The organism is Deltaproteobacteria bacterium, assembly GCA_029860075.1.
Taxonomy (GTDB): domain Bacteria; phylum Desulfobacterota; class JADFVX01; order JADFVX01; family JADFVX01; genus JAOUBX01.
Genome location: JAOUBX010000005.1, coordinates 1 through 57,671, shown reverse-complemented (window position 1 = coordinate 57,671; position 57,671 = coordinate 1). Strand labels below are relative to the sequence as shown.

At 45.3% G+C, this 57,671-nt stretch carries 50 protein-coding genes and 1 riboswitch (1 of these 51 running past the window's edge); of the genes, 13 read left to right on the top strand and 37 right to left on the bottom strand.

Annotated features, from left to right (window positions below; all coding sequences use genetic code 11):
• The 28 genes from hydG to OEV42_02510 all read right to left on the bottom strand — a co-directional run.
• Window positions 1-1,228, bottom strand: partial view of a [FeFe] hydrogenase H-cluster radical SAM maturase HydG gene (hydG, locus tag OEV42_02645; protein MDH3973156.1) — the 5' portion only. It extends 146 nt beyond the left edge of the window; 1,228 of the gene's 1,374 nt are visible here — the first part of the coding sequence; it begins with the start codon at window positions 1,226-1,228; the stop codon falls past the left edge of the window.
• A gap of 70 nt (window positions 1,229-1,298) precedes the next feature.
• Window positions 1,299-1,406: riboswitch (TPP riboswitch) on the bottom strand.
• Between the two features lie 213 nt (window positions 1,407-1,619).
• Entirely contained in the window at window positions 1,620-2,060 is a 441-nt protein-coding gene (locus tag OEV42_02640) for a HEPN domain-containing protein (protein ID MDH3973155.1), read from the bottom strand.
• A 300-nt stretch (window positions 2,061-2,360) separates the two neighbouring features.
• Complete coding sequence (locus OEV42_02635; GenBank protein MDH3973154.1) at window positions 2,361-3,200, bottom strand: RDD family protein; 840 nt, start codon at window positions 3,198-3,200, stop codon at window positions 2,361-2,363.
• Window positions 3,193-4,233, bottom strand: a complete 1,041-nt coding sequence (locus OEV42_02630) for a stage II sporulation protein M (protein MDH3973153.1) — start codon at window positions 4,231-4,233, stop codon at window positions 3,193-3,195. The genes OEV42_02635 and OEV42_02630 overlap by 8 nt, the downstream gene beginning before the upstream one ends.
• Entirely contained in the window at window positions 4,230-5,597 is a 1,368-nt protein-coding gene (locus OEV42_02625) for a DUF58 domain-containing protein (GenBank protein MDH3973152.1), read from the bottom strand. The genes OEV42_02630 and OEV42_02625 overlap by 4 nt, the downstream gene beginning before the upstream one ends.
• Entirely contained in the window at window positions 5,594-6,559 is a 966-nt protein-coding gene (locus OEV42_02620) for a MoxR family ATPase (GenBank protein MDH3973151.1), read from the bottom strand. Before OEV42_02620 ends, OEV42_02625 begins: the two co-directional genes overlap by 4 nt.
• Entirely contained in the window at window positions 6,556-7,866 is a 1,311-nt protein-coding gene (locus tag OEV42_02615) for a DUF4350 domain-containing protein (protein MDH3973150.1), read from the bottom strand. Before OEV42_02615 ends, OEV42_02620 begins: the two co-directional genes overlap by 4 nt.
• Window positions 7,856-9,517 carry a DUF4129 domain-containing protein gene (locus tag OEV42_02610; protein ID MDH3973149.1) on the bottom strand — a complete coding sequence of 554 codons (1,662 nt, stop codon included), beginning with the start codon at window positions 9,515-9,517 and terminating at the stop codon, window positions 7,856-7,858. The genes OEV42_02615 and OEV42_02610 overlap by 11 nt, the downstream gene beginning before the upstream one ends.
• The gene (locus OEV42_02605) at window positions 9,514-9,837 is read right to left on the bottom strand and encodes a rhomboid family protein (GenBank protein MDH3973148.1); all 324 of its coding nucleotides are present in this window, start codon (window positions 9,835-9,837) and stop codon (window positions 9,514-9,516) included. The genes OEV42_02610 and OEV42_02605 overlap by 4 nt, the downstream gene beginning before the upstream one ends.
• A gap of 13 nt (window positions 9,838-9,850) precedes the next feature.
• Window positions 9,851-10,903: a hypothetical protein gene (locus OEV42_02600; protein MDH3973147.1), complete on the bottom strand. Its 1,053-nt coding sequence runs from the start codon at window positions 10,901-10,903 to the stop codon at window positions 9,851-9,853.
• Between the two features lie 17 nt (window positions 10,904-10,920).
• Complete coding sequence (locus tag OEV42_02595; protein MDH3973146.1) at window positions 10,921-11,448, bottom strand: hypothetical protein; 528 nt, start codon at window positions 11,446-11,448, stop codon at window positions 10,921-10,923.
• A 67-nt stretch (window positions 11,449-11,515) separates the two neighbouring features.
• Entirely contained in the window at window positions 11,516-12,253 is a 738-nt protein-coding gene (locus tag OEV42_02590) for an RDD family protein (GenBank protein MDH3973145.1), read from the bottom strand.
• 809 nt (window positions 12,254-13,062) lie between these two features.
• Window positions 13,063-14,157 (bottom strand): hypothetical protein, encoded by a 1,095-nt coding sequence (locus OEV42_02585; protein ID MDH3973144.1) that lies wholly within the window; start codon window positions 14,155-14,157, stop codon window positions 13,063-13,065.
• A gap of 31 nt (window positions 14,158-14,188) precedes the next feature.
• The gene (locus tag OEV42_02580; protein ID MDH3973143.1) at window positions 14,189-16,297 is read right to left on the bottom strand and encodes a hypothetical protein; all 2,109 of its coding nucleotides are present in this window, start codon (window positions 16,295-16,297) and stop codon (window positions 14,189-14,191) included.
• Window positions 16,298-16,461: 164 nt separating this feature from the next.
• Window positions 16,462-17,151 carry a hypothetical protein gene (locus tag OEV42_02575; GenBank protein MDH3973142.1) on the bottom strand — a complete coding sequence of 230 codons (690 nt, stop codon included), beginning with the start codon at window positions 17,149-17,151 and terminating at the stop codon, window positions 16,462-16,464.
• A gap of 36 nt (window positions 17,152-17,187) precedes the next feature.
• Entirely contained in the window at window positions 17,188-18,348 is a 1,161-nt protein-coding gene (locus OEV42_02570; GenBank protein ID MDH3973141.1) for an SIR2 family protein, read from the bottom strand.
• Between the two features lie 43 nt (window positions 18,349-18,391).
• A complete protein-coding gene (locus OEV42_02565) occupies window positions 18,392-18,709 on the bottom strand; it encodes a hypothetical protein (GenBank protein ID MDH3973140.1) in 318 nt (105 codons plus the stop codon).
• Window positions 18,710-18,729: 20 nt separating this feature from the next.
• The gene (locus tag OEV42_02560; GenBank protein MDH3973139.1) at window positions 18,730-19,170 is read right to left on the bottom strand and encodes a hypothetical protein; all 441 of its coding nucleotides are present in this window, start codon (window positions 19,168-19,170) and stop codon (window positions 18,730-18,732) included.
• Between the two features lie 196 nt (window positions 19,171-19,366).
• Window positions 19,367-20,383, bottom strand: coding sequence for a hypothetical protein (locus tag OEV42_02555; GenBank protein ID MDH3973138.1), 1,017 nt, complete (start codon window positions 20,381-20,383; stop codon window positions 19,367-19,369).
• Window positions 20,384-20,554: 171 nt separating this feature from the next.
• Window positions 20,555-23,155: a fatty acid cis/trans isomerase gene (locus OEV42_02550; protein MDH3973137.1), complete on the bottom strand. Its 2,601-nt coding sequence runs from the start codon at window positions 23,153-23,155 to the stop codon at window positions 20,555-20,557.
• Window positions 23,156-23,348: 193 nt separating this feature from the next.
• Window positions 23,349-24,179 carry an N-acetylmuramidase family protein gene (locus tag OEV42_02545; GenBank protein ID MDH3973136.1) on the bottom strand — a complete coding sequence of 277 codons (831 nt, stop codon included), beginning with the start codon at window positions 24,177-24,179 and terminating at the stop codon, window positions 23,349-23,351.
• Between the two features lie 145 nt (window positions 24,180-24,324).
• Window positions 24,325-24,630, bottom strand: a complete 306-nt coding sequence (locus OEV42_02540; protein ID MDH3973135.1) for a carboxypeptidase-like regulatory domain-containing protein — start codon at window positions 24,628-24,630, stop codon at window positions 24,325-24,327.
• A gap of 12 nt (window positions 24,631-24,642) precedes the next feature.
• Window positions 24,643-25,143, bottom strand: coding sequence for a hypothetical protein (locus OEV42_02535; GenBank protein ID MDH3973134.1), 501 nt, complete (start codon window positions 25,141-25,143; stop codon window positions 24,643-24,645).
• A 473-nt stretch (window positions 25,144-25,616) separates the two neighbouring features.
• Entirely contained in the window at window positions 25,617-26,369 is a 753-nt protein-coding gene (locus OEV42_02530; GenBank protein MDH3973133.1) for a response regulator transcription factor, read from the bottom strand.
• A gap of 282 nt (window positions 26,370-26,651) precedes the next feature.
• Window positions 26,652-27,398, bottom strand: coding sequence for a response regulator (locus OEV42_02525; GenBank protein ID MDH3973132.1), 747 nt, complete (start codon window positions 27,396-27,398; stop codon window positions 26,652-26,654).
• Between the two features lie 24 nt (window positions 27,399-27,422).
• Window positions 27,423-29,165 carry a hypothetical protein gene (locus tag OEV42_02520; GenBank protein MDH3973131.1) on the bottom strand — a complete coding sequence of 581 codons (1,743 nt, stop codon included), beginning with the start codon at window positions 29,163-29,165 and terminating at the stop codon, window positions 27,423-27,425.
• Between the two features lie 84 nt (window positions 29,166-29,249).
• Window positions 29,250-30,041, bottom strand: a complete 792-nt coding sequence (locus tag OEV42_02515; protein ID MDH3973130.1) for a response regulator — start codon at window positions 30,039-30,041, stop codon at window positions 29,250-29,252.
• A gap of 18 nt (window positions 30,042-30,059) precedes the next feature.
• Window positions 30,060-30,752: a response regulator gene (locus OEV42_02510; GenBank protein MDH3973129.1), complete on the bottom strand. Its 693-nt coding sequence runs from the start codon at window positions 30,750-30,752 to the stop codon at window positions 30,060-30,062.
• A 283-nt stretch (window positions 30,753-31,035) separates the two neighbouring features.
• Between OEV42_02510 and OEV42_02505 the strand changes: the two genes are divergently transcribed.
• The 3 genes from OEV42_02505 to OEV42_02495 all read left to right on the top strand — a co-directional run bounded on the left by OEV42_02505 (window position 31,036) and on the right by OEV42_02495 (window position 34,514).
• Complete coding sequence (locus OEV42_02505) at window positions 31,036-31,884, top strand: adenylate/guanylate cyclase domain-containing protein (GenBank protein MDH3973128.1); 849 nt, start codon at window positions 31,036-31,038, stop codon at window positions 31,882-31,884.
• A 20-nt stretch (window positions 31,885-31,904) separates the two neighbouring features.
• Window positions 31,905-33,605 (top strand): cellulose biosynthesis protein BcsG, encoded by a 1,701-nt coding sequence (gene bcsG, locus OEV42_02500; protein MDH3973127.1) that lies wholly within the window; start codon window positions 31,905-31,907, stop codon window positions 33,603-33,605.
• A gap of 117 nt (window positions 33,606-33,722) precedes the next feature.
• Window positions 33,723-34,514, top strand: a complete 792-nt coding sequence (locus OEV42_02495) for a hypothetical protein (protein ID MDH3973126.1) — start codon at window positions 33,723-33,725, stop codon at window positions 34,512-34,514.
• Between the two features lie 91 nt (window positions 34,515-34,605).
• On the opposite strand, the gene OEV42_02490 is transcribed toward OEV42_02495, so the two are convergent.
• From OEV42_02490 to bcsA, 4 genes are all read right to left on the bottom strand, one after another.
• Window positions 34,606-36,144, bottom strand: coding sequence for a glycerophosphodiester phosphodiesterase family protein (locus OEV42_02490; protein MDH3973125.1), 1,539 nt, complete (start codon window positions 36,142-36,144; stop codon window positions 34,606-34,608).
• Between the two features lie 96 nt (window positions 36,145-36,240).
• A complete protein-coding gene (locus OEV42_02485; GenBank protein ID MDH3973124.1) occupies window positions 36,241-37,287 on the bottom strand; it encodes a glycosyl hydrolase family 8 in 1,047 nt (348 codons plus the stop codon).
• On the bottom strand, window positions 37,265-39,439 hold the full coding sequence (locus OEV42_02480) for a cellulose biosynthesis cyclic di-GMP-binding regulatory protein BcsB (protein ID MDH3973123.1): 2,175 nt from the start codon (window positions 39,437-39,439) through the stop codon (window positions 37,265-37,267). Before OEV42_02480 ends, OEV42_02485 begins: the two co-directional genes overlap by 23 nt.
• Before the next feature lie 65 nt (window positions 39,440-39,504).
• Entirely contained in the window at window positions 39,505-41,724 is a 2,220-nt protein-coding gene (gene bcsA, locus OEV42_02475) for a UDP-forming cellulose synthase catalytic subunit (GenBank protein MDH3973122.1), read from the bottom strand.
• A gap of 382 nt (window positions 41,725-42,106) precedes the next feature.
• Here bcsA and OEV42_02470 point away from each other — a divergent pair, with 382 nt between their 5' ends.
• The 10 genes from OEV42_02470 to gltA all read left to right on the top strand — a co-directional run bounded on the left by OEV42_02470 (window position 42,107) and on the right by gltA (window position 50,949).
• Window positions 42,107-42,805, top strand: coding sequence for a GntR family transcriptional regulator (locus OEV42_02470; protein MDH3973121.1), 699 nt, complete (start codon window positions 42,107-42,109; stop codon window positions 42,803-42,805).
• Window positions 42,806-42,839: 34 nt separating this feature from the next.
• Window positions 42,840-43,073, top strand: a complete 234-nt coding sequence (locus tag OEV42_02465) for a hypothetical protein (protein ID MDH3973120.1) — start codon at window positions 42,840-42,842, stop codon at window positions 43,071-43,073.
• A 325-nt stretch (window positions 43,074-43,398) separates the two neighbouring features.
• Window positions 43,399-43,710: a hypothetical protein gene (locus tag OEV42_02460; protein MDH3973119.1), complete on the top strand. Its 312-nt coding sequence runs from the start codon at window positions 43,399-43,401 to the stop codon at window positions 43,708-43,710.
• A gap of 75 nt (window positions 43,711-43,785) precedes the next feature.
• The gene (locus OEV42_02455) at window positions 43,786-44,055 is read left to right on the top strand and encodes a hypothetical protein (protein MDH3973118.1); all 270 of its coding nucleotides are present in this window, start codon (window positions 43,786-43,788) and stop codon (window positions 44,053-44,055) included.
• Window positions 44,006-45,007: an RluA family pseudouridine synthase gene (locus tag OEV42_02450; protein ID MDH3973117.1), complete on the top strand. Its 1,002-nt coding sequence runs from the start codon at window positions 44,006-44,008 to the stop codon at window positions 45,005-45,007. The genes OEV42_02455 and OEV42_02450 overlap by 50 nt, the downstream gene beginning before the upstream one ends.
• Window positions 45,007-45,867 (top strand): peptidoglycan editing factor PgeF, encoded by an 861-nt coding sequence (pgeF, locus tag OEV42_02445; protein MDH3973116.1) that lies wholly within the window; start codon window positions 45,007-45,009, stop codon window positions 45,865-45,867. Before OEV42_02450 ends, pgeF begins: the two co-directional genes overlap by 1 nt.
• Before the next feature lies 1 nt (window position 45,868).
• Window positions 45,869-46,981 carry a sensor domain-containing diguanylate cyclase gene (locus OEV42_02440; GenBank protein ID MDH3973115.1) on the top strand — a complete coding sequence of 371 codons (1,113 nt, stop codon included), beginning with the start codon at window positions 45,869-45,871 and terminating at the stop codon, window positions 46,979-46,981.
• Window positions 46,982-47,063: 82 nt separating this feature from the next.
• Window positions 47,064-47,666: a dephospho-CoA kinase gene (coaE, locus tag OEV42_02435; protein MDH3973114.1), complete on the top strand. Its 603-nt coding sequence runs from the start codon at window positions 47,064-47,066 to the stop codon at window positions 47,664-47,666.
• A gap of 971 nt (window positions 47,667-48,637) precedes the next feature.
• Complete coding sequence (locus OEV42_02430) at window positions 48,638-49,450, top strand: sulfide/dihydroorotate dehydrogenase-like FAD/NAD-binding protein (GenBank protein MDH3973113.1); 813 nt, start codon at window positions 48,638-48,640, stop codon at window positions 49,448-49,450.
• 11 nt (window positions 49,451-49,461) lie between these two features.
• Entirely contained in the window at window positions 49,462-50,949 is a 1,488-nt protein-coding gene (gene gltA, locus OEV42_02425) for an NADPH-dependent glutamate synthase (GenBank protein MDH3973112.1), read from the top strand.
• Between the two features lie 116 nt (window positions 50,950-51,065).
• Here gltA and OEV42_02420 read toward each other — a convergent pair whose 3' ends face one another.
• From OEV42_02420 to glk, 5 genes are all read right to left on the bottom strand, one after another.
• Entirely contained in the window at window positions 51,066-52,496 is a 1,431-nt protein-coding gene (locus tag OEV42_02420) for a diguanylate cyclase (protein ID MDH3973111.1), read from the bottom strand.
• A 29-nt stretch (window positions 52,497-52,525) separates the two neighbouring features.
• Window positions 52,526-53,710, bottom strand: a complete 1,185-nt coding sequence (gene larC / locus OEV42_02415; GenBank protein MDH3973110.1) for a nickel pincer cofactor biosynthesis protein LarC — start codon at window positions 53,708-53,710, stop codon at window positions 52,526-52,528.
• Between the two features lies 1 nt (window position 53,711).
• Window positions 53,712-54,461 (bottom strand): nickel pincer cofactor biosynthesis protein LarB, encoded by a 750-nt coding sequence (gene larB / locus OEV42_02410; protein ID MDH3973109.1) that lies wholly within the window; start codon window positions 54,459-54,461, stop codon window positions 53,712-53,714.
• A gap of 424 nt (window positions 54,462-54,885) precedes the next feature.
• Complete coding sequence (locus OEV42_02405; protein MDH3973108.1) at window positions 54,886-56,190, bottom strand: glucose-6-phosphate isomerase; 1,305 nt, start codon at window positions 56,188-56,190, stop codon at window positions 54,886-54,888.
• 25 nt (window positions 56,191-56,215) lie between these two features.
• A complete protein-coding gene (gene glk, locus OEV42_02400; protein MDH3973107.1) occupies window positions 56,216-57,226 on the bottom strand; it encodes a glucokinase in 1,011 nt (336 codons plus the stop codon).
• Between the last annotated feature and the right edge of the window lie 445 nt (window positions 57,227-57,671).

Genomic DNA, 57,671 nt, shown 5'->3' with positions numbered 1-57,671 from the left:
CATACTCCTTGAGAGTAAGCAGCGCATTGGGCAGACAATACCTCTCCATCTCCTGGTGAGAAACGGTTTCAGTAAAGCTCCTGCCTGTTCTCCCCACCCTGTAGCATGAAGTGCAAAGGGACGGCAAATGCCCCGTTGAGGCAATATACGCGACCATCTCTTCCAGCGATCTGTGGTCACTGGTCTTGAACTGGGACGCGTCAAAGCGCTCAGCATCCTGTGAGTAGCCACCGGGGTCTGTTCTGGAACCGGCGCTAATCTGCGATACACCGATATGGAGAAGCTCGTCGCGAAGAACGGCAGGTTCTCTTGTCGTTACAACAACACCGGCAGCAGGAACGGCCAGCCTGTAAAGGGCTACGATGAGCTTGAATTCCTCGTCAGAGACGGGGTGAGGCGCTGAAGCTATGGGAGAACCGACTGTCGGCTGCAAACGCGGCACAGAAATGGTATGGGGCCAGGCGCCGAACTTTTCGAAAAGGTGTCTCGCATGTGCAATGAGCGCCAGAACCTCGTAACGCCAGTCATAAAGGCCAAGAAGCGCCCCCATGCCAACATCATCAAAACCGGCCTCCATGGCCTTATCCAGGGCATACAGGCGCCTGCGGTAATCCTTTTTAGGCCCTGTCGTATGCATTTTGTCATAGGTTTCTTCGTGATAAGTCTCCTGGAAAACCTGAAAAACACCAACACCCGACGCTTTTAACGCTTTAAGTTTATCAATGGGCATGGGCGCCGCATTGACATGAATAATACGCATGCCCGTGTTCTGGTAAATGGCTTTAACAATTTCAACAATCCTCTCGATAGAGGAACTTTTAGGTGACTCACCTGCCACCAGAAGGAGCCTGTTAAAACCTGTCTTCTCCAGAAGGCTCGCTTCCCTGATAGCATCCTCCACAGAAAGAGAATTCCGGTCGACCTCAATATTATCCTTCCTGAATCCGCAGTAGAGACAATTATTTATACAATCATTGGTCAGGTATAATGGCGCAAAAAGGACGATCCTGCTACCGAAGCTCTTCCTTTTCACCTCACCCGAGGCCTGATAGATTTCATCAAGGCAGACACCTGCCCTGCCGGCTCTCATGAGCAGGGCCGTCTCCTCAAGTCCTATCCCTTTGAGTTCCTTCGCTCTTTCAAGAGCCGCCAAAACTTCCACTTTTGAGGGAAGATCCTCCCTGTCAATCAGTTTTTCAATTAAATCCGCATTAATTATCTTTTTCATTAAATTCCCCATGGTTCAAATAAAAAAGCCGCTCACAAAAGGAGCGGCTTTTCAGCTTATTATAATGGGGTATTTCCCCTTGCCGCTTCCCTCCGCCGGCATTACCCGGTTCAGGTTCAAGGGGTCGTTTCACTTAAATCAAAACTCTCAGCCATACCTGGCACCCCCAGCTTGATAGGCAACTTTAACAAATATTGAGAATCAAGTCAATTAGAGTCGCAAATAATTTACTAACGGAGTCCGGCAAGGTTAACCTTCCTGCCGAGAGGAGAGTAAAGATGAAAAAAACTTTACGGAAGAATGAATGCCTTTAGTTTACAGTGTAATCCATTGGTTTATCTATTGGTTTCACGGGGCTTTATAGCATTGTCAGTAAAGCAGGAAAGTTACCTTAAAACCCGTCTCCCTTTGCCAGCAAATCCTTCACCACATGTAGAAACTGTACAGCATTTCCCATAAAATATTTGGCATCGCTATTTGAATATTCAACTAAATAATGAGAATCTTCCTTAAAGGTAAGGGCTCTTAGTAAAACCATAATCCATTTTATCTCGATAAGGCCCTGGTCGGCAAAGAGATGATCAATACCGCCAATGATGCATGAGAGGCTCTTCCCCTCATATCCCCTGGAGCATAAAAGCGCCCTTGCGCTATGAAACAGTGATTGGCACGCAAGAATAGTAGCCCCCTTGTAATGCTTCTGAGAGTAACTCAACCTTGCATTATCCAGGTCTTCCAGGGCGGAGCTTAATTCCCTGCCTCTTTGTTCCTGTGCATTTTCTGAAAGATAAAGGCTTTTTCGTTCTATCGATTTTTGAAATGCCTGACTCAATATTCCCACCCCCCGCTGGCAACGCTTTATTTTGACTCTAACACCTCTTATCAAGAAGTAAAACATATTTTTTTCAAGTGTCAAGTTTTTTGAAATTTTTCTTGCTCCATACTTCAACTGCTCACCACTTCCTTGCTTTAATATTTTCAGAGTAACACTTTCTATGAATACAAATGACCTTTTCCGGGGGCTGTCATCAAAAAATATATTTCATTGATAGCAGTTTTTTGTGAAATTACAGGACAGAAGTAAAGAGGCACTTCATAAGTTACGGGAAATCGATTCTCCCCTGGCAAGCGCTCAATCCCTTTGCCGGGGTTCATTGTTTTCATTGGCAGAGGCAGGCTTTATCATGAAGAGTATATCCACCATATTTCTTACATATTGCTCATCAGTAATTCCTATTAATGCTTCTTCCGGAAAGTCCACGATGGAACGAAAATGTCGGGCTATATTTTTAAAAAGCTCGACTCTCGCCTCCGGTTCCAGTTCATCTCGCCTTAAAAGCGCCTGCAAAGCAATGTTTGCCTCTTTTGGAGAGACTTTCTGGCGAAAGCGCGTCGCAAGGTGGGGATACTCACGAAGTGAGTTATACTTTCCCGACATGATCTGGTCCAGATCAGGATCAGCTATCCTGGGATTTCTTACAACAATCGTATTGGCAGCAAGATCACCAAGCCGCTGCGCCCGGCGGCTAAAAAGGCAGACCGTACCGCCGATAAAGTAAAAAAGGGGCAAACTGTCTACAAACCGTAAGATATTTCGTATAATTACCTGGCTTTCCCTGAGGCGCAAGCCCCTCACATCCATAACCCTGAGACGTAATAACCGCTTTCCGATTGTCTGGCCTCGCCAGTACCATTCCATTATAATCCCGTAGCCAATAGAAATAAAAAAATAGGCGATAAGTATAAGGGCTCTTGAAAGATCAATACTTATGACTTCTGCCAGAGACAGCAGTTGGTTGGAAAGAGTCGTGGCTGTTATGATACAGGCCAGATCTATTCCCCAGGCAAGAAATCTTATGATGGGACCAGCCAGCAAAAGTGAAAAAACGATTCCCTCGGGCGTTCGGATAAGGAGTGTATTGGTCTTTGTCTCACTTGGGCGGGGCCACTGTGTTCCTCCCGGTTCAGCCAATGTCTTTACCTCTCATATCTTCTGGGGAGATTTTTTTGGATTTTGTCACCCCTGTTCCGGCCAGGCATAAAAATAGAACCAGGAGAATCAATTCAACAAGGGCAAAACCTATCTTAATAGAATAGGGCAGCACCGGTTCATGATACTGGGAAATAAAAGCTTCTATAAAACCGGCCCAGACCATCATCAAGCCCACACATGCACTAAGGGTTACAAGGTCCCCGGATATTTCTCTTAATCGCATACTCAGTGTATTGCGGCGTCCCCAACCGATAAAGGCACCGGCAAGAACAAGCCCCGCCTGTCCGGCAATAAGAATTGCCGGAATTTCTATAACACCATGGGGAGAAAGCCAGGCCAGAAGGAAAGAAGCCTGACCTGCCCTTACATAATCGAGGGCAACGGCGCCAAGGATGACGCCGTTATAAAAAAGCATAATTACCGTACCGATACCCCAGGTAACTCCAAGGCTGATCGTAAAAAGGCTGACCCTTGTATTATGGGTCATATAAGCTGCCGCACCGGTCGTTTTTACTCCTTCCAGGTGGTCCTCGGAAACACTCTCTTCTTTGGCTACCCTTTCTGACGGATCTATCTGAAGATGGGGGAAGGGCATGAGGATTTCTTTTGCATCAGGGTCAAGTACGACAGCGCCTCCGCCAAAAGCCATCCCACCCATTGTAATGAAGAGGGATAGGGCAAAAGCTTTAATGTTTTTTCGAAAGGTTCTCGGTAAAGTGCGGGTAAACCACTTGAAAGGAGAGCGGACAGGCCGGGAACTTCTCGTTTCATGAATTTCGCAATATGCTCTTCCCACAAGAGATTCGAGATAACGGTGAATTTCCGGCTCGGCAGAAAAGGTTATGATCTTTGCAAGGTCGGCTGATGTTCTCTGGTAAAGATAGTAGAAACGCTTCATTTCTTCAAGACTCATCCTGTAAGCCGGATCACCGGATATTTTCTCGAGAATTTTATCCAGTTCCGCCCAGAAAACTCTCTCCTCATCAATAAATTTTGAGAGATCAATGATCATAATAGCTGCCTCTGCTTGATAGACATATACTGGTGTACCATATCTGTGCTCATTCTTTCCTTGTCCAATAAGGAGAACCTGACCCCTTTGCTCCTGAGATTCCTTTTCATTTCCATAATGTTGTGCCAGAACATATGTCCTCCCAGACTGCTATAGAGGTCATCCATAGAATCAGCCCGGTTATTGGAAAACATGGGGTGAATCCCGTCAGGTCTCAGCATATTTACCAAAACGAGGTGTTTACGGCAGAGAAGGCCAAGGTTCTGTTCAAAATTTTCAGCCAGTACGGGATCATCGAGGCTGGTAAGGAAGATCAGCAGGGCACGGCGCCTTAACCTGAGTCCGATAAAGGTAGAGAGTTCGTTAAAGTCGGGATTAACCGACTGTTCCCGGAGGCAACAGAGAAGGTCGCGGCATGCCGTATAATGTCCGCTGCCATTTTTTGCTCTCATAAAGCCATGTACCTTATCACTGAAAGTAATCAATCCAAAAAGGTCACCCTGGCGTTGTGTGACGCTGCCCATAATGAGGGCGGATTTGATGAAGTGCTCCAACATGGAGTCAGCCTCTTGCTTTTTAGCTTTTCCAGGCGAGGTACTCTTTTCCCCCTCATAACACATGCGTGTACTAAGACGCGAAGCATCAACAATGACATATACCTCCTGTGTCCGTTCTGTCCGGAAAATCTTGCTTACAGGATGGCCCCTTTTTGCCGTGCCTTTCCAGTGTATCTGATCATAACTGTCACCGGGTATATATTCGCGGAGTTTTTCAAACTCTCGTCCCTGCCCTACCTGTCTCTGGGCATGAATGCCGAGATTGCTCCTGTTTAGAAAAAGGGCGGCAATATTTTTTCTTTCACCCATAAGATTGGGATAAACCCTTGCCTCAAAAGCGGCAGGCAGGGTGCTTCGTATATGCCAGAGGCCCAGTGATGAAGGAACTTCGGCATAACACTGATTAAAGGTGTGCGTCCCTCTTTCATGAGCAACGCAGTTCCAATGAAAAAAGAACTCTTTAGCATCATGGGACAGGTTTATTTGAATATCTTCTTTATCCACCTTCATATGGTGTGGAAACTCCAGTCCCAGCCTGAGTCTTTTTAATGAGTTATCTGTCCTTTTCAACAGGAATTCTATTTTTCCCTCATTCGACCGGGTGAGATATACCGTTTCCGGGAACTCAAGGCTAAATCCAGGGGTCCTCTTCTTTGAAAAAGCGGCATCAAAAACAGCAATAGAAAGGAACAGAACAGATGCCACCGCCGCAGGCAGGCCGAAAGAAGGGATTGCAATACTTAAAAGAGCCAAGGGCATGGTGGTTAGGGCCGTTAGTAAAATAAGCCTGTTCGCGGGAACGATCATCTTGGAACGCTGACCTTCTTGAGAATACTCTCAATGACTTCCCGTACGGATAATCCTTCGATTTCATAATCAGGCCTTAATACAATACGGTGTTCAAGCACGGGAAGGGCCATATACTTGATATCGTCAGGCGCCACGAAATCGCGGCCACTAACAGCAGCATAGGCCCTTCCGGCAAGAAGAAGGGCCTGCGTTGCCCGGGGTCCGGCGCCGACAAGCACACTTTCATGGCGCCTTGTTTCAGCTATAATATCAACGATATAAGCAATCAATTCTTCCTTTACAAATATCTGTTCAAGGCAAGTTCTAAGGTTGGCAAGTTCTTCCACACCGATAACCTTTTTTACCTCTCCTTTTGCAAGAATTCTTTCAGGAGATGATTCATCGAGGGTTCTTTTGGCCAGCGATAATTCTGCGGGCCTGTCGGGGTAATCCATGGTAATTTTAAACATAAACCTGTCTTTTTGAGCCTCAGGCAAGGGATAAGTCCCTTCATATTCTATGGGATTTTGTGTCGCAAAAACGGTAAAGTTTGGAGAAAGTTCATGTGTTACACGGTCAATGGTAACGGCCCTTTCCTGCATGGCCTGGAGTAAGGCCGATTGCGTCTTGGCCGGTGCACGATTAATTTCATCGGCCAGCAAAAAAGAAGTGAATACGGGACCCTTAACAAGAGTAAAGGCATTTTGCTGCATGTTAAATACGTTCGTCCCCGTCACGTCAGCAGGCATCAGGTCAGGTGTAAACTGTATCCTGGTAAAATCTGAACCAAGGACATGTGCCAGAGTCTTTACAAGAAGCGTCTTGGCCACACCGGGCACTCCCTCTACCAGGGCATGATGTCCCGTAAATATAGCAATCAGTGATTTATCAACGGCATCATCCTGACCGATGACGACTTTTGAAACCTCTTCTTTCACATTCTGGAGCACTTCTTTCAGGTAATCCGTATTATTATTCATATTTTATATTTCCTCTCTGACAATAGTTTACTTATTCTTCTATAGAGATCGATCTGGTCTAGCTTCCCCCGGCCATTATTCCCTGATTCCTCCATTAGGGCGCGAACGTCACGGACTCTTCCCTTTTGCACATGCCCCTCCCTGCCCATACTTTTTTCCCATTCCCTGAGGCAAACGGAGAGGATAGTTCCGGCAGGAATTGTCCGCTTTAACAGGCCTTTGAAGCCCGTCAGATGATCTCTTCCCGGATCTGCTCCTTTTTGTCCTCTCTCAGAGGATTCTTCCCGCTGAGGAGGAATAAAACTGACGGAGTTCCTCCAGATAAACAGAAGAGCAATCAATAAAAGAGAGGCCAGGAGGCCTTCCATACCGTATTTCCTGGCCAAAGAAGCGACACCGGGGCTATTACTTACCCCCAGATGTGTTTCATCTATGATAACCCGGCTGTTTGGCCCCATAAGCCATGCCAGCAGTTCCACCTCTTTTTTTCCTGTGAGTGCCTCATTACTTGTAAAGTAGCTATCGGCAACGAGCACGATTGATCCCCTCCCCAATGCCCTCTCCATGACAACGGGAAGATCATCTCTGCTGTAAATGGTTTTCCACTGATCTCCCCCTTTTTCAAAATAGAGGTCTGAATGAATTTCAATCAATTGGGGAAGCCCTTCATTCTCTACAGTAGAAAAGGCGCTGTGTATTCTATGCTTGTCATCATCCTCAGCAGAGCTTAAATAAGTCTCGAATTGCCAGCTTTTTTTAATAGAAACAAAACCCCGTGCTTCCTCTTTTATCTCTTCTGTCTCTTTTATCTCTTCTGTCTCTTTTATCTCTTCTGTCTCTTTTATCTCTTCTGTCGTAGAGTCATTTATATTACCTTCATTATCGCCGTCCTTATCACCTTCCTGTAAGGGCTCTTCTTTTTCTTTCGTCTCAGCTTCACATTCGCAACCCTGCTGGGGATAAAAAAAGAAGAGGAGTCTTCCTCCCCCTGCTGCTATTGATTCAAGATGACTTACCTCATCTTCCGTGAGGGAACTGAGCCTCCCTCTCTTCATGCCAATAAAAAAGAGCGTCGCCTCCTCCTCTTCACTCATCCTCGAAAAAGAACGGTAATTGCGGTTCACATCGATCCCGTCCAGGTTATCAAGACTTTCATAAAGTATTTTTGTCCCCAGGGGATCTGCCCGCAGTGATGAGTACCGGGGATAAACGTCACCCCACTCGAAACGAAGAGCAAAGAGATTTATTAAAGCCACAACAAAGACAGATATCAATATGACCAGTATTACTCTCTCTTTATTTTTCATGATAAGCCATGATCCTCTCCTGGTTTTCTTCAAAACCTCTTACCAGATCTGCCGTAATTTCATGCATGCCATACCAGATTTTTTCAAAGGTCATCATATTCAGGGAAAAGGCACTTACCAGGTCCGGCAAAGCGTGGGCCCTCCTCTTTAATTCATTCTCATATTCACGATTCGATTTAAAAGAGGCAACGCTTAACTTATTCTGCGCAGAAAGGTGTGACAGACTCGCCAGATAGAAGGCACGAAGAGCAAAGCGGTGATTGCCCTCTGCCATTAACTTCCTCCCCATTTCGAGCCAGCTGTTAGCCGGAAGCTCATCGGCAGAGATATCTTCGCTGGCAAGGTCGGGCGCTTTCGACCTTGCCATGCCTGCTTTTACCGGCTCAGGGAGTTTGAATTGCTTAAAACGCCGCCATCCGATAATGGCCAGCATTGATGAAACAACGCATAGTAAAGCGTACATAAGGTAGTGAACAGTCATTGTGCGCTCTTTTGATTCTTTATTGTGCCCGGCCTTTGGTTCAAAGCGTTTCAAAATTTCTTCAATCCATTTGAAGACTTTTTCAATCCAGCCTTTAACAGGTTTGAACCAATCTATTATCGTCTCCACACTCCCTTTCAGGAAGGAGAGAAAAAAGCCTTCACTCTCCTCTTTTTTTTGCTTAACTCTCGGCATTCTCCATCGGTATTCATGTTTTTCAATGATTTCATCGATAGAATGGGTGAGCTCTCCAGCGGATACAACTCTTTGCCGGGAGGGAGTGTCATCAGCCATGGCCCGAGTCTCCATGCCCGTATTAAGCCCCACAATGAGTATTACCAGAAAAGCAGCCAGGCCCTTCCCTGTTGAAGTGATTCTTTTCAGATCACTCTTCAGGTCAGCTCCCGTTCTTAATGACTCGCCGTAAAATGAGCGCAAAACATAGATACTTTTAATGAGGGGATCGACAATCAGGTAGGTTATGCTCCATGTGACGGCGAGAAAAGTTGTGTTAAGTATGGTCCATCCCGCTCTCGAAAAAACGGTCTCAATACCGAAGAAAGTATTGATCATGTGAGGCGCAAGATATAAAAGGGTCACAAGATTGAAAAAGACAAAGCCCCAGAAAAAAGACAGAATTAATAAGGCAACATGATTCTGTTTCGAAAAATATGACCCATGCCGGAAACCGCTACGATAGAGATTTTTCATACCCCCTCCCTTGCCGCAACCAAGGAGGGTAATACTCTGGTAAAAAGCATAGCACCAACCAAAAGGTAAGGTTATTAGCAAGGCTATAGGCAAAACGATAAAACCTGTTGGCTGAATGAAAGTCTGTTCCGTGATCATGGCGCAGACTCTTGAAAAAGTCCATCCTTCCCCCCCATCACCGCATACGACAGACCAGAGTTGCCGGGAAAAGACCGTTTGCCAGCATTTCATCCATATAAAAAGGAGGGCAATGATAAATGCCGACTTTACATTCCGCTCAACGGCAAAGGGGCTGCGGCTCATATCGGCCCAGAAGTAAAGAAATCCAAGGACAAAAGGAATGCTCCCCATGTAGTACGTGAGCAGCATTTTAGCTTCTATATTGCGGAGCAAATGGGTCGCTTCTTCTATAACTTCAAGTGCGCCCATGCCTTCTGTTCTCTGTGTTTTTCTGCTCATTCACCGGCCTCCCACTTTTCCCATATGGTACCTTCATGAAAAGAGGAAGGTGTTGAAAGAAGGACAAGACTCACAGAATAGAAAAGGAACCAGAGTAAAATAAAACCGAGAAGAAACTGTCCGGTACTTGCAAAAATACCGAAACGAAAGCCTTTCTTTTTTTTAGGAGTGAAAAGCTTGTCAAGGCAGGAGGAACATAAAAGGCGGTCATCGTGCTCTACAACACATTCACGGCAATAATAGCTGCCGCACTCAGGGCAGAGCGCAACTGCCTCCCGTTCACTATGATTGAAACACCGCTGTTGAGTAAGGCCGGTCATCCTATTGAGCCGTTCACACTATATCTTCATACTGCAAAGGAGGAGGCTCGGAAAGAGCGGGAATTTCCCCGGCAGAAGAACGAAGCAGGGCAAGCCCTGAAGCGCTCAGTAATAATGAAGAGACAATACCTGTGACGAGGAGCGCCATATAATAAGGATCGTCAAAAGGTGAACGTGCGCTCATGATTTCAATCTGTTTCCATTGATTGTTCATTGCCTCGGGATTTTCCATGGCAATGAAAATGACATTATAAATGTAGCTGGCAAAATACATGACAACGATATAGGCCATGGTAATCCAGGTAACCCGCCTGACTCCCTTTCCGAGGGCGCTGTTATGTTGCTTAATGAGCGAAAGGATTGCCAGCACACTGATTGCAAAGAAAAAAATAAGCGAGAGAAAGCTCACAAACATGTTATTTTGGAAAAAGCTGACCAGGCCGAGAAAGGCGTCAATAAGCAGGATAAGGAAAAGGAATTTATGAAATTTCCCCCTATAGCCGGACGGCTTTTCCCCGGACCTGGGCTGAGGGGCCGGTAATATCTCATGTGAGATTTCTTGCGACAAATGGCGTATTTCTTCAGAAGAGAGTTTTCCCTGCACCTCTTCAATAAATGGTTCCAGTAAAGAAATAACTTTTACCGCTTTTTTCAGGCGACCCAATGAAGGCAGCTCCTCACGGCCAACAGCAGTATGAATACTTGTTACGCATGACTTACCGCGAATAATATTTATGATGAGACAAATAAGAAAAATGACAGAGATAAACCAGACAAGGGGTGAGACGTAAAGCTCCAAAGTCATGGCAATGGCGCCCCAAAAAAGCGCTAAAATAATAAAAATAAAACTCCATATGACGCTGACTGCTGTTTTCCTTATGGTAAAGGCCTGAATATCCTTGTAATAAAAGCGCTTGTATTCTTCAAAATAGCCAAAATTGAGTACGCTTAGAATGTGGTCCTTTCCCCGCCAAAGTCGCGCGCGTATGCCGACAATAGAGATGATACTCCCTCTTTTTAAACCACGTCCCGGTAGCTTAATATACTCTTTTGCCCTGGCTGCCATTATAATTCATGCCCTCTTCAGATTAGTTCCGGTATAATATTCATAAAAAACAATGTCCATCCCATTATCTGCAAAGACGATAAAATGAATGCAAAAATAAATTTGATTTTAGTCCGGGGAATAATGCTCGATGGCGCCTTCCAATAGCGGATGGAAAAAAAGAGACTCACCGGTGCAGTGATTAGAGTTACCCAGAAAAAGAGCAGGGGCATAATTGACAGCGAAAGGGCAATATCGTCATATAATGTCCTGTGATTTTCAAGGGTCTTCAACTTACCTTTTTTCTTGCCGCTGTCAATACAAGTGGGACAAACATGCTTTCCACCCAGTTCAACATCGCAGAGGGCGCAGAGAAAACGTCCACATTCAGCACAGGGAACAATTGCTTTTTTCCCGGGATGATAAAAACAGCCGGCCTCATTTTCGGCAAGAATATGATCTTCCCTGTCAATCTCCCCCTTTTGGGCAAAGAGAGCAGGAAAGACCATGGCCCGCATTGAAACCCCACAATTGGGGCAGGCCATCATCTCCCGCACATTCAACATTTCCGCCGGAAGGGCTCTTTCACATTTACTGCAGTTTATCACCGATTATAGTCCTTAAAAGATTGCCTTATTTTTTAACGACCCTCGTTGAACAGATTCTATCGTGGAGTGACCTTTTTTCTTCATCAAAAGCTGCCATAAAGTAACCGATTCCAAGAATAAGTCCGCTTAGCATCTCGGCAAAGTATCTTCCAAAGGCCCTGCCATAACTAATACTCTCACCTTCAGGCGATACGACAATAAGACCAGCGGCCATCTTCCCCGGCGTTGCCTGGTATTTTCCCAGAAAATAGGTATTATAAAAAATAGGTATGGCAAATTGTACAAATACGATGGATAAAGCCGCCGCCGCACTTTCCGGATTATCCTGAATAAGAAAACCCAGGAGAAAAGCAAAAGCCAGATAAGCAAGACTGGTTATAATATTATCAAGAAACTTGGCTCCAAACCTGATCCAGAATCCCCCATATTTCATTGTACTTGCAGTGCTTCTGCCTTCCTTCACCTTCTGGAAAAAGGCCGGTTTGCATGATGCACAAATAACCAGTTTGCCATACTTGACGGTTTCATCAGCGGGGAAAGAGCCGCCGCATTCGGAGCAGACAAGGGGCCCCACACCCACCGGCTCGGCTGTTTTTACTTCAGGCACACCGGGATTGATCTCTCCGTAAGGCGTCCAGTTTTTCATGCCGTCAGCCCAGACGAGAGTCGACGGAGTTATTTTTCCTTCACCTGCCAGTTTTTCTATATCGTCCTTCGTTAAGGGACCTACTTTCTCTTTGCCAACTGCATAAAACCATCGCATAATGTCGCCTCCTCTTTAAAATAGTTTAATTAAAAATGTTTTAAACATTAATGCAAAATCCAGGCCCACCAGGGATGGCTCAATACCTTCAAAATCATAGAAAATCTATGTCCAATTGAGAATACACCCTGTTAAAAGGTCAGATTTTTTCGACATCTCTTTCCCGGTATTTTTCAGACTAAACATTAGAACTCTTCTTTGGTATTTATATCAACAAAGCAAACCTTTTATCAAGCTCCATCTATAAAAAAGTTTTATTATTTCAAAATGTTAATAATTCTCCTCTCGAAAAGCATTAAAGTTTGAAACAGTAATTTGCTCTCTTTTGTATTTTAGCTGAAAAGGGGAAATGCAGTTAACGCAGTTGAATAGAGTTGATAATCTTGGAAGTGGCAGCAGGGTATGAATTTAGAGTGTAACATCCAGGTTTCACAGGGCTTTCAGTAAATCTTAGCTTCACCCATAGAGGGGCATTTTTTGGAAGTGCTGTGGAAACAAGAGCTTGCACTGGAAACCATGATCCAACGCAGTAGTGTCCGGTTAGGATTTTGCAGAAATTTAAGCCCCCCCTCCCTTTCAAGGGTCTCCATGTCCTTTATACTCCGCAGGGGGTGCTTGAGGGTAGAGGGTTGGGTTGGGGATGGGTTAACATGGAAATGGTATCAAAAAATAATAACCCATCCCCCTCCTGACCTCCCCCTTGAAGGGGGAGGACCATGGAGCAATTTCCTAACCGGACATTGCTGGTTCCAACGGCTGTTTCCAGGTCTAACGTTGAGAAGCTGAGTTTAATAAGGTTATATCAATCTTTAGATAGAAGCCGACAGAGCAACGACAGCATTCACAAGAACATAGCCTGCCACAAAGATGGAAAGTGATAAGCGGTCAACCTTTTGGGCCAATGCCCCCTCACCATCTTTATTGGTAATAAGCATAGAAATAATCGTACCGAGTAATGTCAAAAATATGGTCGTCATTCCCAGGCCGTTAATCATGTCTGTCATTGTTCTAAGGCCAGCTCCGGGCAATTCATTGAGACTTATATAGCTGCTGGCAACAGAGGCAAAAAAAGCCCCCACACCGAGGCCGATACGATCTCCCGATGTTGGTGAAAAGAAAAAAGCAAGTAAAGCGATGGCCACCGATGCAAAGAGGCCCTGGAACATTTTAAAATAAAGCCCCCAGTCAGGCCTTTTTATCCATATGCCATAAACAAGCTGTGAATATACCCCCTGATCTTCTGAAAAACGCGGGTCTCCCCGGTTCGTTTTATAAGCATGCAGTTTTTCTATCACTTTTGTGTCGTATATTTCATAGCCGGGGATATTTACCCTGGAACTTAAATCAGAATTCTCAGTGTCGGCAATGTACCGGATCTGCTTCCAGCCATAATCCCTGTCCTCAATTCTAAGGGTCAGCAAATGATCATCCAGAGGATAACGGGTAATATTAAAAAACTTGGTAATATTGGCTGTGACGCGATAAAGTTCATAAAATTCTTTACTTTCTTTGATAGAAACCAATTTTTCCTTTGATTGAATATCACCGTTAATAACCTGAAAAGTTTCACCCGGCTTTAGCTCCTCATCACTCCATTTAAACCATATATAAAAATCCGCCGTCCATACCGTATCTTTTGTGGAAAGATCTAAAATACGATCGATATAAATACCTGTACGAACTCTTCCGGCGCTATTATTCCTGCCCGCTTCTATTTGAGAGACTTTGACGGACGTGCGGCCATCTTCTTCCCGATTCGGATCAAGCCTCTCTTCATGACGCAAAAGGGATTCCTGTTTATTCAGGTAAACCGTCTCCCATGACAGGTATCCGACAATGAGGTAAAATCCGGCCAGCAATACAGCCCAGGAGGCTAATACAATTTGCTTTTTCTGTTCATTCATTTTTATCTGCCCATTCCCGCTTTAAAATTTATTAATAAAATTTCCATGTCGTAATACCGAAAAAAACGCCCAATATGCTTGGCCAATAGGCGACCTTGTAAAGAAGGCCATTTTCATATTCGAAGAACCTGCTTTCTATATTGAGGGCTACCCTGAAGGCATTCATAGGCGCCAGCAATATGATGCCATAGATAACAAAGAAGAAATACTCAAGGTAAAATATCTCGCCAATGGAAATATTTTTACGAATAGCCAGGTGGGAAAAAACAACGACGAAGAAAACGGAGACGCAGATGCTCAGCACCCGGCTTATATCTATACTGCCGGGCAGCAAGGTAACGGAAAAAAGAATAATAGTAACAACGATAAGGGGCGTAAGGTTTGAAATAAAGGCGTCAACAAAAACCCGCTTCATTCCGATTTCATAATAAAGCGCAGGAAAATCATCCTGGTCAAAGTTCTGTTTTATGCCGAAGTTGGTATTAACAGGCGTTTTCTTCAACATAAAAAAGGTATCCGTCAACTCCCAGCCGGGAATAAATACCTCCTTGTCAAGGCCCGGCAATAATGATGCCGCCAACAATTTATAGGCATCCAGGTCGGGGACGAGAAAAAGGTTCTGGTCCGTCTCCCATGGTAAAATCTGTATACCGATGTGCTCTACCTCAAGAGGATAGCGTGAATAATCGAGTTGTGTACGCAGATCAGCCTGGAACTGGGAGTGGACAATCTCCTCATCTCCCACTTTGTGAATATCCGTTTTAGTGATTTTAATATTTTTGGCACGGCCGATATGATATTTTTTCACCATATGGCCGGGAAAAGAAGCAGGATATTTCTGCCATATGCGGCCTGTCACTGTCACGTCATTGGCGCTGCCCGGTTTGATGGCATCGATAAAAATACCGGTGGGAATATAGGTGGGAGGAGAGAGCTTTTTCTTCTCCATAAGTTTGTCATATTTTTTTACTATTGTTCCAAGCGCGCTTTTATGGGTTATCTTTTTGCCGGAACCGTTATCAAGCGCATTGTAGGTAAGCGCCAGTTTCCAGATGGCGGCAATACCAATAACAAATAAAAGGGAAACAAACAGGGACAGAGCCCAGGCCTTTAAGGGATTACCAGGCTGCACCTTGAGAATAACCGCTGCCAGCGAAGATAAAAAAGCTATAGCAGACAGTATGATCCATATGACCTGCTTTCTAAGGGCATCGACGTCGACCTGTACGTCATCCCTGATGAAGGTATTTTGCAAGGACCAGCCCGAAAGGGGAACAGGTTCAAAGATAAGCCATGACAGCTGACCCGTTGTCGTACTAACATGATCGATTACCCCACTTTCTCGCAGGGCGGCTTTTTTAGCCAGCATCAACCGGTCATCATCATTTTTCTCACCGGCAATATCAATGAGGTTCTTATGTTCCAGTACATAATTATAATTGGGATGATAGAGGTAATTCCCCTCCCGCGTCGTCAATGCGCCGAAACCGCTTGGGCCGATATCTAAAGACTCAATAATGTTTCTCATACGGCTCATGGAGATATCAATGGTAACAAGCCCCTTCGGTATTTTTTCATCTCCTTCAGAATTTTCCGCATAAAAGAGCGCAGAGAAGGTTGTCATATAAGTCTTACCCGCTTCATCCCAATAGGGCTCCCCCCAGCGATTCCCTTTAAGCATGGGCTCTACATACCAATCATAGTCAGATTTCGTATAATCATAAAGCTCATCAAGCTGGACATATTCAAGAGTGTCACTGTTGCCCGACTTTGAATAGTAGGCTGAATAGAGTTTTCTTCGGGAATCGTAACCATAGGGCCTGAAGGTAATGGTTCCACCATAAAAATTGGGATTCTCAAGCAGCATCTCTTTCAGGTGCTCATGCATATTTTCCCTGCTTATTTTACCGCTGCTGAGTCCCTCTGCCAGAGCAGCAGCAGACTCCATGGTCTCCATAAGAATCTTGTCAATCTCTTTTGCCGCTTCGGAAGTCAGCTGGACCAGTTCCTCCCTGGCCGACTGGTAAACAGACTTTTTAAAAGCCACATGTTTATATACAAGAAAGGAAGTGAGCAGAAAAAAACTTATACAAATAAGCCATAAGCTTTCCCCTGCCAACCTTGCCGCTTTAGAAATCATTAATTAAACTCCATTTTTTCATTATGCAGGCAGGGGCAGGGATAAATGGCACAGGCATGCAGAATCATAGGCGCAGAGGTTCGATACATATTCAGGGTTTACAATAGTCAGCCCTTTTTAAAGCCGATTCAACTTCATAAGATAAGCCGGGCGAAAGTATAAACTCACTGAGATTCGTCTTGATCCTTTTGCCCTTTACCCTTTGCTCTTTCAGATGTAGCAGACATTACATTGTTATACACCTTCATCAACCTGTTTATGGATTCCGAGCCACCTGCCAGCATTGAACCCGTTAAGAGTATATCGACGACAGTGAAAAGTCCCTCTTGAAAGTCTTTCTCACATTTAAACTCCACTATATTGCCCAGTACGCGAACGCCAACCAGAGAAACAAAGATGCCGATCAAAAGTCCTGCCCACAGTGCGATAAACCTTGAATCAACACGGTATGCTACTCTCTTATCCTCCACATTATCGAGGGACTCTCTTGCCGCAGATAAGTTATTATTCGCTTCTTCCCCTTTACTATTGCTAACATTATCAGGAAGTTTTTCCAATTCCTTTTGCTTAAGTTCAACATCCCTGCGGCTCTTTTCAATCATACGGTCAAGGTTGTCCGCACCCTGGCTGCGCCAGACGGAAAGAAACATCTCTATGGATCGTTCAACAAAAAGAGCAATTAATATAAGAGAGCCGAACATGGTGGGCAAATTTATCTGGTCTGCCGCTTTGAATCCAAGAACGCAAGGCCTGAGAACATAAGCAATGATCAGGATTGCAATAAGAACAATCAGGCCGATAGCCCGAATATTAGTTTGTTTGACCGGATTTATTTTGTCGGCTAAATGATCCATGACAGTTTCTCCTATAATTGCTTTATCTTTTATTTCTTAGGCAGTTTCATAAATCTGCTTCAAAATCCCAGGTATCTCATGATGCTCTTCATACCAGATGGGCCTGATCCCCAATTGTTCCAACACATAGGTTTGCAGTTCCTCATCAAGCCTTTCTACCTGTCCAAGAATCTTGATAATTTCATACATGTAACGAGGTCCTTTAATACCGAGTGCACCGAAGTTCAGGTCGGGCTCTTCAGATTTTCTCCCCGGCTTAAGTGTGAAGACCGTATCCAGCATATTTCCGTCACTTTTAAGGCCGCTTCTTTCAAATTTATCAAAATACTTTTTTGCATTTTCATGAATCTTCTCAAGTTCTTCAGGAGGGGGAGGTTCAAACTTTTTCTTTTGAAGCAATGCATAATTCTCTGAATCAATAGGCGCATTGGTAATGGCATCGAGGAGCCGCCTCATATTTCTGTCTGATAAAGAGAGTCCTATCATGAGACCCACTGAACCGGACATAGCCTGGATTTGCACGAGATTTGCCCATGAATAGGAATCGCGGGCCGACAAATGATACTGGTCTTCCGTAAAAACGATCTCTTCAGGATCGGACCCCGGACTGTCATCGAGGGGCACAAGACCATGAACATGGTAGACGGGCAATTTGCCCGAATCGAAGTCTATTGCATTGAAAATAGAATGGAAAGCATAGTCTTTAAGGGCAATTTCCAATAAATTGTCGTAATTATAGGTAATGACCGATTTAACACCCTTCGCTCCGGGCGAACTCTTTTCACAGAGAGTTGCAACAGCGTCGAGCGTTTGATTGCCGGACCTGAGAGCATCAGCATGTATATCCTGCCGTGTCCCATCGGCATATAAAAAGCCGCCATACAAAGTTTCACGAATACTTTTTAGAAATTCATCCTGCCCGTTCGCTTTATCAGAATAATATTTGCGAAGCTTTCTTGCCGTTATCTCCAGAGGTTCATGGTTGCGGTCCAGATGCCATTCAGCAATTGCATACAAATAATTCGAAAAAGGCCGCCAGCCTCCCAGCGATTGCTCACTGGTGGCCGAATAATACATGGATAAAACCAGTTTTTCCCAGGTAGGCAATCCATTGCCTGCCGAAAGGCCGGCGCCAAGATAGAGGGAAAGATTATTTTTAGTAAATGCTTTTTTAAGACGCGCTATTTCTTCTTCCATAATCCGGTTCTTTGATCAGTGATGAAAATTTTCTAATCACTCCTCACAGCGCCGCTCTAACGGAAGCGGCAAATATATTAAGGGCAGCATTAACTGCTTTCTGGGCAAATGCTTTTGTCATTATTTGCATTGTTAAAAGCTCCGCTTCGACAACCTTCTTTTCCCGCTCTATTTCCATGTTGAAAATTTCATCGTCGATTTCATCAGCGGCCCTTGCCAGAGCCAGTTCCTTTAAGGATTCTTCTTTCCTCTTGAGCACTTCTTTTGTAAACGCCTTTATATCACCGATACTATCGACGACTTCACTATTCGCGGCATCAGCCATTTGCTCCAAAACATCTTCAACATTAAATCCCATCATTCCCTCCGCAGATAAAGTGTTTATTGCTTTTTAAGATCCTCCCCTATAGCCATAGCCGTAAATACCCTGTTAAACTGCTTCCTGTGCCTTTTGGCCTGAAAGTCAGAAAATCCATCCTTCTTTTTATGCAATTCCCTGTCTTCCACCCATAAGTCCAGCGCAATCCTTACCTGTTTTGTCGACGCCTTGTTTAAAGGACGAATTTCATTCTTCATAACGAGTCCTCTAATATCGGCCTCGATTTCGTTGTATGCGCTTTTGAAGCTGGAATATTTCCTGTCATCACCGTCCCTATCGAGCAATTCCCCCCAAAATATATCTACCTTTTTGGCAATTTCTACAATCTCTTCCTTAATACCGGCGTCATATTCTGCAACATACTTAACAGTACATCCGTTTAAGAGCACTAAAAATAGCGCCGCCAATACATTTATCGATAAAATTTTATACCCTGTTTTCATCGTGAACCTCCTCTTTTTGAAGTTATATTTATTTGAATCCCTGGCGGCGCACTCCACATGGATTGCAAGGGGGTAATTGACTTGAAAGAGCTATCTCCAGCCTTAAAGAGCGGTGAATGCCTCCTGACCTTTATTTTTTTTACAGTGCAGTCCTTAACTTCCAATGATTACTATCCAAAACCAGACAAGCTGCACCCTACACTTTGCCGGCGTCCTCCAGTGAATCCTCTGACTCCATCATTGCGCCGGGCATGACGTCTACTATCATGTCATTGATTTTTTTCTTTACATCCTCGGCTTTGGCGCCGACGCCGATGGCCTGCTGGAGATTGACCAGGTTGGAGGCCATACTGACCTGCTGCTGGCTTTGAACTTCTGCAAGGTTTGCCTTTAGTTCCTGTTCTTTGGCCGTAATCTGGTTCTTGGCGCTCCCCATAAAGAGCGACTGGAAGGTTTCAACCAAACGGCTTAAAATAGTATAGGTCAGATCTGCTGAAAAACCGCCAAGCATGGCAAGAAGCGGTCTGACGATGCCTTTTTCCAAAAAGTCCACGTCACCACCTACATTCATTTTGAAATACTCTTCAGAAACCATGACGGCAAGCACCAGGCCGGCAATGAGGCCCAGAAAGAACCTGATCCAATAGGAAGCATGATAGGTGGGGTCGAAAGTTCCTTTGGTAATATAGGAGTTTGCTGTGTAAAGTCCGGCAAATGAAGCCCCCAGTCCTGCAGCGGCAAGGTAAAAGAGAAGATTTAAAAGCAGGTCGGGACCGAATTGAGACATAATGTTCCCACCCTTTTCACTGACAGCTTCAGTCATAGCCAACATAACGAAGAAGGTCAGTGATAAAATAGCGGCGCCCATCATCTGCCGAATAAGTGAAACAGGTCCCAGAAATTTGAAAAATCCCTTCGCCTTTTGCTCCATATCGAGGAGAAGAATGGTTCTGGGCTTGGCAGGCTCCACGATTTTGACCAGCATTCCGTGGGCGACAACAAGCTCACTGATTTCCATGTCTTTTCTGACTTTCGCCTCCTCTTCAATGCCTGCATCATCTTTAACGGTAAAACTTTCAATTGTTTTTAAAGCAGCAGCCGGCACCTTGTTTCCGTCGGCAAGGGCGTATTCAGCCATTGCCCGCGCTTCCCTGTATAACTGATCACGCAGGTTCAAGCGCGCATAGGGATTGTATGTGCTCTTTTCTTCCATAAATCCTCCTTTTAAATGATGACAACTGTTTTAATTCCTTTCCCTCAAGCCTCACCTTCACTCTTTTTTTCAGTCATGCCACCCCCTTCTTTATCTTTATGACCCCTAATAGTTAATCATCATCGGTTACCTTGAAGTCTTTGCCTTTTTATTGATTTAGCGGGCAACACTTTATTCAGTAAAGTTATGGGTTCCGTACCTGTTGAAATCAATAATGCCTCCGAAAACAGGATATTTGTCCCATATATTTTTTTGAAGGTCATCGAAGTATGTCCAGAATTTCTCGTTTGACTTTTGAATTCCGTAAATCTCCTCAAAGGCCTTGTAATCTTCCTCCTTTTTCATGGCTTCCACCATGGTGATGAATTTGGGCAATTCAGCCAGAGGGACTTCGTAAAACTGGTTTGGATAGCTGATGACTAAATCGGGAACAAAATGGAGGGTGTCATTTTCCGGGTCTCTCGTTTGTTTTTCAGCAAAAATAACGTTCATCGATTTATGGGATTTATTGGCTATAATGGTAAAATAAATTGTTTTTTTGCCCTCTTCCTGTGTGAGGGCAAGATAAGAAACATCTTTAAAGAATTTGACAAAGGGCTTTTTCACATCGGCAAGCCTCGTCAGCAGAGACAGGAGTTCCATCCAGTCTCTTCCCCTATTAAGGTCTTTCCCTTCAAAAGTTTCGGGAAGCTCTCCCTTGAAGGTTGTTCCGGCAAAATGATGGTCATTGAGGGTATCCGGATAACCTGATGTTCCTTTTGAAAATACCAGGTCAACCATCCTTCGCATGAACTGCCTCCCTGCTTTTTCATATCCTCCTTCTCCCAGGTCTTTCGGTTGAATGCCGCCAAGTATTGCAGGCATTCTCCCTGAATATTTTCTTTCTACCTTGCTTTTCACGTCAAAAGGGTAAAATTCTTTTTTATCCGGTTTTTGTTTGTCTTTTTTATACCAGCTTTCCCTGACGGGTATTCTCATTTCCTCAGGCAGAAAAACAATAAAATTATCTTCAGCTTCGCGCCTGAGACGCTCCATATAGATTCGTGTTCTCAGCTTATGCAGCAGGGAACCATAAACATCAAAACCCGCAACAAGGTTGTAATAAATTCTTTCAAATGTCGGATAATCGAGAACCCAGGCAGTTTTAGGCACATTTCCCATACGCCCTAAATGGACGGAGACGCTAAGATCATGGCGATAAACAGTTAAAAGGGCATTTTGATTGTTCGACGTCTCATAATATTTCTCTTTATACTCTCCATTCCAGATGTCAGCTTCCGACAGGCCTTCAGGAAAGCTCTGAGCAAGCATTTTTGCATGAAATTTTTCATACTCATATTGCCTTTTTGTATAAAAAAAGGGTTGCTCATATTCATTGGGATTTAATGGTGGAACCATTAATAATTCAGCCATGGTAAGTTTGCCGTTTTTGTTCCTGGAACCACTTTTCATGTTAAAGAATCCTGGTATGTTGAGAGAAATGTCGGAATCAGGATCCATAAACATGACCCAGAAATAATCACGCACTGCGTAAGTAGCTGTTCCACCGTTACAAACAGGGCCTCGGGTAAAGAGATCCACCATTACCTTTGAATTTTCTATGAGCCACTGATAACGGATTTTGGCTGGTATTGGCGCAAAGTTTACAAAGGGGTTCGGGTTATCCCAGTTTACTTCAGGGATACCCGCGCCGCCTTCCGACTCTTCATCGGGCCAGGGAATATCGATAAAAAGTTCATTGATGCGTTTAAAGTTTTCATTGCTAAGCGAATAAACAATATGGTTTTTATATACGATGGTTTGAGTTACTTTTTTAAGACGGTACCAGAACTCCCGGCCCGGATTATCGTAAGAAAACTCTGTTACGATCTCTTTAATAGGTCCCTTTTTCGTACTGGAGCGCACCAGTTCAAAGAATTCACCGGGGTTCTCCTCATGATGAAGGTGGGCCATATAAAGGTGTTCATACAGGTATTTGGCCGTCCACCTGTATTTGCGGCCTTTCTTTTCATCGGAACCGGGGAAAAGATGCCCCCTGTTTAAAAATCTCTCCGCTATTTTTATGTATACGGGGTTGCTGACCTTACCGGCCGCCTCTTCAGTTGTTTTAGTCGGTCCCGGAGAACCGGCTTCTACCCAGGAAGTAAGACTGCTGATTTGCTTTTCATCAAGGGGCGGCAATCCGAAAGGCATGCCAAGGGCGCTGTTTTTCCTTATTTTCTCTTTTTTTGACAAAGAGAAGGGATTTAAGTAGCTGAAAAAAGATTTCTTAAAAAGGCCGTCAAATTCCTCTGCAGACCGGACACATTCCTTATTTTTCGGCGGTTTTCTTTGTAAGATATTGCCCGGTTTATTGTTTTTTGCCCCCAACTGAACAAATTTAATCAAAAGTGATTTTTCAATCTTTTCACTGGCAGAAGAAGCAGGGTTTTGGTCCACTACTTCATGAAATCCATTGGCCCGCCACTGGGCCACTGTTTTTGCATCTTTGCCCAGCCGTTGTTTGTCTATGCCTTTTACATTGGTCCCATAGGGGTCATAATTATGGCCACCCCGCGTCAGCCCATCGTAAGAAGTGAGTACCAGGTTGCAGGGAGAGTCATAGCAAGCGTGGCAGACAACACACCTCTTTTCAAAAATCGGTTTTATCTTATTCGTATAGACGTCTTTCGGGTCGCTTATGATGGGAACAGGTCGATTATTTGCATAAAGGTCTTCTGCAGTAATGGAAAACAAGCCTAGCGCCAGTAATATAGTTAAATATTTTTTCATAATAATTCTTTCATCTCTCTAAAAGGTATCCCCCCGCCTTTATAGCCTGTTAACGGTTACAAAGCTCATTTGTTGAAAGCGTAAATTTATAAGGAAAGGGCTTGGACAGTTGCCATTTAAACACGCACAGGGATGGCCATACCGAGCTTATCGGAGAATAAACCACATTGGGCGCCAGCCTATTACAAGCAACTCATGATTGAGCGTATTTTTTATAGGCCTCTTCCAGCTTTACATCGTACTTATTCTCGGCATAAGCAGGCCCGTTATAGCCCTTTGCAAGGGCGGCCCAGTTTTTATTTTTTAATTCATCGAGAAGATTTGATGCATTAATGAAATTGACAAAGGCCTTGAGATGTTCCCTTTCACTTCTGTATTGAGCGTCGACAAAGTCTTTTACCGTCTTAAATCCGCATTTTTTGTGATTAAAGCCCATAATTTGAAAGGTACCCCATGAGGCCGAACAAAGGGCCGCCTCTTCATCTATCTCCCTGGCACGGCCCAGCCGGTCGTATTCTCCCACTCCTCCCTTGTAATGACTCCTGTCCCACTTGGGGTAGAGGATATCTTCATTCCCTTTTTGGTATTCTTCAGGATCGATATCTTTTTTCTTCAACTGCCGCCAGAATATGTGGCCTTCAAAAAGTATTTTGGGATCACCATTATCGAGAAAGCCTTTACCCCTCGACTCAACTTCATAAACCGCCTTAATAGCGGGAATTTCAACGCCCATTTCAAGGGCCACATCGCTTATATCCTGCTCGTTTAAAAAGCGGCCATCGCCTTTGGCTTCATCTGAAGAGACCTCCTTTTCACCAACCTTTTCCTTTTCAAGAGCCGCCCATGTGTTCTTCCCTGCGAGCCCATCGGCATCAAGACCGTTTTTTGCCTGAAAACTCCGCACCGCCTTCTCCGTGCCGCTTCCGAAAATACCATCAGTATCAATATTGTAGCCATGCTTTACGAGCAACTGCTGAAGGGTCTTGACTTCTTCACCCCTGGAACCTTTTCTTAAAAGTTTCATTTTTCCACCTCCACTTATTTCATATAGAAAGAAGGATGACCCCTTGCCATCCTTCTTTTATCGGTCTCTGATTTAAGTCTGTCTCCCGATCTTCATTTTCACTGATATTAATAAATAACCCTTATTCTCCCTTTTCAAATACATATCATCGAAGATCCACGTTTAGCTTTATACGCGGCTTGTCAATCTGCGCTTCTTTTTTTTCAAGAACCTTTCCCGCCCGTTTTATGTTGACCGTATAATTGCCGAAAGGAACACCCTTAATCCGGTAACTCCCTTTCACATCGGTAAAGCTTGTTTTATCTCCTATCTTTACCACAACTCTTGAAAGGGGCTTGTTATTCCTGCCCTTTACTTTTCCCATAACGGTGGCCACATCAGCCGCTTCAGAAACAGGAGCTGTTATCAACATAAGAAACGCCATAAAAAATATCTGTCTAATAATCTTCACAACCTGTCCTCCTCAATGGGATCCATTATTTGAAATGGGGATATTAATATCCTTCATCTCTTCTTCCGAGTAAATTGCCCAGTCAAAACTTCCCTCCTCGGTCATTATAAAAAGCCTGACGTCATCTTCTTCAGGGTCGATGCAGGGCGCTTTCAGCCTGAACTTACCCCGGTTGTCCGTATCAATTTCTTTAACGGCCAATACGACTTTAATATTGTCCCTGAAAGGCTCCACCGTCCCTGAAATAGACTTGGGCTCAAGCTTTTTCCTCAGTTGCTGAAGCTCCACTTTGATCGTTTCATAGTCTTCAAGCAGTTTTTTCTGTCCGTCCTTTTCAATATTTGCGTATGAGCCGTACAATAGGGCGTAAATAATAATAAATCCGGCGATGGCGCCGCCCGCCTGGTAGGTCTTTGTCTTTACAATGGCGGCGGATTTGAAAAACCTGAAAAGAACAACCGCCCCTACCAGGCTCAGAACAAAAAATGTGCTTGTTACAATGAGTGTTGACATTCGAACTCCCTTGATTTTTTTAATATGAGGCTGCGCATATACCGTATTTTGGCAGCATGTCATGTATGATGTCTTTCTTTATTATTCCTCCCTGTCTCAACGCCTCCGTGGTTAAGATGATTTTTTCAACTAAAATGCGAATGAACCCATTCTATATAAATAGCTCAGGAAAGCGCGGCTATTCAGGTGTGGCCGTTAGTATTTTTCACTGCAAGTATAATTCTTGAAAAAGTTGTGAAAACCTGATGCGCCCCCCCCCCGCAGCACTCTCACTCCTGAGTCTCTCCCATGACGGGAAAGGGGGAAATGACCCTACTCGCAATGCAGCTTTAGCATCACTATCTAATGCGCTGCTTTTCCACTCAGATATGACAGTAAATATAATAGACGAGAGCGGGACTGTAAATTGGATAGAATTGATACTTGGTGTGCAGAATTGAGATTTAACGAAAAACGCTACAGTCCGCAGATAGTCACAGACAATCTCTTCTTTTCCTGTATTCGCCGGGAGTAAGGCCCGTCTCTTCCTTAAAAACCCTGCAAAAATGCTTGTCATCACTTATACCGATGGAGATGGCAATATCTTTGATGCTGTAACTGTTTTTATTGAGGAGGCATTCCTTCCCTTTTTCAACCTTTAGTTTACGGATATATTTTTTTAAAGGGATACCGCACTCCCTGTGAAAGGTCCTGCTCAGATGTTCGTGGCTTACCTTGAAACGGCTCGCAAGTTCCCTTATGTTCAATCTCGTATGGTACTGCTTTTCCAGAAAATGGATCGTTCTTCTGTTTAAATCGCTTAATGAAGCAAGCCGCTCATCATAATTATCCGTCCAGAGAGCTTTAAGGACTTTAAACTCCTCCATGGCCAGATGCTTTTTTATCTGTAATGTTAATTGATCAACTTCAAAAGGTTTTTCCACATAGCCCTGCACATTCAGATTTGCACATTTCTTGGCATAGTCATGGCTGCTTCTGCCGGTCATAATAATGACTTTTACATCATTGCTCAGGTCCCTGATTTTTTCAAGGGCTTCCGTTCCCTTCATGACAGGCATATCGATATCGAGAAGGATGAGAGAGAGCGACGGGTTGGACTTGAAAGTTATGCACGCATCCCTCCCGTTTAAGGCAGTTAGAATTTGGAAATCCTTTTTTAAGAGAAGAGACAGGCTTTCCAGTAATCGAGGTTCGTCATCTGCAATGAGAATAGTTGGTTTTTCCACTGACAATCGTTTCCCCCTCTTTATTTATCTTGAAGTTCATACTTTTTATTACCGGATTATTTTGAATTAAACAAAAAGATCCACACCAGAAGCAAGCTGATGCGGATCTATAAAAATTATCTCTCTTTTATTCCGGCCCATTTGTTTCTTCACCCCCTAATCATTTGACAGAAACAACAAACGAGGACTATATACATATCCCATGCTGAAGATTTTGTAAAGAAGAGAAACAGAGCAATTGCGACATTTTAATGATAAGCAGGCTTTGTCGATAAACTTCATTCAAAGGGCCTCTCGCTCCCTAAACTCGGTGGGAGTGATGCCCATCGTTTTTTTAAAAAAGCGGCAAAAATAATTGGCGTCATTTACACCGATGGCAGCGGCAACATCTTTTATTTTAAGATGCCTTTTTCCTATGAGATAGGGAAAACTTTTTCTCACCCTGTAGCGATTTAAATACTCACTCATAGGAATACCGCACTTTTCGTGGAAGATTCTGCTCAAATGTTCCGGTGAAACCTGCAGTGTTTTTGCTGCCTGGCTTCGTGAGAAATTTTTACCTTCATCCTGCCAGATAATCTCAAGCACCTTCCTGACAAGTGGCCCTGCATGACTTATTCGCTTCTCATAATCATCCCCCCAAAGATCAAGAAGCACCTGACAGTCCCCTATACCGAGAAGGCTGTTCATCTTTCTCATGAGAGCAGATAAATCAAAAGGCTTTTCTATGTATCCATCGACACCAAGGTCGGCACAATGCCTTGCCATTCGGTGCGAATTTCGACCCGTCATAATGATAATTAAAACATCCCTGTCAATCTTTCGTATTTTGTCAAGAACCTCCAGGCCATTCATGACGGGCATATCGAGATCAAGAAGAATAAGTGACGGTAAACATTTTTCAAAGAGCTGGAACCCTTTCTTGCCATTTGGCGCAGTCCTTACCTCAAAGTCCAGGTTAAGAAGCTTCTTAAGACTGCTGACAAATCTCCTTTCATCATCAATAATAAGAATCTTTGGTTTATCCATTTAAAAACATCCCCCATTTATTAATCAGAGGACCTTACTCTCTACCTTGCAGTAAGAATCCACCTCTATCGTTTCACCTTCGATAAAAGTCCTGGTGCCGATAGCTTTGTACATTTTCAATCCTTCCAGAAAAGGATCGACGAGATGTTTAACAATAAGACCCCCCTTCTCCGCTGCTTCCGGACTTTCCATGGTTAGCATGTTTTTTCCCCATTGGGCCAGGTGCCCCATTTTTTCAGCAACCTGGTCCATCCTGATATAACTGATACTGTTGTTCTTTCCCGAGAGCCCCTTGTCTACACTCTTAAAGATTTCCTCCGAACTGATTCCCCTGCCGCTCTTTTTGGCGGCCATCATTTCTTTTATGAGTCCCGGATTGACAGCAACTATCCAGAATCCATCGTAAAAGGTATAGGCCGGTTGAATGTCACTCCCGAAAGGAAGCATGAGGTGCTTTATCTCCACACTCTCATGAACTTCCTTTTCCAATGCCATGCCTGAACGGCTAACAAGGGAGAGGATTAAATCTTCCACCAGTTCCGTTCCCTTCACCTGGGCCATAAGGGCAAATACGGGAACGGGGAACAAACCGCCAGTCTTGACATCAGTGATCATAATAGCGATCTCACCGCCCAGGGTTTCGTCTATTTCATCTATCGTCGCCCCCGCTATTTCTTCAATCTTTTTATTGAGCGCAGCCATCCCCTCTTCCGTCATCCCTTCACGGAACAGGTAATCATTGAGGGAATGTTTGATTTCCAGGTTATTTGCCCAGTTATAAAAAATGGTTTTTCCAGGAATCATTGAGAGCGTATTATTTTCTCCCGGCTTGACAAGATAGCTTGCTTTTTGTCCTGCCGTGAGCTTGCTGCCGTCTAGGGTAATGAGCACTTTTTCGCTTAATTCATCTCCCTCCCTGCCATAGGAACTGTAAGCAACAGATTTGAAACCGCCATAAGAATCAAGCTGCTTTTCAAGGGCCGCCTTTTCCTTATCGCCCCCCTCCCCCTGAGGAATTTTTGCCAGGACCAGCGATTTAAGATCTTCGCCTATCTTCCCTATATTAAGGTAAGCAAAGGTACGGCTGCGGGGTTTGAATACCTTCTGACGCAGATCTCTGTACTCATCATTGGCAGAGAGGTTTTCTTCCCCGCTCTTTCTCCGGTCCAGAGCGCCTTTAATAGGGTCCATGCCAAAAGACGCAAGCATAATACCTTCTGTAAAGCAGTAATGCATGGAGAGATCATCTTCCCCCTTAATGCTTTTGATTGTATGGCCTTCATAAGCGCTCTCTTCTATATTGCTATCCTCGGTAAAGAAAGCGCCTGCAACTTCAAGAAAGTCCGGATTCCGTTTCGGATAGGCAATGATCATTATTTTTTCCAGAAAATCTTCCGGCTTTTCAAGAGAGTCGCCCACGGGCAGCAGGGCCAGGTGAAGCTCTTTACCGAAAAGCTCCATAGTCCCCCTGCTATCCAGCGCAGAAAAGAAGCGCTCCTCTCCCTCCCTGTAGCGCTCAACATCTTCCTCTTTCGCCCCCAGTTGCTCCATCAGGCCTGCAATATCTATACTGCCCAGGTTCTTGCCGAGGCGGCTTTCCTTAAATTCTTTTATAGCTTTTTCCAGTTCATGTATTTCAATGACAAAAAGCGTTTCGCGAGGCAGATATTCGCTTGCGCCGATCCTGACGGCAGGTGGTTGCTGGAAGTACCAGAGGCCGGCAGCAATGATGCAAAGTACGATAATAAGAGCCAGGATTTTTTTCATTTATTTCTCCTTCATATTTTGATTACAGACATTTTGAAGATAACCGGAATAAGGCAGAGATTAATAGGTATTAGCAGAAAAGCATCAATCCCTTATGATAAAATCCTTAAATTTGAGAGGTGTCATCCCTGTCTCTTTCTTAAAGAGCTTGCCAAAATGATTCACATCGGAAACGCCGATGGACCGGGCCAGCTCCTTTACATTTGCATAGGGATTATTCTCAAGCTTTTTCTTGCAGTAGATCATCTTGTACCTGTTAATAAACCGCTTTAAATGAATGTGGCAATCCTTGTGGAATAAAGTGCTGAGGTAGGCAGGACTTATTTCAAGGTAGGCAGCTATTTTTTCCCGGTTAATATTGAGATGAAAACTTTTTTCAATATATTCAATTGCCGCCCTGGTAGTAGCCGATAAACTTGAAAGAAGCTCTTCGCAATCATCACCCAGTATTTCCGAAAGAAGGGGCGTGCAGTTTCCTCCGATGAGCAATTGCATCCTTTCAGCAAGGACATCGACATCAAAAGGTTTTTCAATAAAACCCTGAACATTAAGATCGGCGCATTTTACGACGGACTCATAATCACGGCGTCCCGTCATCATGATCACTTTAAGGTCCATCATCTCCTGCCTTATTTTTTTCAGCATATCGACACCGGTCATTCCCGGCATGTTAATATCGAGAAGCGCCAGAGAAATAGCTTCCCTGTCAAGAATAGAAAGTCCTTCTTCCACCCCTGAAGCGGTATGCACCTGGAAAGAATCTTCCAGGAGCCTTGCAAGACTTTTTAATAGTCTCTTCTCATCATCGACTATCAAAATAGCCGGTCTTGCCATATTAGCGTCTTCCATTGGTTCCATCATAATATTTGTTTCCATAGCTTCCTTTTTTCCTGATTATTTTTTATCACCATCTCCTGCAAGCTTACTGATGATAGAAAGCAGTTCCGGAGGCGGGCTTTCAAACATGATTCCCATACCTGGTTCTTCATAGTAAGAAGAATTCATTCCTATAACTGTTCTAACGACCCGTCCCTTCACACTGATTTCACTCATCTCTCTCTCTATCAGGAGCGAAAAGCTGATTGTTGAATCGATGGGAGGGGGCCTGTCCGACCGGACAAACATACCGCCCAAACTGATATCGGTCACTTTTTCAGAACAATTGATACCATTATAATTATAAAAAACATCAAAATCGACAGATGCCCTGTTATGCTTCCTGCATATAATCTTAATATATTGTCTGACACTTTCAATAATCTCACTTTTATTGTAGGGTTTTTTGAGTATACCATTACATCCGGCATTATGGCACGCTTCAAGATTTTCCTCATTACTGTCTGAGGTAAGAATAACAACAGGTAAATCCTTAAGATCCGGATTCTCCTTAATGGACCGGCACAAATCGGTTCCGCTCATTTTAGGCATGTGCAGGTCCGTAATAACAAGATCGGGATGATCATTAATGACCCTCTCAAGGCCTTCCTGCCCATTACCGGCCGAGATTACCTCACAGCCCGAACTTTCCAGAAAAGATTTCCCCATTTCGATTGACATCCTTACATCATCAACAATAAGAATCTTCATGTTCTCCTACAACATAACCAGTTTTTCTCCTACAACATCATACGTGCAATCAGTACTTCATACCATATTACTATTTTTTTGTCGCGACATATATTGCTCAATATGCGACATATATTGCTATTTAACATTTTTTTCAGAAAAAATAATGATAAATGTGACAAATACCCCATATTTACCCTAAGCGAGATCCAATGCACCCTCACCATCAACCTGAAAAGTTCCTTGACAAGCTGCTGCAAAAGAACTAGAAATGTAATATAGGCCTGATGGGAGGGAACCAAAAATGGCGAAAGATGAAAGGGATAAAAGCCCCGGCAAAAAAACCCCTGATATAGAAAGCTACCTTGATGAAAGGGTAAAGATGGACTCCCTTTTCAAGGAAAAGTTCACCAGAGTCATTACCGTCATGTTTACCGACCTGAAGGGGTCCACAACCATCACGGAAACTCAGGGCGACCTGGCGACCCGCATGATGCTCAAGCAGCATAATGACGCTCTCAAACCGATTATCAGCAATAACAACGGCGTACTGGTAAAAACCATGGGTGACGGCACCATGAGCTACTTTCCCGATGCCCAGAGCGCCGTCATTGCTGCCAGCCAGTTCCAGGAAACCATCGACAAGATGAATCTGGAAAAGAAATTCAGCGCCCCCATACTGGTCAGGATAGGCATTAATACAGGTGAAGGAATTGTTGAACAAAACGATATTTACGGCGATGTCGTTAACGTGGCGTCCCGTTTTGAATCATCGGCTAATGCCGGTGAAATCTATATTTCGGAAAGCGCCTATAATGCAATGGCCGATAAAACAGCCGTCTATTGCCGTTTTATAAAAACGACAACCCTTAAGGGAAAAAAAGATCCCTTCAAGATTTACAAGGTTTTCTGGAAAACAGACGAAATAGAAGCAGATAAAAAAGCCGTTGCTACAGGGCAAAAAGCGGAAGGGGCAGAGAAAAAAAAGGGGATGCCCCCTCTCCTTAAACTGCTGCTGCTGGCCCTCATCCCCTTCCTTGTCGTCTTCCTCCTCATGAAGGGAGGTTCCATAATAAAGCAGTTCCAGCCTGAAAGTGAAAAAAGGTCTTTAACGCACTCAGCGACAGACACTAAAAAAGAGGATAAAAAATAATTAATCCGCTAAATTTTAAAATGGGTCTGTGGAATTTTTATTTCCTTGCAAAACTCTATCTCTACTCAAGACACTTTATCCGCTTTTATCTCCTTAGCAACATTCTCTTTGTTCTCTTTTTATTATTGCCTGTTCCAAAAGAACGTAAATTTTCAACGCAAATGACAATAGCGAAACAGGGCCTGTCTGTCATTATCGCTCTTGGCCTTTTATGGAAAGAATCATGGCTCCCTCCTCCCCTGGAAGGATTCGCCCGTCTGTCGGAGCAGGGGATTCCCACAGGTGAATATATCCTCTCCTTTCTCATGCGTTATTTTATCAACGGGGACATGCTCATTATTGTCGTGATCCTGACCGTCTCTTTTGCCGTAGGAAAGGGGAAAGCCCTTACCCCCCTTACCCTGACCCTCATCATAATGAGCCCTCTCATTGGCGTACTCAATGCGGAACAGAAGGAAAGCACATCAAAGGGACTTGCCCCCGGCGCAATTATCAAGGAGGTAAGGCCGCTGGCCAGCCTGGAAGCCGGAGAGGACAAGAGCGCCTCTGAAAAAAGCGCGTCCTCAAAATTGAACGATTATATAACGGAAGCCAAACAAAAGAACGAGCGGGAGATCATTTGGGAAAAAGACCCGCAAAAATATGCCGATGCTTTTTTTGCTTCCGAAAGCGAGCGAAGGATCAATTTTAAAAAAATTGATCCTCCCAATGAGCCTTTTGATATTATTTTTCTTCACATCTGTTCCCTCTCCTGGGACGATCTCAAGGAAGTTTCGCTGGAGTGGAAATCCTTTTTCAAAGAGTTTCACCTTGTCTTTACCGACTTTAATACGGTTACGTCCTACAGCGGACCATCCATACTGCGCCTTCTAAAATCAACCTGCGGCCAGCCAAGGCACGAAGACGTTTATGAAGAATCAGAGGATTCCTGCTACCTTTTCCCCAACCTTGAAAAAGTCGGCTTTGAAAGCTACTTTGCTTCCAATCATGACGGCAAGTACGGAAACTTTGCCGCTGAAGCAAAAGAGTACGGCCGTTTGGGTACTTCTCTTATGCCATCTCAGGACCTCCCCGCCGGGGAAGTTATGTTTGACGGCTCACTTATTTATGACGATTATGCTACTCTCGAAAAGTGGCGCAACCTGAGGGAGAACTCTGCCGCCAAGAGGGCTGCCCTCTATTACAATTCCGTCACCCTCCACGAGGGCTCCACATGGTACCCGAAAAAAGAGGAGTGGTGGAAAATTGACAGGAAAGTTGTCTACAGCGCCTTTCTCACCAAATTGCTCAAGGAACTCAGGCAATTTTTTGACAAACTGGAGGCATCCCATAGAAATGTTGTTATTTTCTTTGTGTCCGAACACGGCATGGCGCTAAAGGGTGCGAAAATCCAGATGGAGGGACTCAGAGACATCCCCCTTCCACAGATAACAAAGGGCCCGCTGGCCATTAAATTTATCGGCAAGGGATTTAAGGAAAAGGCCATCTACCAGAGAATCGTCTCAAAACCTGTCAGTTACATGGCCCTTTCATCGGTTCTGGCGTCACTTTTTGAATACAGCCCCTTCGGCCCGGAAGAGTACAATAGTGATTACATAATAAATAATGTTATCTATACGGCCTTCGTTGCAGAAAATGAGGGAGCGCTTGTTATAAAGCCGGACCGCAAACATCTCATTTTCGGCAAGGAAAAGAAATGGATCGAACTGCCTGTTAACTGATATTCTTTATTTGCTATTATCCTTTGCCGCCTTGCCATCTTAACATCTTTGCGTGATAATTACGATATGGGCAGTGTTAAAAAAACCGATTACCTGGAAAGCCGCTCGAGGTTTAAGATGGAAAGAAGAAAATCACGATTTTTCATTAGCCTTTTCCTGGGGCTCACGCTGTCCCTTTTTTTTCTCCCTCTTCCGTCAAAAGCGATTGAGGGACTTCCCGGCGCAAACTGGGTCTTCTTAAGCCATGATATTCATGGACTTACCGGGTCAGGCGGTATGGGCTGGATTCAGCAGGGCATTGACTGGGTCAAACTTCCCGGTAACATTATGGTCAATACCTATGCAGAATATAGTGTTCGGGACAGGACGAAAAAAGAAGACTACTATGATGTGAGAGGACCATCGGTGGGGCTTAATTTTGAAAAATCTTACTTCGATCTCGGCGTCAATTACTACTGGCTCAAATATCCCGAACTTGAAAGGAAAGACAAGGATGAGGAAGGATACGAAGTTACCTTCGGCTGGTATTATACAAGAGATTTAAAGGCAAAGGATTCCGGCTTTTTTGTCATGGCCTTTCCCTTCTCTACCTGGGGAAAACTCTCTCATGACGGTAATGGCATTACGGGATCAAGCGCTATGGGCTGGATTCAGCAGGGCATTGACTGGTTTACGCTTCCCGGCGGCATTATGGTCGACACTTATCTTAAATACAGTTATCGTGGCAGAACAAAGGAAGAGGACTATTTTAACTCTCAGGGGCCTTCCGTCGGTCTCGAGTTCAGCAAATCCTACTTCAAGGCCGGCATAAGCTACTATTGGGAGGAGTACCCAAAACTCAATGAACGGCAGGATACGGCACAATACTATTTTGGCTGGTATTATTACTGGGATTTAATGGAGAAGTGAGGGGAGGGGAACGGTTGCTGGTTGCAGATTGTTGATTAACAAAGGGTAGCAGGGCAGAGAAAAAAACGAAGAAGAAACCATGTTCCCTTAATCAGGGCAGCATGTCCTTGAGCACAGCGGGAAAATCCGTCTCTATGGCATCAACACCGAGCCAGGCGGATTCCCTCATCCCCTGAGGATCATTAATCGTATAGAGTGAGACATAAAACCCCGCTTTTTGGGCGGCCATAACAAACGGTTTGCTCACCTTTTTGTCTGAAGGGTCGATATCAAAGCCGACAATTCCTTTTTTCTTTAATTCATAAAAAGTACTTTCATCAAAAGAGTCCGGCATGCCACCCCAGAGTATCCCCGTTCCGGGAAGATATTTTTGAAAATCATCAAAGGCCTTGCTTGCCTCGTTTAGCCAGATATAAACAGCTTCAGGACCAACTCCCGCCTCTTTAAGGGCGCCTTTAATTGCTGCGCCCATTTTATGGCCCTTTACGTCGAGAATAAGCTTACCACGCCCCTTTGCCTCTAAAAGGGCCTCTGTCAATGTGGGTATTTTTTCCCCTCTGAAATTAAAACCGAACCACGATCCCGCATCGAAACTTTTCAATTTTTCCAGGGTAAGCGCCACAACCTTCCCTTTGCCGTTTGTTGTTCTGTCGACAGTTTCATCATGCATAAGAACAATGGTGCCGTCAGCAGACCACTGAATATCAACTTCAACAGCTGACGCTCCCCTGTCGAAAGCCCGTCTAATGGCAATAAGCGTATTTTCCGGTGAGCAGCAGGAATCCCCGCGATGAGCGATAATATCAACTGAACGCGGCAGTTTTTCCCTCTTTTTCTGCAGCAGGGGACCCGGTATATTTGCCCCGCCCGCATGAGGTCTGCCGAGCAAGGCGATTTCTTCCATGGAAAGGTTCCTGTCAATAAAATAGATACTGGACACATAACCGGGCATCGTCTCGCCGTCGTTATCTGTAAAAAGCAAAAACTCCGGCCCCAGCGCCCACCTGCTGACAGGTCCCGCACTATCTGTCCCGTGACCGCCGACAAAGCGGCCGTCAATAAATTTATGCATCTGCCCCACCCCTCCCGCTCCGCTTGCCGCCTGAACAGAGATGGCAACCCTGTGCCAGCGGTTAGCCATTAGTTTCCCATGGTAAACACTGTTAATGCCGATACCGTTTTGCCTGGAGTCATGGATGAACATTTCGGCGTCATCTTTATTTTCCGGATCCCTTTGATATAAAGCGCGATATTGCTGCTGGCTTTCCCTGGGCCAGAGGAGATCCATGACAAGCGTGTAATTGGAAAGAAAGCCCTGCCCTGCAAAAACACCATTAGGCGGCGCGCCGTGAGTGAGGAGATAACCCTCGTCCTTTCGGGCGGCAGGAAAGGCCATTACCTGTGCATCACCGCCGGGAAGCGGCGGCAGGCCGAAATAGCTTGTTGTCTCGAATCGCGTTTTGGCAAACCCCCATTCCGTCCCCTTTTGATCGCGGAAAGTCAACTTTCCCCTGCCCATAGAGGGTTCAAAAGGCTCATAGCGATTACTGAAAGTCCAGACTGTTGCCGAAGGCGCGCTCCAGGTAAAATCAGGCGGGGGATCGAGAATAATTTCGGCGATCCTGGACATATGCCTGCAACCGGGTACAAACAGACAAAAAAAGACTGCTGTCAGGAGGAGAATATTTCCTGGAAAAAACTTAAACCCTTTAAAATTCAATGACTTTTATCGAAAAACTTTCTCATTATTGGCGAGCAGGTACAGCGTATAAGAGTAATATGAATTGCCCTCTTTTGAAAGTTTTTCTTTTGCATCCTTCAATAATTTTTTCGACAGGCGCACATTACCGCTCTTTCGGGCAGCAAGCGCATAGATGGAATAAAAACCGGCCGTCGCCGGTTTAAGGGACACACTCTCCCGTTCAATATCAATCATCAAAGGAAGGTAACCTATTTTTTTATAGAGGGCCAGAATTTTTTTCAGTCCCTCGGGAAATGGGGGGCCTGTTTCAGAGGAAAGATAAAGAAAAGTGCGAACAGCGCCATAGCCGAAAAAGGGGCTTTTTTCCGTATAGGGAGATATGCCCGATTTATCGAGCTTTACCCAGTCACCGGGCAGGCCGAACTTGCCAAAACTCGCCTTTTCCAGAATAAAGAGGGAATCACCGTAGATCTTGTTCCACAATTTTTTATCATCAAAGCCGGCAAAGAGGCGAAAGGCAGGAAAGATGAAGTAGGAAGGATTTACCGTATAGGTTTTATCTTTGACAAACCCTTTATAGCCCGGTAGAAGAAGGCTGCGCCCCTGCCAGATAAAAAGGAGTTCTTCTTTGAGGGCCTTTACAATTTTAAGCCCTCCTGCAGTATAGTCACCTGACTTCCACCTTTGCCCCGCCTTTAAAAGGGCATAGGCAATGAGAATATCCCCGTCTGTGGCATTGTTGTAATCGAGAACGTCCCAATTCCCGTCATGCCTTTTGCCCCAGTGCCAGGCAAAGAGACCATCAGCCCTTACAGCAAGGTTATTTTTGGTCCACTTCCATACCCTGTTGAAAGTCTCCCTGTCATCGTAGGCCAGAGCCAGGAGCAAACCATACCCCTGGCCTTCGGAATGACTCGACTTTTCCTGCCCGTAATCAACAATGCGACCATCATGACGAATAAATTTTGTTTTGTAAGACGCCCAGAGGGGATCTTCCCCCCCTCCGGCAGGAACAGAAAAAACAAGCAGGAGCAGAAGGGAACAGGCATTAATGAGTCTCCTTGCTTTCATATTTCATCCTCTTTTTCCAGTACCTTCTCAGGAAGTAGAAAGTCACCAGAGCAAGCACAAGAATCGTTATACCCAGCGAAAGGTGGTAAAGGTAAGGATAGGAGTGGAGGTAAAAATCAATCTTCGATATTTGGCCTGACTTTCCGGTAAAATAATCTTCCCCCACTTTTAAGGGATAAACCAGGTAGTCAGGAGGGTCGAGTTCAATGAGAGCCACATCACCCTTGATCTTCGCCTGTACACCATAATCAAGAAGCGCTTCCGTCAGCCCATATACCCCTTGCGATGTCGTTGCCGTGGCAACCATCATGGTCCGTCCTTCCCTGTAGGGAGACTGGAACTGCATGAAAACCCCCTTGTCCGTGCCGAGACTGCTTTTTTGCCGGCTAAAGGCAATCTGCTCTTCCCCTTCCCAGCTCCTTACAACGGGATAGGGAACGCTTGTTTCGCCATTCACATTAAAAGGCACGGCCCTGGCAATATTATCAGGAATGGCATCGCTCCTGCCGACAGTAAATATTTCACCATCCCAACCTGCGGGTTCATCGAAAACAATATCCATTGCAAAGAGGGGATAACCGTTTTTCTGGGTCAGCATGCCCATAATATTGTAAGCCGATGCAATGGAGCGGGTGTCCCTGTCGGCAACATAGATGAGAGACTCATAGCCGTCAGGCCAGCGGGTAAAAGGGAAGCCATTGAGCAGAAAAAGATCGAGCCTGGGAAGCTTGACCAGGTGAGGCATGGGAGGAAATTTTATATAAGATTCCTCAAGAACCGTGAGAAAGAGATTCTCTGTCTGAATAAGCTCACAGTCATTGGCAACAGAGGGTGTCAGTATCGGTGTTAATTTGATGGTATTCGTTCCCGGCTTGAAGAGATAGGTGGGAATAGTCATCCTGTAGCCTTCGATAAGATCTCCCCTTTCATTATCGAGAGGAATGGCCCTGATATTCCTGTCATTTATGGAGACATTAAGAACAGAGTCTCCCCGCATCCTGGAACCGTAGGTATAACTTAACGATATGTCGGCATACATATTCTGACGGACAAAGAAATCCGCCGGGAGACGAAAACTGATTTCAGCAGGCGCAGGATTGATTCCCTTGAAGGTCTGCGTACCGAAATTGAGGGTCTTGAAATCGTATACCTTGTCAGGCGTCAGGACAGAGCGGCCTCCATACTGGGCAATATCGGGCAAACTGAATTCCAGGGCAATCATTTCATCCGTATCGGGATAGGGGATAGACATAATGGCCATGGTCATGGCGGCCAGCTTAATCTGGCTCTCATCCACTCCCGAGACGACAATGAGGGCATGAGCGCTGTCGGTCATACTCTCCTCTTCACCTAGCAGGGCCTCCTTTTTTTCTTTTTCAGGCAGGTGCATGATTTTTAATAAAGACCCTTCCCGCCCTTTAAACCGGATGCCCCTGTTTTGGAGAAAAGTCTCGACAAATGCTTTTTTCCCCACAAGAACATTATCCACACCGGGCTTTAAACCGGCAGAAACGGTAAAAAGCGCCTTCCTGTAATCGAAACGTCTCGCAATGCCCGAAGCAACAATACCTCCCATCTGAACCAAAGAGGTATCTTCAATAACAAAGTTGACCTTTCCGGCAGGTAAAATTTTGGGATCAAAAAGAAAGTTCGATAGGGCAGAGAGTTTAAGGGGGACAGGTTTTAAGCTGTATTCAATCTTTGCCCGCGCCCGGTCAAGCTTGAGAGTCGTCCATAAATCTGCAGCGCAGGGTTTTTCGCATTTAAGCGTGTAGTGCTGGCTTGCGCTGAAAGTAATGGTATTATAACCGGATTCGATAAGACGGACAGGGAGGGTAACCCTGGCCGTCCCTTCCGGCACATGAGGGTCGAGGTTGATCTGTTTGAGCGGGTAACCGTTAAGTTTCACAAGGATGCTCGACTTGTCTTTTAAAAGGGCCGTTGAATTCATGTAAGGAAACATGATGCTTGCGCTTTCCACATGCCATCGTTCCGGAATGGAAAGGGTCACACTGTATTCATCGGTGATACATTTCAGATCAACGGCCTTGACCCGGGCAATCTTGTATAAAGGAACGTCCAGCACCTCTGCATAAAGGTTGCCGGCAGAAAAAACCATAATTAATATGAAATAAATATATTTTTTAAGCATGGCGCCCTCTTTTTTTAGTATCAATATGATTACTTTACTAATTAACTTCTACCATGAACAAATCCCTAACTCAAGTGCAGCCTTATTTTTTTTATTTTTCTTAACCTGCTCTCAATAAAGGGCCGGAAATAATCTCTTGTAAAAGCAACGGCAAGAGCATAAAGGCCTTTGAAGCTCTCCTTGCTTCCCCTGTAACCCATTTTTATAAAATAGAGAAGCGTCCAGAAAGGCCCTGCCGGTTTCGATTTCCTGTCCCACAGATTCATCCACCGCATGCTGTCGCCATAAACGAACCTGACGATCTGCTGGTAATCATGCTTTTCCACCAGAAATTCACATCCGCAAAAAACTTCATCTCCCTTATCGATGACACGCTGTATCCTGGTATGAAAATGGTACGCTTCATCATAGCTGTCATGCAGTTCAAACCAGACGTCTTCCCCCTCGGCCAGGGGACAGGGAGAAGGCACGACAAGTCCTATGCCTGTAAGGGAAATATCCTCCATCATCCCTTCTATGTGGGTATTTAACCGTGGCGAAAATGCCAGCACCTGCCCCTTTGTCCAGACACGGTGAGAACCGCGCAGTTGCCTTCTTTCCCAGAAGGCGCCCAGTGAGGCAAGAGCCATTAAAACATTAAAAAAAGTCCAGAAAAAAGTAACGGCAATAACATCCCTGTAGAGAGGATAGTTAAACCACTTGACGACGGCAATGGGAATACCTGCCAGGGCGACAACAAACATCAAGTAAAAGGGGGCTGCAAAAGGACTCAGAAAATCAACATCCACATGAGCGCCCTTGGGTGTTACCTTGAAGGTGGGAGACCTGGGATTCATGATGGTTCCCGTCACAGGGGGAATGAGAAAAATGGATTGAACACTTTCATAAAGTTCGGAAAAGAGGGGCCACCGGTACCTGCCGTAGAGATAGTTCATGAGAACGACGCTTGCGCAGAGATGGGGAACGGCATAGACAAGAACCTGCAAGACGGAAGCATTATAAACCTTGAGACCCATAATAAGAAAGGAAGCCGGCGCCAGATAAAAAATGACCCTTGAAAAACCGAAAAACCAGAAGAGAGAGGAGTTGAAGTAGCAAAGAGCCTGCTGCAGTTTGAGACCTCTCACCAGATGGGGGTATTCGATAATAAATATTTGCAGCATACCCTGGGCCCATCGGCTTCTCTGGATAATAAAATCGTCAAAGGTTTCAGGAGAGAGCCCGCAAACCATGGGCCAGTCGATAAACACGCTGTTGTAACCCCTGTGATGCAAAACAAGGGAAGTCTCGGCATCTTCCGTAATGGTATCGACGGACATGCCCCCTATCTCTTCGAGGCAGCTTCGCCTGAGAATGGCAGCGGAACCACAGAAATAGCTTGCGTTCCAGAAATCGAGACCGGGATGTATGCCGCGGTAAAACATTTCATTCTCACTGGGCGCATCACTAAAAGTCTGCAGGTTTTTTTCGATGGGATCGGGATTGATGAAAAAATGGGGCGTCTGCACAAGGGCCAGTTTTTCATCTTTCAGAAAATAGGCCACCGTATTTTTCAGAATATCTCTTGTGGGCACATGATCACAGTCCAGCATGAGGATAAGGTCGCCGCTGCTGAACCTTAAGGCATGGTTAACATTGCCCGACTTGGCATGGCTGTTGGTCTCCCTTGTAATATAGTTAACACCGAATTCCTTTGCCATGCGCCTGAAGCTATAGTACCTTTCCCATGAAATAGAGGAGAGTTCGGGATTATTCCTTCTGGCAACGGTCCCGCCGTCATCGAGTATGTATATGTTAAGCTTATCTTTCGGGTAATCGACCTGTGTTGCTGCCGCAACGGTAATCTGAACGATCTGCAGAGGTTCATTGTAAGTGGGAATAAATATGTCAACAAAGGGAAGGAGGGACTCATCTTCAGGGAGCGGCATAATTTTACGCTCCAGCGGCCAGAGGCAGATAAACATGCCCAGAACATGCACCATAATGGCGTAACTTTCAGCCAGGTAGAGAATCATCATGGCCGTAAAATCAAAAGGCCCCGTATAAATGAGGGTTTCAAAGCTTCTCCAGAACCAGTACCTGAGAGATATAAAGAGGGCTATGAGCAGATAGACTGTCCGCCAGGGCTGCTTTTTGAATAACTTTTTCTTTCCCAGTACGATTGTCAGGCCGAGAAGACCCCAACCGAGAATTATCTGGTGAAAAAGTTCGAGGTAAGTTCCGGCAAGGTAGAGATAAAACAGGAGGGCGAAGGCAAGGACGGCATAGAGAAAGCAGTCTGTCATTGCCTCATTGCCGGCCCTCTTCCCTCCCTCGCAGAACATCGGCTCACCCCGCTGCTTTAAAGTTTACATTTATCTAAAACCAGACTTTTTGTCAAAACTTCAAAAAAGCATTCCTATAAAATATAATATCAGCCCCGCATCAGATGTCAAAGGATATGATTAATAATAATTTCAAGGCCATAGCAGATAAAAAAGAGGAGGACGGAACAAAAAAAAGTCCTCTTTTTTTGCTGCCCACAGTCCGTCGGAAAAGATGCTTTTATCTGCTAAAGGCCTTGAATTACAGGCATAAAGTCTCTCTTCCAGGCCATAAAAATGGTTTGACTTTAATAATTATACTGCTATAAACTCTTAACCAAATGTTTTTTAGAAGGAATTCTCCATGAAAAGGGTAAAACATGCCATTGAAAAGCGAAAAACCTTAAAGGAACAGATTGTCGATTCCATTAAGGAGGCTATCGCTGTTGGCGAACTTAAGCCCGGTGAGAAAATTTGTGAAACCAAACTTGCCGATGAGTTGGGTATCAGCAGGACCCCCCTCAGGGAAGCCATACAGATTCTTGAGTCGGAAGGGTTCCTCAAGGTTATGCCGCGAAGGGGCGCCGTTGTCAGTGAATACTCCCCAAAGGACATTAAAGACATTTATGAAATCAAGGCTACCCTGGAAGGGCTTGCCGCCAGGCTTGCTACAAAAAATATGTCTGATGCGGCAATAGACAGGCTTAAAGAGATAAATGACCAGTTAAAATCAATGACCTTGTCCAATGAAAAATCGGTAGGACGGTTTTTTAAAATTCACAACCAGTTTCATGATGTATTCCTCAAGGCGAGTGACAATGACCACCTTTATCAGCTTAACTGCCACCTCATGGAACCTTTCAAGCGTTTTCGCCTTACGTCCCTTGGTATAGACGGCAGGTTCTCTCAAGCCGTAAAAACCCATGAAGAAATCATACAGGTCTTCAGGGAAAGGAACGCGGAAAAAGCAGAAGAACTGGTCACCAGGAATGTGCTCGAAGGCGGCATTGCTTTACTGAAAAAGCTTGAATCAGAGAGAGAGCAGGAACATGACAACACATAGCGGTGATTCTATCAAGCGCGGCAAAGGGAAATAAATGGCCCCCATAAAAAAAGGCAAGGTAGAGGTAAGGGTAACGACAACGAGAAGCGTCATATACGGCTCCCTTTCCAAGGCGGAAACATTCAGGACCCTCGACCTGTTAAACAGCAAGGAAAAGTTTATTGCCCTTACCGATGCCATCGTTTTCGATGGCGAACAGAGTGAAAAGCAGCATAAAAAATTTGTTGCCATCAATACAAACAATATAATATCCGTCGAGGAGATGTAAAAATCTCCCCGGCAGCCCTTATTAATTTTTTAAAAGGGAGTAAAATATTTTTAATGGCTGCCTTTTTTCACACCTCCATAACTCCCAATTGAACCACTTGTCATGCTTTTCATTTTCTATTGAGTCAAACTATGATAATCTTCTTATAAAGGGAATCTCTAATAATACGGGGCGAGCCTGTTAAGGGATCAAAAAATTCAGTTCAAGACAAAAATTACAGCTCAGCCTGCAGGTAATTTTTTTAACGCAGAAGGCGGATTTTTTGAACCTTTAGACAGGAGGCATGAATTATTAGAGCGTCCATAAAAACCCGGAGAGACCGCCTATGAGCAATCAATGTTGCAGCAAATGCGTTAAAAACTTTTATGAAGGCAGCCTCAAATATATTGTCAGGATAAAGGTGCTTGCCGATTTTGACGGTCATACAGGCAGTGACGATGAAGCCGGCGCCGATGACCTCGAAAGTCTGATCAGACAAATTGAAAAGTCAGCGCCTGAAACACTTGAAAATGATATTCATCAGGAAATGGTCTTTCTCCTCTGCAAAAATTGCAGGAACACCTTTGTGAAAAACCCTTTGAATTTTTCACGGGAAAGTGGCGAAAAAAAAGAAAGTTTCTCAGGTCTGCTTCATTAGGTTTTTCAATTAATCGCTTGACTGCAAACGCTTTTTGTTTTAAAAAGTCCTAATAGCAAGATAAGGAGGTAAGCATTGGCACTCATTGATGACCCGGAAGCGGCAAGAAGACTTTCGAGAGCTATCGTATCAGACGTTGCACTTTACAATCAGGCAAAGGTCCAGGAGGGCATTCAAAAGGACAACCTCTTTGAAATCCTCGAAGAAGAGCTCGATGAGGGGAGAAAACTCTATAATTCGAGAGTATCTCCCGATATCCTCGAAAAACATAATTTCTATGATCTTGCAATAGTCGATGTCCTTATCAAACAAAGCGGAAGGATCGAGTCAGATATCTGGAAGTAACGCCGAAAGGGCCCTCATTGAAGTCGGCCCTGAAAGTGCGGGAAACAGGCTGGACCATTTCCTCGCATCAAAAATCCCCTCCCTTTCAAGAAACAGAATCAAACATCTCATCAAAGACGGATTTATCCATATTTCACCCCACTCTACCGTAAAAAGCAGTCTCAAGCTCAAAGGGGGCGAAGTTATTGAACTTACCATCCCTGAAGCTGAACCTCTTGAAGCGCTGCCTGAAAACCTGGACATGAGGGTCCTCTTTGAAGACAACGCCATTATTGTTATCGATAAAGAAGCCGGCATGGTCGTTCATCCCGCGGCAGGCCATTCGGGAGGAACGCTTGTCAATGCCCTCCTTTATCATTGCAGCGATCTTTCAGGTGTGGGCGGCAAGTTAAGGCCCGGCATAGTGCATCGCCTTGACAAAGACACCTCCGGTGTTATGATTGTCACAAAGAATGATGAGGCCCACAACAAAATGGCAGCACAATTCAAGGCCCACAGTATTTTGAGAAAATACAAAGCGCTCGTATACGGTGTGATGGCTCAGAAAGGGACCATTGATGAACCCCTGGGAAGACACCCCGGGGAGAGAAAAAAGATTGCCCCCGTCAAAGGGGGCCGAAGGGCGGTAACTCACTGGACGCTGTTAAAGGCCTATGAGGGGCTTTCACTGGTAGAGCTTACCCTTGAAACAGGGCGGACGCACCAGATCAGGGTACACCTTTCCAACAAGGGACATGCCGTCGCAGGAGACCAGACCTACGGCAGTTCAGGCAGGGCGGGGGAGATAAAGAACAAGGCCATCAGGGACAAAGTCAAAGCGATGAAGCGCCAGGCGCTTCATGCATGGGCGCTCGGCTTTAACCACCCTGTTAGCGGCGAGTATATGGAGTTTCACTCTCAACTGCCCCGGGATATACAGAACATAATCGATTTACTGGAATCTCAGGTCTGATGCATACTGAAAAAAACAAAAAAATAATATCATCACCGGAACCGAATAAAGCGCCTCTGCTTCTCGAAGCGCCCCTTTTTAAAAACCATTCTCAGATCATTCATGCCTTTTCAACAAGAACAGGCGGTTACAGTAAGGCGCCCTTCGACTCTCTCAACCTTTCCTGCAAAACAGGAGACGAGAAGAATAATGTAAAAAAAAATATTGAAAGGCTTAACCTTTTTCTCTCTATAGACTCACCCCCTTTTTTTCTCGATCAGGTTCACGGAAATAATGTCCTTGTTGCCGATGATATTAAATCCCATGAAAGTCACTATCCTTTCGATGCAATCATTACTTCAAACAAGGAAAAGGCAATCGTTATTCTTACGGCAGATTGTCTCCCCCTGCTCCTTTATGATCCTGTAAAATCTGTTATCGCAGCCATTCATGCGGGCTGGAAGGGAACGTCCCTGCAAATCGCAGAAAAAACCGTCACAAAAATGAAAGAGCGATTTAAATCGGACCCCGCCCATATTATCGCTGCCATAGGACCGGCAATCGGACCCTGCTGCTACGAAGTTGACCATCCTCTTGTATCAGCCTTTGAAGGACTGAATTCATATCACCCTGAAACACTCCATTCATTTATATCTCCCGCAGAGGGGAAAAATGACCGATGGATGTTCGACCTTGCCCGGGCAAACCGCCTGCAACTCTTGAATGTCGGATTAATACAGGATAATATAGATGAACTGCAACTATGCACCTGCTGCCGGAGCGATCTCTTTTATTCCTACAGGCGTGACGGAAAACATTCAGGGCGCCAGGGGGCAATTCTAATGATTAAAGAAAGCCATCTGCAAAAAAAGGTCCCTTGATATGGAAATACACATATCCGACAGATCGATTATAAACAGGATCCTCCAGAGAAAAAGCAAGGGGAGGCATTTCGCCAAAGAGATCGATCTCGGGGAAGTTTTGAGGGAAATACTCTACAGGGCCAATGAATTCGTCCCCTCTGAGGCGGGCTCCATACTGATCGACGACCCCCTCCCCAAGCTTCGCAAAGATAAAGAGGGAAAGCTCTTTTTCGTAGCCTGTTTCGGTCCGGGCTCAGAGTCGCTGGTAGGAAATTCACTCCCTGACAATGTCGGCATTGTAGGAGAAACCTACAGAATGGGCCGACCCTATTTGAGTGAAGATGTCAATAAAGATGCTAAATTTTTTTCCGGTATCGACAAGAAAATTAAATACCGGTCCAGGTCGATCATTGCTCTGCCCATAAAAAGGGATAGTTCGGTAATCGGCATAATAGAGCTTATCAACAGGAAGGAAAAGGGGAATTTCGACGAAAAGGACCTGGCCATTCTCGATGTTTTCGCAAAATACACATCCACACTCATCGCCAATGCCCTCGATGCAAGAAGGTTTGAGGACCTCTCCAAACGAGACAACCTGACGGGGCTTTTTAATGACAGGTATTTCTATGACAGGCTTGCCGTTGAAATAAGCAGGGTTCGTGAAGAAGGTGGCGAACTGTCGCTCATATTTTTTGACCTTGACCATTTTAAGGATGTAAATGACACCTACGGGCACCTGGCGGGAAGCAGGACCCTTAAAGAAGTGGCAATCCTTGTAGAAGATGTGCTTATCGGCATCGACTGCTTTCCTGCAAGATACGGCGGAGACGAATATGTCATTATCCTTCCCGGTCTTTCACTGGAAGAGGCCGGGAAGCATGCCGAAAAAATCAGGGAGGCCATTGCATCGAATACCTTTTTAAAAGAAAGAAACGGCGCTGACAATCCCCCGCTCAATATTAGCGGACTTATTTCCTGCAGTGTCGGTGTTGCCTCTCTCCAGGCCAACGTGGGACAAAAAAAGAGCGTCACTGAAGCCGAGGAAGGGCTCGTCCGGGCGGCCGATACAGCCATGTACCAGGCCAAGGAAAGCGGCAAGAACAAGGTTTGCCTTGCCCGGGGTGTGCTTTAGTGTCCCCTCTCATCATTATTTTATTATCATTTCGAATGTATGGAAGAAATCTAAACATCGTTTATGCCCCCCGGAGCAAAAGGTGCTTTTAGTCGGCCTTACAGGAGGAATAGCCTCCGGGAAAAACAGTATTGCCCGGATACTGGAGGAGTTTGGCGCCAGGATCATCGATGCAGATATTATTTGCAGGGAACTGGTGGAAAAGGGGAAACCTGCCTGGCAGGAAATCGTTCACTTTTTCGGCAATGATATCCTCCTGGAAGACGGTACTTTAGACCGGAAAAAACTGGGCAGGATAGTTTTTGAAGATGCAGGCAAAAGAGAAGTCCTCAATTCCATCATTCATCCAAAAGTTATTGACGAAGAATTGAGACTGGCACGACTCATGGAAAAGGAAGATCCTCATGCGCTGGTCGTTGTCAATGCCGCCCTTCTTATTGAAAGTGGAAATCACAAAAATGCAGACAAAATCATTGTTGTCGGCGCCAATGAAAATCAAATCATCGATCGCATCATTAAAAGGGACGGAATTACCAGGAAGGAGGCAAAACTCCGTATGGCTTCCCAGCTTCCCTTTCGGGAAAAAATAAAGCATGCCCATTATGTCATCGAAAATAATGGAACATTTGAAGCATTGAGAAAAAATGTTGAACAGGTCTATAAAGATCTGGCCCGCCTTCTTTGACGCCGATCCCCGGAAAAAACCGTTATTTGTCTGTAAGCAACACTGGAGGGTACCTCTAAAAATATGGAAAAAAAACTGGAAAATTGTAAATGACTTATCTATAATGCTGAGCATTTAAAACCAAAAAACTTTTTTCAGGGTAAATAATCATGACAGAAAGAGTTAAAAGTATCATAGGCAACATAAATATCGACAAGGAAGACTATATCTCCAGGGCTCTGGACCAGGTGGAAGCGCTTCAAAATCTGACCGATGAGGAAAAGATTGATCTTACAGCCGCGCTTACTACCATATTCTATCATGATCATGCCGGAAATCTGGATATGACCAGACTGGCAAACCGGGCGGAAAAACAGATCGCCAGATTCGGAGAAGCTGTTCTCCCCACGCTGGCGGGGGAGCTTATCGATGCAGACCCTGAATCAGCGGCCCACATAGGCAGGGCAATCGCCCTCAATGGAGCGCCGGCGGTGAGTGTCCTTCTCCATGCCTGGAATAATAATCGTGAAGACGACTTTGCCATCATTAACATACTGCAAACGCTCTCTTATTCAAGGACGGAAGAGGTGGTCACGGCCATGGCTGAAATCCTTGTGGCCGCAAAATCAAAAAACCACCAGGTCAGGGCAGAAGCCCTTTACGCCGTGGGAAAGCTTTCCTTAAGACTTTCGGCAGATACCTTTGACGACAAGCTGAAGCTGAAAATGTTCGATACGGCATTTACCCTTCTCTCCGACACAAAGCCTCTTGTTAGAAAAGATGCGGCAAGGGCCCTTGGAAAGATGCTTAAAAAAGGTATCCTCGACGATGGTCAGAAAAAGAAGGTTTTCCAGGCCTTTAATGCCATACTGGGCAAGGACGAAAAACACGAGTGGGATTATGCCTTTATTGTTCGCCATGAGGCAGAACACTACCTCCCCTATTGTAAAGGTTCTGAAACCCTTGCCGACCGTTACAGGCAGTCTTACAGGATTCTGACGAAACGTGAACTCTGTGACAGGACCTTCCACTTTACTATTGAAGCCCCTTTTATTGCGAGAAAGCTGCAGGCCGGCCAGTTCATCATCGTCAGGCCCCATGAATTGAGTGAGCGTATTCCTCTCTCCATCTGCGGCTGGGATGAAGAAAAGGGAAGCATCCATATTATCGTCATGGCTGTAGGTAAAACCTCTACGGAAATCAACAACATGAAAGTGGGTGACTGCTTTGCCGATATCGTCGGTCCTCTGGGAGAAAGATCTCATGTGAAAAAGCATGAAGGAACCTGTGTCGTTATCGGAGGAGGTTACGGTACGGGCGCTATCATCCCCACTGCCCGCGATTTCAAAAAGCTGGGCAACAAAGTGATTGGTATCGTCGGTGCAAGAAATAAAGACCTGCTCATTATGGTTGACGAACTGAGTGAGGTCTGTGACGAAGTAATCTGTACCACCAATGACGGTTCTCAAGGCAAAGAAGGTTTTGTTACCGATGCCCTGAGAGAAATCATGGACGGAGAAAAGGTGAGTCACGTCCTTGCCGTCGGTCCGGTGCCCATGATGGAAGCCGTCAGCAAAATGACAAAACCCGACAACATTGAAACCTTCGTTTCACTTAACGCCATTATGGTCGATGGTACGGGAATGTGCGGTGCATGCCGTGTCAGTGTCGGTGGAGATACGAAGTTTGCCTGCTTCCATGGCCCTGACTTTAACGGCCATGAAGTTGATTTCGACCAGCTTGTTAAAAGACAGAAAATGTTTGTTGAGGCAGAAAAGAAGGCCTTTGCAACACTGGATAGATAGGAGAGTTAGCTATGTCTGAGGAATGTATCAAGGAACTGAGCAATAAAGAGAGAATGAACCTCCCCTTCCAGGAGATGCGCCTTCATGCTGCCGGGGAGAGGATCAAGAACTTTGAAGAGGTACCTGTCGGCTACTCTGAAGAGGAAGCCATAGCCGAGGCAATGCGCTGCATTCAGTGCAAAAAACCTGACTGTATAACAGGCTGCCCTGTCGGCATCGACATCCCGGCTTTTATCAAGCTCATTGAAGAGGGAAAACCCGCTGAAGCGGCTAAAAAAATCAGGGAAACAAACTTCCTGCCTGCCGCATGCGGCCGTGTCTGCCCACAGGATAAACAGTGCCAGGCCGTCTGCATTGTTGGTAAAAAGAATCTCCCTGTCGGCATTGGAGGCCTGGAAAGATATGCCGCCGACTACGAGCGAGAGCACGGCACCCTTGAACTGCCGGAAATCCCTGAAACAACGGGAAAAAAGGTGGCCATTGTCGGCTCCGGTCCCGCCGGTCTTACTGCTGCCTATGAACTTCGCATTAAAGGTCATGACGTTGTCGTCTTCGAAGCCTTCCACAGGGCCGGTGGCGTTCTTGTCTACGGGATTCCCAGGTTTAGATTACCTCTTGAAATTATAGATGAAGATGTGGCCTTCCTTGAAAAGTTAGGCGTTCAGTTTGTTTATAACATGATTATCGGTAAGGTGCTCACCCTTGATGACCTTATCGATAAAGAAGGCTTTGACGCCGTCTTTATCGGTTCCGGTGCAGGACTTCCCAAGATGCTCGATGTACCCGGTGTTAATGCCAACGGCGTTTATTCAGCCAATGAATACCTGACGAGGATCTACCTCATGCAGGCAGATAAATTCCCCAAATTTACAACACCCCTCTACCAGGGCAAAAAGGTAGCCGTCATCGGTGCAGGTAATACGGCCATGGACGTGCTTAGAACGGCCAAACGCCTCGGTGCCGACACAACCTGTTACTACCGACGTTCTCATGAGGAGGCCCCGGCAAGGACGGAAGAACTGGAACATGCGGAACAGGAATTCCTTAACTGGAAGTGGCTCTCCAATCCGGCGGAAATCATTACCGATGAAAACAACTTCGTTAAGGCTATCAAATGTGAAAAGATGGAACTTTCCGAACCCGATGAATCGGGCAGAAGACGTCCTGTTCCGACAGGAGAATTCTTTACGGAAGACTGCGATACCGTCGTCATGTCTCTCGGTTGCGATGTAAATCCCATTATCCCTTCAACGGACGAGAAGGTAAGAATCAACAAATGGGGCGTTATTATGGTTGATGAAGGAACCTGCCAGACAAGCAAGGAAGGTGTTTTTGCCGGCGGCGACGCTATTACCGGCGGATCGACAGTTATCCTGGCAATGGGGCAGGCCAAACTGGCAGCCGCCTCCATTCACAAGTACCTGCAGGGGGAACTGAAAGAAAAACCGAATGTTCCCACCGATCCCAATTACTGGGTCAAGGAGTGGAAATTCTCCTGACCAGTCATTTTGTGAACTGCAAAAAAGCCCGGTATAAAGCCGGGCTTTTTTTATGTAATAAAGCTGGAAACAGGAATTAGTTAGAGGGAGTGCGGCCCTCTAAGTCCGGCAGGACACTAGGGCTCAAAGCCTCCCCACATGACCGACTGGTTTCGCCCTCTCTTTTTAGCTTCATAAAGGGCCTTATCTGCAAACTTGACCAGATCTTCCGCCCTGGAGATGTCTTCCTGATTGCAGGTAGTGATGCCAAGGCTTATGGTAAGGGGCTCTTTCGCCGGCAGCGCTGAATATTTGCTCTTTTTTACAGACGTTCTGATCCTTTCCGCCTGAAACATGGCCCCCTTTTCCTCGGTATGAGGGAGGAGGATGACAAACTCTTCTCCACCATACCTGGCGGCAACGTCCGTCTTCCTTATGGTTCTCAAAATGACCCGGGCCAGTTCTTTAAGGATAGTATCCCCCTTCCTGTGACCGTAGGTATCGTTAATTTTTTTAAAAAAATCAATGTCCAGCATGATACATGAAAGGGAAACATGATAACGGAGGGAAATATTATATTCCTCCTCAAGACGGTTATAGAAATAGCGGTGGTTGAATAATCCCGTCAAACCATCGGTTGTGGCCAGTTTTTCCAGTTCCATATTGGCCACCCTCAGGGAATCGACAAGTCTGGCATTTTCAAGAACATTTTCAGCGGCCCTCGCCACAACCTGGCAAAAACTTATCTCCTTTTCCGAAATGCGCTCCTTTTCGGTAGCCACTCTCAAAAGCAGTGTTCCGATAAATTTATCTCTTATGGAAATGGGAATAACTGCCAGGGAATGAAAAGGGAGTTCATTAAGATGCTTTCCACTCGCCTTCATGACGGGGTCCGATTGAATATCGTTAATAATAACATCCCTCTTCAGTTCTATGGCGCGCCTTACTTCAGGGTAAATGGCAAGATCAATGCTTACGCCCTTTGTCTGCACATCATCGTTGGATGCAATAATATTTCCCGAGTTCTCCTTCTCATCGATCTGAACAATGGAACATCTCACTGCATCAAGGGAAGAGGCCACCTTGTTGGCAATGTCACTCAATATGTCGCTGCTGCTGTGAAGCGTCGTCAGCGATTCATAAATGTCGAGCACATTGAGAAGGTCCTTTTTATGAAAGTTGGTATAAAGACTTTTTGCTCTTAAACAGGATTTAATCTTTGCAACCAGTTCAGGAATATAAACAGGTTTGGCCACATAATAATCGGCAGATTCATGGACCTTTTTCTCTCTTCCATTACTCTCATCACGGTCTATGAGGACAATGGCGGGAATAGCCGATAGAGACTTGTCACTCTTTAATTTACAGCAAAGGGCTTCCCCGCTCATATCGGGCAGGGACTCTGAAATAAGCAGCAGATGAGGGGGGGATTTTTTTATTTTTTTTAAGACCTCTTTCCCTTTATCAATGAAGGTCAGGTCAAATTCATGAGAAAGGCTGTCCGAAAGATATTCCCTGAACAGGAGATCACTATCAACAACGATAAGGTTGCTTCTTTTTTCCGTCAAAGCCTGCTCTCCATTAATTAAGCGTCTTTTTACTTATCCATGTAATCCATGAGCTCTCTTTGCACTTGTAAATTAACCTGAACAATAGAAAGTTTAGTCGAAGTGGAGAGCCTTTTCAATTCGTCATATTCGGGGCGCAGGGCTTTAATACCACCGGGCCCGCTAATTTCTTTCACTCTCACCTCACCAAAAGAGGTAAGGATCTTTCGTTCAGACCGCCTTAGTTTAGACCGCTTTGCAAGGTGAGATCTTATTCCGATGGTTGTGCTTCCCCTGAAGATAATTGCAGCGGCCTTATCTTTTAAAGTTTCGGGAATAATCACCTGCAAAAGCGTGGCCGGTCTGTACTTTTTCATGTAGAGAGGCATCATGGCAACATCGAGGGCGCCTGCCTCAAAAAGTTCCTCCACCAGGGGTTCAAAAAACTGGGGATTCATATCGTCGATGGAGGCTTCCAGAACAAGAACAGTATCTTCTTCATAGCTGCCGGCTGCATGTTCCGCCTCCCCGAGGAAGACCCGGAGCAAATTGGGCCTTGAATGCAGGTCCTTTTCACCGGCACCATAGCCTATAGTCTCAATGGACATGGGGGGTATTTCTCCATGGGAAGAGGCAAGGACATTAACAATGGCTGCCCCTGTAGGGGTCACCAGTTCAAACTTTTCTTCTGAGTGAGCAAAAGGCACTCCCTTGAGAAGTTCCGCCGTCGCAGGAGCAGGAATGGGCATAGGCCCGTGGTCACACTTGACAATACCCGTCCCCGTAACAAGGGGAGAGGTGGCGACGGAAGCTATCCGGAAATGATCCATCCCTATGGCAGCACCAACAATATCGACAATGGAATCGATGGCCCCCACTTCATGAAAATGGACCTTTTCAGGCGGAATGGCATGGACCTTCCCTTCCGCTTCAGCAATGGCGGCAAAGACGCTTAAGCTCATCTTTTTTACTTCATCTTTGAGCGAAGATTTTTCGATGATGTCTCGAATATCACTGTAATGCCTGTGATGCTGCTCTTTCTCAAGATGGACGGAAAATTTGGCAGCATCAATGCCGTTCTTCTTCACTCGTTCACAGCTCAGCCTGTAGCCGTCAAGAGGAAGCTTTTTTATTTCACTTTCAAGCTTTTCCAGAGGGAGACCGGCATCGATAAAAGCCCCCACCATCATGTCGCCGCTTATACCGGAAAAACAATCCAAATAGGCAATCTTCATTTTACACCCTGTTAATAAGGCTGGCCGCATAGGCCGCCCCGAACCCGTTGTCTATATTTACTACCGTCACACCGGAGGCACAGCTGTTGAGCATGGCAAGGAGCGCCGTCACGCCATTAAAGCTGGCGCCGTAACCGACACTGGTCGGCACAGCAATAACGGGACAGGAGACGAGTCCCCCGACAACACTGGGCAGGGCGCCTTCCATACCGGCAACGGCAATAATAACGGAAGCTCCGGCCAGCTTTTCATGGCGGCTTAGCAAACGGTGAATACCGGCAACACCCACGTCATATAGCCTCTCCACCCGGTTTCCCATCATATCCGCCGTATGGAAAGCCTCTTCAGCGACAGGGATATCGGATGTCCCCGCAGAAACAACGAGGATGTCCCCCTTCCCTTCCACCTTTATCTCTCCCTTAATAATCTTCATAACCCCGGCATCACTCACATACTCGGCACCATCGATTTCCCCGGAAATGTGCCTTGCCTTTTCTTCATCGAGCCGGGTTATAAGAACGTTATGCCCGCTATTTATCATCTCTTTGGCAATGGCTGCAATCTTTCCGGCATCCTTGCCTTCCCCGAAGATGACTTCGGGAAAGCCCTGCCTCAGCTCCCTGTGGGAGTCCACATTAGCAAAACCGAGGTCCCGGAAAGGGAGGTGCCTCAGTTCCCGGACAGCCTCATCGACATCCAGCTTACCCGCCTTGATTGCAGTTAATATTTCTTCAAGTTTGTCTTTTCTCAAGTTAATCTTCCTTAATTCTTATTATTGCCCTCTTCTTACCGTAGGGTGGGTTAAACCTCACTCTGGCAATCGGTTTAATTTTGGACGAATATATTTTTTTGTCGCCTATACATTCATCATCTAAGCCACCATTTCGATGTCACATTAAACAGTAGTAGTAGGGTGGGTTAAATCCTTCTTTGGCAATCAGTAAAAGTTTTAAAGTAAGTATTTTTTAGCGATATTCACACTCTTAAATTAACCCACCATTTTTGATGAAGCTATTAAACAGGGCTGGTGGGTTTGTTGTAGATTAAGCTTATCCGTAAAAAGTAACTTTATTTACTTAATGAGCTATTGGCAAAATGAAACTTAACCCACCCGACATCATTTCTGTCATTTCGAGCAAAGCGAAAAATCCTGGGTTATCAATAAATTGTTCTATTTACTTCCCCAGCAAGCTAAACATATTCTTCTTGTAAAACTCCACCCCCGGCTGATCGAAGGGATTAACCCCCAGCAGATAACCCGACATAGCCACGGCCCTTTCAAAGAAGTAAAAAAGCTGGCCCAGCGTTTCGGGAGACCTGTCTTTAAGAGACAAGGTCATGTTAGGCACACCACCGTCGCGGTGGGCCATGGCCGTTCCCCTGTGAGCTTTGTCGTTGACAAAATCAAGGCTTTTACCGGCAATGTAGTTAAGACCATCGAGATCATCATCCACTTTGGGAATGGTAATTTCCCTGTTAGATTTTTCTATGGTCATAAAGGTCTCAAAAATTATACGGTTTCCTTCCTGGATCCACTGTCCCATGGAATGCAGATCTGTCGTGAGATCAACGGACGCAGGAAAGAGGCTTTTGCCTTCTTTCCCTTCACTCTCTCCGGCAAGCTGTTTCCACCATTCGGCAACAAAGTGAAGGGAGGGATGAAAGGATGACAGTATTTCAATGGTCTTTCCCTTTTGGTAGAGGATATTCCGGATTGCCGCATACCTGTAGGCAAGGTTGCTTTCAAAACCGGCGTCGGCGGAACTCTTTTCGGCCTCTGCGGCTCCGCTCACCAGTTTTCCGATATCGATGCCTGCAACGGCAATGGGGAGTAAACCGACAGGCGTGAGAACAGAATAGCGGCCTCCCACGTCATCAGGAATAACAAAGGTTTTATAACCTTCTTCATGAGCCAGTTTTTTTAACGCGCCACGGCTGCTATCGGTAGTCGCAATGATCCTCTTTCTCGCCTCTTTCCTGCCATAGCGCTGTTCCGCTTTTTCCTTAAGAAGGCGGAAGGCAATGGCCGGTTCCGTCGTCGTTCCCGACTTGGAAATCACATTGAGGCAGATATCTTTCTCTTCTATCACATCAAAGAGATCAGCCAGATAATCAGAACTGATATTTTGTCCTGCAAAGTAGATCTCCGGAGACCTGCCGGTCCTTTTTTTCAACTGGTTGTTAAAAGTATGCGTTACAAATTCAATAGCCGCCTTTGCCCCGAGATAGGAGCCTCCGATACCGATACTGACAAAGACATCAGCCATCTCCCGGACTTCATGGGCTCTTTCCTTAATATCGTCCAGCACATCACCTGTAATGGATGAGGGAAGATGAAGCCATCCCAGGTAATCACTTCCCTTTGACCTGCCGGCTTCCATTGCTTCATGAATTTTTGAGACATCTCCCTGCAAGCGGGCTATCTCGTCATCGCTCACATAAGATTCGAGGTTGTCCCTATCGAGCTTGATTGCATTCATAAAATTCCTCCCCAAAATAGAATAATCATAATTTTTTCATCATTTCCCTGCCACGGACGGCTGCGCCCATAAGACCGACCTCTTCCCTGAGAACGACCCCGACAGGAATACGGCGAAGCAGGTCTGCCATACGCCCCTTATTAAGAAAGGCCTCCAGAAAAGTCCTCTCCTTAAATCTGACGGCAATCTTGGCCGCAATACCTCCGGCAATATAGAGTCCGCCATAGGGAAGGAATTTAAGGGCCACATTGCCTGCTTCCGAACCATATAGGGAGAGAAAAATATGGAGCGCTTTTTCCGCTAACAGGTCATTTCCCTCGACGGCATGTTTTGCAATAACAGCGGCGGGATCATTATTCTTCATTTCGGTAATGATGGAATCATTCGCCCCATGAGCTGATGTCTCCTTCAGATAGTTGAAGATATTAACAAGCCCCTGACCGGAAAGAAGCCTCTCAAAACTGACATGACCCAATTTACCCATTAGATACTTTAGCAATCCAATCTCTTCGTCTGAAGTGGGAGAAAAAGTAGCATGTCCACCTTCAGACGAAATCACTTCATATCCTCCACCTGCCTGCGAATAAAAAGCGGCGCCCTCTCCGAGACCCGTTCCGGCGCCGAGCACTGCAATGGGACCGTTCTTCTCCTTTTTACCTTCATTTAGAATGAGTTTGTCTGAATCATTTAAAAAAGGAATGCCCCAAATTATTGCCGTAAAGTCATTGACAAGACCAACCTTCCGCAAGGAAAGGGCCGAGGCCACACTTTTTTCATCCACCGTCCAGGGAAGGTTTGTTGTCCGGCACCTGCCATCTTTAACAGCGCCTGCAATACCAAAAGAAGCGACCGTTTTTGACCTGTCGAGGGAAAGAAAGGCAAGAAATTCTTCAATAATCTCCTCGAGGGAAGAGTAAGCCCCGCTTTCATATCTTGCAAGATGATTAAAGGCTATCTCATCATTTCCTGCCTCCACCAGGGCAAGGATGGTTTTTGTTCCCCCAATATCGCCAGCCAGTATGTTGCTTGTCGGCATTAAATCTCCTTTTTTCATCACCTGGAAATTACGCTGTTAATACTAGCAGAGCTTTGGCTTTTAGGAAAGCAGAGAGTATCAGAAAAAATGGCTCCTTTCCCCAAGGCGGCCTCAGGCACAATAGGAAACATGAAGCGCCATTCTATATTTGTCATTGCTAATGCAGATGAGCAATTATTCGATTGAATCCCTTAGGATAGTCAAGATTTATCCCTTCCGTAAAAGTGACAGAGAATAAGCAGCGCACATCTGTGTCTAAATATATTTTAATTAATCTTTGAAATCCCTGTCCTTTGGGCGGGGTTAGAGTTAAAAGGTTATGCCATAATAATTTTACTTTTCTTTTGCTGGATTTATGCCCCTTGAGGGTACAAAGAAAAGTAACAAAAGAAAGGCCGCCCTAAAACCTGGTCCCGCCAAGGCGGGACTCCCCTCCTTCCACCGT

Excerpts from the sequence above, each read along its gene's own strand:
- OEV42_02630 (MDH3973153.1), bottom strand. The coding sequence starts at position 4,233 with ATGATCATTGATCTCTCAAAATTTATTGATGAGGAGAGAGTTTTCTGG.
- OEV42_02625 (MDH3973152.1), bottom strand. The coding sequence starts at position 5,597 with ATGATCGTTCCCGCGAACAGGCTTATTTTACTAACGGCCCTAACCACC.
- OEV42_02620 (MDH3973151.1), bottom strand. The coding sequence starts at position 6,559 with ATGAATAATAATACGGATTACCTGAAAGAAGTGCTCCAGAATGTGAAA.
- OEV42_02615 (MDH3973150.1), bottom strand. The coding sequence starts at position 7,866 with ATGAAAAATAAAGAGAGAGTAATACTGGTCATATTGATATCTGTCTTT.
- OEV42_02610 (MDH3973149.1), bottom strand. The coding sequence starts at position 9,517 with ATGAGCAGAAAAACACAGAGAACAGAAGGCATGGGCGCACTTGAAGTT.
- OEV42_02605 (MDH3973148.1), bottom strand. The coding sequence starts at position 9,837 with ATGACCGGCCTTACTCAACAGCGGTGTTTCAATCATAGTGAACGGGAG.
- OEV42_02600 (MDH3973147.1), bottom strand. The coding sequence starts at position 10,903 with ATGGCAGCCAGGGCAAAAGAGTATATTAAGCTACCGGGACGTGGTTTA.
- OEV42_02595 (MDH3973146.1), bottom strand. The coding sequence starts at position 11,448 with ATGTTGAATGTGCGGGAGATGATGGCCTGCCCCAATTGTGGGGTTTCA.
- OEV42_02590 (MDH3973145.1), bottom strand. The coding sequence starts at position 12,253 with ATGCGATGGTTTTATGCAGTTGGCAAAGAGAAAGTAGGTCCCTTAACG.
- OEV42_02585 (MDH3973144.1), bottom strand. The coding sequence starts at position 14,157 with ATGAATGAACAGAAAAAGCAAATTGTATTAGCCTCCTGGGCTGTATTG.
- OEV42_02580 (MDH3973143.1), bottom strand. The coding sequence starts at position 16,297 with ATGATTTCTAAAGCGGCAAGGTTGGCAGGGGAAAGCTTATGGCTTATT.
- OEV42_02575 (MDH3973142.1), bottom strand. The coding sequence starts at position 17,151 with ATGGATCATTTAGCCGACAAAATAAATCCGGTCAAACAAACTAATATT.
- OEV42_02570 (MDH3973141.1), bottom strand. The coding sequence starts at position 18,348 with ATGGAAGAAGAAATAGCGCGTCTTAAAAAAGCATTTACTAAAAATAAT.
- OEV42_02565 (MDH3973140.1), bottom strand. The coding sequence starts at position 18,709 with ATGATGGGATTTAATGTTGAAGATGTTTTGGAGCAAATGGCTGATGCC.
- OEV42_02560 (MDH3973139.1), bottom strand. The coding sequence starts at position 19,170 with ATGAAAACAGGGTATAAAATTTTATCGATAAATGTATTGGCGGCGCTA.
- OEV42_02555 (MDH3973138.1), bottom strand. The coding sequence starts at position 20,383 with ATGGAAGAAAAGAGCACATACAATCCCTATGCGCGCTTGAACCTGCGT.
- OEV42_02550 (MDH3973137.1), bottom strand. The coding sequence starts at position 23,155 with ATGAAAAAATATTTAACTATATTACTGGCGCTAGGCTTGTTTTCCATT.
- OEV42_02545 (MDH3973136.1), bottom strand. The coding sequence starts at position 24,179 with ATGAAACTTTTAAGAAAAGGTTCCAGGGGTGAAGAAGTCAAGACCCTT.
- OEV42_02535 (MDH3973134.1), bottom strand. The coding sequence starts at position 25,143 with ATGTCAACACTCATTGTAACAAGCACATTTTTTGTTCTGAGCCTGGTA.
- OEV42_02525 (MDH3973132.1), bottom strand. The coding sequence starts at position 27,398 with ATGGATAAACCAAAGATTCTTATTATTGATGATGAAAGGAGATTTGTC.
- OEV42_02520 (MDH3973131.1), bottom strand. The coding sequence starts at position 29,165 with ATGAAAAAAATCCTGGCTCTTATTATCGTACTTTGCATCATTGCTGCC.
- OEV42_02515 (MDH3973130.1), bottom strand. The coding sequence starts at position 30,041 with ATGGAAACAAATATTATGATGGAACCAATGGAAGACGCTAATATGGCA.
- OEV42_02510 (MDH3973129.1), bottom strand. The coding sequence starts at position 30,752 with ATGAAGATTCTTATTGTTGATGATGTAAGGATGTCAATCGAAATGGGG.
- OEV42_02505 (MDH3973128.1), top strand. The coding sequence starts at position 31,036 with ATGGCGAAAGATGAAAGGGATAAAAGCCCCGGCAAAAAAACCCCTGAT.
- bcsG (MDH3973127.1), top strand. The coding sequence starts at position 31,905 with ATGGGTCTGTGGAATTTTTATTTCCTTGCAAAACTCTATCTCTACTCA.
- OEV42_02495 (MDH3973126.1), top strand. The coding sequence starts at position 33,723 with ATGGAAAGAAGAAAATCACGATTTTTCATTAGCCTTTTCCTGGGGCTC.
- OEV42_02490 (MDH3973125.1), bottom strand. The coding sequence starts at position 36,144 with ATGTCCAGGATCGCCGAAATTATTCTCGATCCCCCGCCTGATTTTACC.
- OEV42_02485 (MDH3973124.1), bottom strand. The coding sequence starts at position 37,287 with ATGAAAGCAAGGAGACTCATTAATGCCTGTTCCCTTCTGCTCCTGCTT.
- OEV42_02480 (MDH3973123.1), bottom strand. The coding sequence starts at position 39,439 with ATGCTTAAAAAATATATTTATTTCATATTAATTATGGTTTTTTCTGCC.
- bcsA (MDH3973122.1), bottom strand. The coding sequence starts at position 41,724 with ATGACAGACTGCTTTCTCTATGCCGTCCTTGCCTTCGCCCTCCTGTTT.
- OEV42_02470 (MDH3973121.1), top strand. The coding sequence starts at position 42,107 with ATGAAAAGGGTAAAACATGCCATTGAAAAGCGAAAAACCTTAAAGGAA.
- OEV42_02465 (MDH3973120.1), top strand. The coding sequence starts at position 42,840 with ATGGCCCCCATAAAAAAAGGCAAGGTAGAGGTAAGGGTAACGACAACG.
- OEV42_02460 (MDH3973119.1), top strand. The coding sequence starts at position 43,399 with ATGAGCAATCAATGTTGCAGCAAATGCGTTAAAAACTTTTATGAAGGC.
- OEV42_02450 (MDH3973117.1), top strand. The coding sequence starts at position 44,006 with ATGTCCTTATCAAACAAAGCGGAAGGATCGAGTCAGATATCTGGAAGT.
- pgeF (MDH3973116.1), top strand. The coding sequence starts at position 45,007 with ATGCATACTGAAAAAAACAAAAAAATAATATCATCACCGGAACCGAAT.
- OEV42_02440 (MDH3973115.1), top strand. The coding sequence starts at position 45,869 with ATGGAAATACACATATCCGACAGATCGATTATAAACAGGATCCTCCAG.
- gltA (MDH3973112.1), top strand. The coding sequence starts at position 49,462 with ATGTCTGAGGAATGTATCAAGGAACTGAGCAATAAAGAGAGAATGAAC.
- larC (MDH3973110.1), bottom strand. The coding sequence starts at position 53,710 with ATGAAGATTGCCTATTTGGATTGTTTTTCCGGTATAAGCGGCGACATG.
- OEV42_02405 (MDH3973108.1), bottom strand. The coding sequence starts at position 56,190 with ATGAATGCAATCAAGCTCGATAGGGACAACCTCGAATCTTATGTGAGC.
- glk (MDH3973107.1), bottom strand. The coding sequence starts at position 57,226 with ATGCCGACAAGCAACATACTGGCTGGCGATATTGGGGGAACAAAAACC.